This is a genomic window from Rathayibacter sp. AY1F3, assembly GCF_002931975.1.
In the GTDB taxonomy this organism is placed as follows: Bacteria; Actinomycetota; Actinomycetes; order Actinomycetales; family Microbacteriaceae; genus Rathayibacter.
In genome coordinates, this window is record NZ_PSVF01000008.1 from 1 (window position 1) to 57168 (window position 57168).

A 57168-nucleotide genomic window follows, 5' to 3' on the forward strand; every position below is an offset into this window, starting at 1 on the left:
CGACCGGGGTCACGTTCGTGTTGGGCTCGGACCCGAACTCGTTCGGCGCGTCCGAGAACATCTTGGTCTTCGTGTTGAGCTCGACGTGCACCTCGAAGCCGAGCACCGGCTCGAAGGTCTCGAAGACCTCGTCGTAGTCCATCAGCTCGGGAGCGGACGTGTGCGCGGAGGCCATCAGACGGCACCTTCCTCGGTCGCGGAGAGCACGGAGTGGGTCAGGTCGGGGGCCTGCGCGAGGAGCGGGCGGCCCCACTTCTCCTCGAGCAGCGCCTCGAGCGCGGCGCCCACGGTGTAGAGGCGCACGTCCTCCCGGGCGGGAGCGAGGAACTGGATGCCGACGGGCAGCCCGTCCTCGTCGGCGAGGCCGGCGGGGACGGAGATGCCGGGGATGCCGGCCAGGTTCGCCGGGATAGTCGCGACGTCGCCGCGGTACATCGCCAGCGGGTCGTCGAGCTTCTCGCCGAGGCGGTAGGCGGTCGTCGGTGCCGTCGGCGAGGCGATCACGTCGACGTCCGCGAAGGCCGCGTCGAAGTCCCGCTGCACCAGGGTCCGGACCTTCTGCGCGCTGCCGTAGTAGGCGTCGTAGTAGCCGGCCGAGAGGGCGTAGGTGCCGAGGATGATCCGGCGCTTGACCTCGGGGCCGAAGCCCTGCTCGCGGGTCGCGGACATGACCTGCTCGACCGTGCCGCCGCCCTCCGGCGTGACCCGGAGGCCGAACCGGACCGAGTCGAACTTGGCGAGGTTGCTGGAGGCCTCCGCGGGGAGGATCAGGTAGTAGGCGGCGACCGCGTGCTCGACGCTCGGGAGGCTCACCTCGACGACCTCGGCTCCGGCGCCCTGAAGGATCTCGAGGGCCTCGTGGAAGCGCGCCAGCACGCCGGGCTGGAAGCCCTCGCCGCCGTCGAGCTCCTTGACCACGCCGATCCGGAGGCCCGTCACGTCGGCGCGGCGCACCGCGTCGGCGAAGGAGGGCCAGGAGTCGCGCAGCGAGGTCGAGTCGCGCGGGTCGTGGCCCGCGATGACGTCGTGCAGCAGCGCGGAGTCGAGGACCGTCCGGGAGACCGGGCCGATCTGGTCGAGGCTCGAGGCGAGCGCGATCGCTCCGTAGCGGGACACGCCGCCGTAGGTCGGCTTCACGCCGACGGTGCCGGTCACGTGCGCGGGCTGGCGGATCGATCCCCCGGTGTCGGAGCCGAGGGCCAGGGGCGCCTCGTAGCTCGCGACGGCCGCGGCGGATCCGCCGCCGGAGCCGCCGGGGATGCGGTCGAGGTCCCACGGGTTGTGGGTGGGGCCGTAGGCGCTGCGCTCGGTGGTCGAGCCCATCGCGAACTCGTCCATGTTGGTCTTGCCGATCGGGACCAGCCCGGCCTCGCGGACCTTGCGCATGACGGTCGCGTCGTAGGGCGGGCGCCAGCCCTCGAGGATGCGGGAGCCGCTCGTGGTCGGCATGTCGTTCGTGACGATGACGTCCTTGACCGCGAGAGGCACTCCGGCGAGGGGGTGCAGCGACTCGCCGTCGGCCCGCCGGCGGTCGATCGCCTCGGCGGACGCGACCGCGCCCTCGCGCGCGACGTGGAGGAAGGCGCGGACCGCTCCGTCGACCGCGTCGATGCGCTCGAGGTGGGCGCGGGTGGCCTCGACCGAGGAGACCGAGCCGTCGGCCAGCTTCTCGGAGAGGGCGGACGCGCTGAGGCGGACGAGCTCGTCGCCGTGCGCGCTCACTGCTCCTCCCCCAGGATCGCGGAGACCTGGAAGCGGCTGCCGTCGTGCTCGGGCGCGCCGGAGAGCGCCTGCTCGAGCGTGAGGGTCTCGCCGACCACGTCGGGCCGGAAGACGTTCTCGAGCGGGATCGGGTGGCTGGTCGCCGGCACCTCGGGCGTGGCGACGGCCTGGACCGCGCGCACGGAGTCGACGATCTGGCCGAGCTCCCTGGTGAGGCTCCCGATCTCGTCGGAAGTGAGGTCGATCCTGGCCAGCTGGGCCAGATGGGCGACCGTGTCGGCCGTGATCTCGGACATGCGTCTCCGTCTGGTGGTTCGGGGGGATTTCCGGCCGCCAGTCTACTCGGCGCGCCCGCACCGCCTCCGCCCGTGCCGCCCGCCCGTCAGGAGCCGCCGAAGAGGCTGGAGCCGTGCTTCAGGAGTGCGTTGTACGCGCCCTCGTAGGTGGTCGGCAGGTCCTCGCCGGGCTCGCCGTACCGGGCCAGCAGCAGGCCCATCAGGCCGACGGCGGGCGGGCTCAGCGGCTTGTCGCGGTTCACGTGCGCCGGATGCGCGGGCGCCGCCTCGGGGTTCGGGGGCAGGTACTGCGGCACCGTGGTCGGCCAGTCGCCGATCTGCCGCGGCTCGTCCAGGGTCAGCACCCCGAAGAGGTCGGGGGCGGAGGCATCGCGAGCGGTCAGCGGCTCGAGGCCGTGCAGGGCGCTGAGAGTCCGGATCACGGCGCCGTGGTGCAGCTCGTCGTGCACGATCGTGCCGGCCCTCGTGTACGCCGAGACCGCGATCGCCGGCACGCGGCAGCCGAGCCGGTCGAAGGCGAAGCCCATCTCGCCCTCGCGGCCGTCGCCCGGCGGAGTCGCCGACGGCGGGGGGACGTGGTCGTAGAGGCCGCCGTGCTCGTCGAAGGTCGCCAGCAGGAGCGTGTTCACCGCGTTCGAGCCGGTCGTGCTCGCGCTCTCCCGGATCGCCGAGTACACCTGGTGCAGCAGCAGCTCGCCGGCGCGGACGTCGGACAGCGCGCTGTCGTAGACGGGCGTGCCGTCGACCTCGTCCTCGTGCAGGACGCCGGTCGGCGGGTGCATGTCGTTGTGGTCGAAGACGAGCCGCGGCTCGAGGAAGGCGTAGTCGGGCAGCTCGCCGTTCTCCACGTCGGCGTAGAAGCGGTCCATCGTCGAGAAGTGGGTCTTCCAGTACTTCTCGAGCACCGGCGCGTGCAGGAAGCCGGTGTAGGAGACCACCTGCAGCGCGTCGAAGTAGACGCGCCAGGTCCTCCCCGCCTCCTCGAGGCGGTTGAACACCGTCGGCGCGTCGGCCAGGTCGTCCGCGAGCCACTTCTCGTAGCCGCCGCCCTGCTTGTTGGTGACGAAGCCGTGCGAGGTCGACGCGTGCAGGAAGGACCTGTTGCAGAAGGTCTGGGAGGGGACGGCGCAGAACCACTGGTCGAAGACGGCGAACTCGCGGGCGAGGGTGGAGAAGACGGGCAGCATCTCCGGCGAGAAGCCGCCCATGATCGTCCGCGCCTCCTCCGCCGTGGGCTCCTGCCCCTTCTTCATCACCCTCAGGTGCTGGACGTAGTCCTCGAGGAAGCCGCTCATCGTCGGGGCGGAGGCGTCGGCGGGCGCGTTGAAGGGCGCGGTCATGGCGCCGACGGTGCGGCCGGCGTTCTCGGGCGGATCCACCGTGCCGAAGAGCTGGGTGTTGACGTGCGGGTACTCCTCGCCCGGGTCCGGGTCGGGCTGGCGCATCACGGAGTCGGTGGCGCCCTCGTAGACGTGCGTGCCGACGGTCAGTCCCCCGGCGCTGGTGTTCGTCCGCTCGTCGGGGAGGAGGCCCTCGAAGCTCTCGCCCGCGGGCAGGTCGTCCGGTCCGTAGAGACGGCCGAGGACGTTGTCGAAGGAGCGGTTCTCGAACATGATCACGACGACGTGGTCGAATCCCGGCTCCGTGCGGGCGGGCAGTCGCGGCTCCTCCTCGCGGCGGGGGCCGGAGGCGACGGCCGCGCCGATCGCGCCGCCGGCGAGGGCTCCGGCTCCGACTCCGGCGGCGGCGGTGCCGGCCAGGAAGCGGCGGCGCGAGCGGGAGCGGGGAGCTCCGTCGTCGTGCTCCGAGGGAGTCCGCTCGCTGGTCATCTCCGCCGCCTCTCCTGCGCCGCCTGCGCCTGCTCGGAGTGTAGCGACGCGCCCGGGACGGCGGCTCGAACGCGGGCGAGCAGTCCGGCCTCCGGCTCGGGGTCGACGTGCGCGCGGCGGGCCGCGTCGCGGAGGCGCCGCCCGACCGGCGCGGGCTGCGCGAAAGCCGGCGCCGTGCGGGGCCAGCGCGCGAGGGGGCGGTCGGGACCGCTGAGGAGTGCGGCCAGCTCTCGGACCTGCGGATCGACGAGGGCCCGGCGCACGCCCGCCCGGGCGCGGACGAGCTGCGCGGGAGTCTCCGGACCGAGCGGCACGCCGATCCGTGCACCCGAGGGGACGGCCGAGGCGAGCACGAGCGCCGGCACCGTGCCGGGCCGCTCCGCGCTCCCCCGCGCGGTGACGAGGAGCAGCATCCGCCGCCCCACCCGCTCCCCGTCGCGGACGGCGTCGAACACGACGTGCAGCAGCTGCTCCGCGAGGCGCGCATCAGCGGATCGATCGGTGCCGGCGGCTGCGGCGTCGGCGAAGTCGGCCGGATCGACGAGGGACCGCGGCTCGACCAGGACGAGCGGAGGCAGGGTGCCGGCTGCGGCCTCGGCGGCCAGCGCGTCGATGGGAAGGAGGCGCCCGCCGCGGGAGCCGGCGGCGCCCGGGTCGCGGTGGCGCCACTCCGGATCGGCGAGGAGCGTGGTCGAGACGCCCTGCCGCTCGTCGACCGCGAGAGCCCAGCCGGTGCCGGTCTCCCGGGCCGCGCGCAGGGCCGCCGGCAGCGGATCGCGGCCGTCGGCGCGCCAGTGGTCGGCCCGGGCGAAGGCCCTGGCGAGGAGCGCGTGCACCGGCAGCATCTCGGGGGCGAAGCGCGCGCCCGGAGGATCGTCCGGGCCGGGCGCGGTCATCACGGCGTCCGTATCACCGGTGAACACCGGGCCGTCCGGATCGTCGAGCGCGCCGAGGACCTGGTCGCGGCTGCGGCCGGCGAAGGAGAGCACGACCACGTGGTCGATCCGCCCGAGCACCTCGGCGGTCCGGCGCTCGGCGGCGGTGGGCCGAGCCGCGGCGTCGAGCGCGAGCGACGCTGCGTCGGCGAGGGAGCGGCGCAGGAACGCACGCCGCTCCCCGCCGCCCGCGTCAGGCATCGGGCCCGGTCGGCTCCTCCGTGCTCGGGGCGGCCGCGTCCGGGACGGCGTCGGTCTCCGGGACGGCGTCGGTGTCCGGCACGGCGTCGTCCTCCGGCGAGGCGCCGGACCGCGATGCGCCGGCGGCGTCCCCGTCCGGACCGGCGGCGGCCTCCTCCGGAGCATCGGCGGACGCCTCCTCCGGCAGCGCGATCGCGTCCGGTCCCTCCGTCACCAGCAGGTGGAACTCGGCCGCGGTGATGATCCGGAGCCCCAGGGCCTCGGCCTTGCCGAGCTTGCTGCCGGCGCCGGGACCGGCGGCGACGTAGTCGGTCTTCTTGGAGACGCTCGAGCCGGCCTTGCCGCCGGCCGCGAGGATGGCCTCCTGCGCCCCCTCGCGGGAGTACCCCTCCAGGCTGCCGGTCGCCACGACCGTGAGACCCGCGAGCACCCCGCCGGCGGCGTCCGCGGCACCGGGACCGGGGTGGCCGGGCGTGGCGAAGCGCACTCCGGCCGCAGCCCAGCGGTCGACGATCTCGACGTGCCAGTCGACCTCGAACCAGGCGATCAGGGCGTCGGCGATGATCCCGCCCACCCCGTCGACCGCGGCGAGCTCGTCGCGGCTCGCCCCGCGGATCGCGTCGAGCGAGCCGAAGTAGCGCGCCAGCGCGCGCGCCGCGACCGGGCCGACGTGCCGGATGCTGAGCGAGACCAGCAGGCGCCACAGCTCCTTGGTCTTCGCCCGCTCGATGTTCTCGATCAGCCGCAGGGCGTTGGTGGAGGGCACGGAGGCGGTGTCCCCCGCGAAGGCTCCCGCCTCCGGGTCGAAGGCGCCGTCCTTGGCGAGCTGCCGCTTGCGCTTGAAGGGCGTGACGACCTTCGGATCGCCCTTCGCGTCGAGCTTCTGCAGACCCGTCTCGGAGTCGCGGACGACGACCTCGATCGGGAAGAGATCGGCGACCGTGAGCTCGAACAGGCCGGCCTCGGTCCGCAGCGGCGGCTCGGCGGGCACCAGGGGCTGGGTCAGGGCGGCGGCGCTGACCTCGCCGAGCGCCTCGATGTCGAGCGCGCCGCGGCTGCCGATGTGCTCGACGCGTCCGCGGACCTGCGCGGGGCAGGACTCCGCGTTGGGGCAGCGCAGGTCGACGTCGCCCTCCTTAGCCGGAGCGAGCGTGGTGCCGCACTCGGGGCACTGCGTCGGCATCACGAACTCGCGCTCGGAGCCGTCGCGGAGCTCCACCACCGGGCCGAGCACCTCGGGGATGACGTCCCCGGCCTTCCGCAGCACGACCGTGTCGCCGATGAGCACGCCCTTGGCCTTGACCACGTCGGCGTTGTGCAGCGTGGCCTGGCGCACCTCGGACCCCGCGACCTTCACCTTGGTCATCTGGGCGAACGGCGTCGCGCGGCCGGTGCGCCCGACGCTCACGACGATGTCGAGGAGCGTCGTGTGGACCTCCTCGGGCGGGTACTTGTAGGCGATCGCCCAGCGCGGCGCCCGGCTGGTGGCGCCGAGCTCGTCGTGCAGCTCGAGCTCGTCCACCTTCACGACCACGCCGTCGATCTCGTGCTCGACCGAGTGCCGCTCGCGGCCGTAGCGCTCGACGAAGGCGAGCACCTCCTCCACCGAGGCCGAGACGCGGTTGTGGCCGCTGACCGGCAGTCCCCAGGAGGAGAGGAGCCCGTAGACCTCGGACTGGGTCGCGACCGGCGGGTCCGGCCAGGCGCCGATGCCGTGCACGTAGAGCGCGAGGGAGCCGACGCGCGCCTCGCCGGCGCGCAGGTCGAGACCCGACTTCTTGTCGAGCTGCTGGCGGAGGCCGCCGCTCGCCGCGTTCCGCGGGTTGGCGAAGGTCGGGAAGCGCCGCAGCGCGCTCGTGCGCGCCTTCTCCTCCTCGAAGACGCCGCGGGTGGCGGCCGGGCGGGTCGACCAGCGGGTCCGCGCCTCCTCGACCGCCTCGTCGCGCAGCGTCTCCTGGAGGGCGTTCAGCTCGGCGAAGGCGGCCACGGGGATGAAGACCTCGCCGCGGACCTCGACGAGTGCCGGGTGGCCCTCACCGGAGAGGCGCTCGGGGATGCCCGCGACGCGGAGGGCGTTGACGGTGACGTCCTCGCCGGTGCGGCCGTCACCGCGGGTCGCCGCCGTGACGAGGCGGCCGTTCTCGTAGTGGAGGGAGATCGCGAGCCCGTCGATCTTGAGCTCCGTGAGCCAGGCGACGGGGCGGTCGGCCGAGGCCACCGTCTTCTCGCACCACTCGCGCAGCTCCTCGGCCGAGAACACGTTGTCGAGGGAGAGCATCCGCTCGGCGTGGTCGATCGGGGCGAGGCCCGCTCCGACGATCCCGCCGACCGTCCGCGTCGGCGAGTCCTCGGCGGCGAGCTCGGGGTGCTCGGCCTCGAGCGCGGCGAGCTCGCGCACCAGGGCGTCGTACTCGGCGTCGGACAGCGGCGAGGAGTCGGCCGCGTAGTAGTCGTCGCTCGCCGACCGGATCCGCGCCCGCAGCTCCTCGACGCGGGCGGCGGGCTCGATGGCGCTCATCGGAGCACCGCGGCGTCGGCAGCGACCGTGCGGTCGATCGTGCACTGGCCCAGCACGCGGGTGCCGAGGTAGACGACGGCCGTCTGGCCGGGGGCGACGCCGTCGAGCGGCGAGTCCGGAGTGATCACGAGCTCCACCCTGCCATCGACGTGCGACACCACCGCGGAGGCGGGGACCGGGTCGGCGTGCGCGCGGATCTGGACGTCGCAGCGGAAGGGCGCGTCGGCGTCCTCGGGAGCGGCGCCCGCCCAGGTGAACCGCTCGCCGGCGATCTCGCCGATGCGCAGAGCCTCGCGCGGACCGACCACGACCTCGTTGCTCACCGGCCGCACCTCCAGGACGAAGCGGGGCCGTCCGTCGGGCGCGGGGACGCCGAGGTGCAGGCCCCGGCGCTGGCCCACCGTGTACCCGTGGGCGCCCTCGTGGGAGCCGACCACCGCGCCGTCCCGATCGACGACCGCTCCGGTCTCGGGGGCGACGCGCTCGGCGAGCCAGCCGCGGGTGTCGCCGTCGGGGATGAAGCAGATGTCGTAGCTGTCGGGCTTGCTCGCGACGCTGAGGCCCCGCTCCGCCGCCTCCGCGCGCACGATCGCCTTGGACGGCGTGGAGCCGAGCGGGAACATCGAGTGCCGCAGCTGCTGCTCCGTCAGCACGCCGAGGACGTAGGACTGGTCCTTCGCCTCGTCGCTCGCGCGATGGAGCTCCGGGGAGCCGTCGGCGGCGGTGCGGAGGGAGGCGTAGTGGCCGGTGCAGACGGCGTCGAAGCCGAGGTCGAGAGCCTTCTCGAGCAGGGCGGCGAACTTGATCCGCTCGTTGCAGCGCATGCAGGGGTTCGGGGTGCGGCCCGCCGAGTACTCGGCGACGAAGTCGTCGACGACGTCCAGCTTGAACCGCTCGGAGAAGTCCCACACGTAGTACGGGATGCCGAGGACGTTCGCGGCGCGCTGCGCGTCCATCGAGTCCTCGATCGTGCAGCACCCCCGGCTGCCGGTGCGCAGCGTGCCGGGCATCCTGCTCAGGGCGAGGTGCACGCCCACCACGTCGTGCCCCGCCTCCACCGCGCGGGCCGCGGCCACCGCCGAGTCCACTCCACCGCTCATCGCCGCCAGAACCTTCACCGTGCGAGTCTACGTTTCCCGCGGGCGCGGCCGGCAGGGGTTCAGGCGGGCAGCACCGCGCGGTTCGAGAGTCCGGCTCGGGCGGCGCGGGCGTAGGCGCCGGGCAGCGCGGCCAGGAGGGCGTCGACGTCCGCGTCGGTCGAGGTGTGGCCGAGCGTCATCCGGAGCACCCCGCGGGCCTCGTCCTCGCTCCGGCCGAGCGCGAGGACCACGTGCGAGGGCTCCGGGATCCCCGCCGTGCAGGCGGACCCGGTCGAGACGGAGACGCCCGCGGTGTCGAGGAGGAAGAGGAGGGAGTCGCCCTGCGCACCGGGGAAGGCGAGGTGCGCGTTGTTGGCGACCCGGCGTCCGGAGTCGAGGGCGGGCCCGGTCAGGGTCGCCCCCGGCACGGCGGCGAGGACGCCCGCGACGAGCCGGTCCCGCAGGGCTGTCAGGCGCCGCGCCTCCGCCGACAGCTCGGCGTCCGCCTCGACCGCGGCGGCGGCGAAGGCCGCGGCACCCGGCACGTCCTGAGTGCCGGAGCGGACGCCCCGCTGCTGTCCGCCTCCGTGCAGCACCGGGACCACGCGGGCGTCGCGGGCGAGCACGAGCGCACCGGTCGCGATCGGCCCGCCGACCTTGTGACCCGAGACGCTGACGGCGGCCAGTCCCGCGCCGCGCCCGGAGCCGGAGGCGCGGCGGATCTCGGCGATCCGCAGCGGCACGTGCCCGAGGGCGGCGACCGCGTCGACGTGGAGGGGGACGCCGGCGCGGGCGCACACCGCCGCCAGCTCGGCGATCGGGTTGATCGTCCCGATCTCGTTGTTGACCCAGAGCACCGTGACCAGGGCGACCGATCCGGGGTCCTCCTCCAGCGCCGCGGCGAGCGCCTCCGGCCGCAGGGTGCCCTCGTCGTCGAGCGGCAGCCACTCGAGGACGGCGCCCTCGTGCTCGGCGAGCCAGGCGGCCGAGTCGAGCGTCGCGTGGTGCTCCCCCTCGGCGACCAGGACCCGGACGCGGGCCGGGTCCTCGCTCCGGCGCTGCCAGTAGAGGCCCTTGATCCCGAGGTTGACCGCCTCGGTGCCGCCGGCGGTGAGGATCACCTCGATCGGCTCGCAGCCGAGCACCCCGGCGAGCGCCGACCGGGCGTCCTCCAGCCGGCGGCGCGCCTCCTGGCCGGAGCCGTGGACGGAGGAGGGGTTGCCGGCGTGGGCGGACGCCTCCGCGAACGCGGCGAGCGCCGAGGCGCGCAGCGGGGTGGTCGCGGCGTGGTCGAGGTAGATCACAGCAGCCCTTCGTCCCGTGTCGGGGGCACGGAGGGAGCCGGTGCCCGTCACTACTGTAAGTCGCATGACCTCTCACGATCCCCTGGCCCGGCTCGGCGTGACCGTGGACGATCAGGGCGGTGAGCTGCGGGTCTGGTCCGAGAGCGCGAGCGCCGTCGATCTGCTGCTGTACGACGAGAAGGACCCGACCTGGGTGACCCGCACGGTCCCGCTGGCGCGCGACGACGCCGCGGTCTGGTCCGCGCGCTCCGATCTGCTGGCCCCCGGCCGCCGCTACGCCCTGCGCGTCGACGGGCCGACGGGCCCCCGGCACCGCTTCGACCCCCGCCGGGCCCTGCTGGAGCCGTACTCCCGCGGCCTGCACCGGGTGGCGGAGAACGAGTGGCGCTCGGTCGTCGTGGACGACGCGTTCGACTGGGGCTCCTCCTCCCGGCCCGGCACCCCGATGGACCGCACCGTGATCTACGAGGCGCATGTGAAGGGGCTGACCCGGCTGAACCCGGTGCTGCCCGTGGAGCTGCGCGGCACCTACGCCGGCCTGGCGCACGAGTCGACGGTCTCGGCACTGCTCGAGCTGGGCGTGACGGCGGTCGAGCTGCTGCCCGTGCACGCGTTCGTGTCGGAGCAGCGCCTGCTGCGGCAGGGGCTGACCAACTACTGGGGCTACAACACGCTGAACTTCTTCGCCCCGCACGCCGCGTACGCCTCCTCCACCGCGCAGCGCGGCGGACCGACCGCGGTGCTCCGCGAGTTCAAGGGGATGGTGAAGCTCCTGCACGAGGCCGGCCTCGAGGTGATCCTGGACGTGGTCTACAACCACACCGCCGAGGAGGGGCCGGGCGGGCCGATGTCGAGCCTGCGCGGGATCGACGACGCAGGCTGGTACCGCCAGACGCCCGAGGGCCACTACGTGGACGTCACCGGCTGCGGGAACACGATCGACTTCGGCCGGCCCGCGGCGCAGCGCCTCGCGCTGGACTCGATGCGCTACTGGTCGGGCGAGGTCGGGATCGACGGCTTCCGGCTCGACCTGGCCGCGACCCTCGGCCGCGACGAGATCGCGCACTTCCGGAGCGACCACCCGCTGCTGCGGGCCGCGGTCGAGGATCCGGCGCTGGCCGGCGTGAAGATGATCGCCGAGCCCTGGGACGTGGGAATGGGCGGCTGGCAGACGGGGAACTTCCCGGCCGGGTGGTCGGAGTGGAACGACCGCTACCGCGACCGCGCCCGCAACTTCTGGCTCTCGGACATCGACTACGCCCGCCGCGCCGGCACGGCACCCGTCGGCATCGGCGGCTTCGCGACCCGGCTCTCGGGCTCCTCCAACACCTTCTCGGCGGAGCGGGGCCCCCTCGCGTCGGTCAACTTCGTCACCGCGCACGACGGCTTCACGCTGGCGGACCTGGTCTCGTACAACGTCAAGCACAACATCGGCAACGGCGAGTCGAACCGCGACGGAGCCGACACCAACCGCTCCTTCAACCACGGCTTCGAGGGCCCCACCACCGACGAGCGGATCACGCTGGCGCGGCGCAAGGCGATGCGTAACCTCCTCGGCACCCTGCTGCTGTCGGCCGGCGTGCCGATGATCACGGCGGGCGACGAGACCGGTCGCAGCCAGCGCGGCAACAACAACGCCTACTGCCAGGACTCGGACCTGACCTGGGTGCGCTGGGAGGGTCTGGCCGACTGGCAGCTCGCCCTTCGCGCGCACACGCGCACCCTGCTGCGCCTGCGGCGCGAGCACCCGGCGCTGCGTCCCTCCCGCTACGGCAGCGGCGACGCGAGCGAGCCGGGCGCCACGACCATGACGTGGTTCGACGCCCACGGGCGCGGGATGAGCGAGCACGACTGGACCTCCGCCGCCAACCGGACGCTGCAGTACCTCGCGGCCTCGACGCCGGTCGAGGGCGAGCCGGACCGCGTCCTGCTGGTGGTGCACGGCGTCGAGCAGGACACCACGGTCGTGCTCGCCGAGGGCGAGGGGGTCACCGGCTACACGCGCCTGTGGAACAGCGAGGAGCCGGAGCCGCTGGAGCACGGCGAGTCGTTCGAGCCGGGGCAGGTCATCCGCGTGGCCGGCACCTCGATGCAGCTCTTCGCCGCGCACGGGCCGGCGGCCGAGCAGGCCGCCTGATGGCGCGGAGCGGGCCGGGGACCCCGGCGACCGTCGCGCTGACGGCGGCGGGCGTCCCCTTCACTCCCCGCCAGTACCGGCACGACCCGGCCACGACGCGCTACGGTCTCGAGGCGGCCGAGGCGCTCGGCGTCGAGCCGGAGCGCGTGTTCAAGACCCTGATGGTCGACGTGGACGGGGAGCTCGTGGTGGGCGTCGTGCCCGTCACCGGCTCGCTCGGGCTGAAGGAGCTCGCGGCCGCGGTCGGAGGCAGGCGGGCGGCGATGGCCGACCCCGCGCTGGCCCAGCGCCGGACCGGCTACGTCCTCGGCGGCATCTCGCCGCTCGGGCAGAGGACGCTGCACCGCACCGTCATCGACGAGACCGTCGAGCTCCACGACACGGTGCTCGTCTCGGGCGGGCGCCGGGGCTTCGACATCGAGCTCGCCCCCGCCGACCTCGTCGCCGCGACGGCCGCCCTCCTCGCCGACATCGCGCGCTGACCCCTGCTCCCCCGCCGTCCTCCTCCGGGCGCCGTTTCGCTCCATGCGCCGTCCTCCTCCCGCGAGATCCCACTCCGGTCCGCGAGACGCCGAGGAAGGCGCACCGGAGCGGCATCTCGCGGAGAGGGACCGGGCGGGGTCAGCCGGCGGCGGAGGCCAGGCCCAGCTCGGCGGAGCGGGCCAGGAGGGGATGCCGCGGCACGACGCGGACGGTGTAGCCGAAGGAGCCGCTGCGGTCGAGGGTGACCACTCCGGCGTAGGGCACGCGCCCGACCGCGTCGGCCGGCACTACGGCACCCGACTCCTCGACCACCTCGAGCTCGTGGTGGCGGACCTCGGTGAGCGAGCCGTCAGCGGCCGTCGTCCCGTACACGACCTCGACCGAGACGTCCGCCGGCGAGAGCTCGCCCAGGCGCACGCCCGCGCGCACGGCGAGCCGGTCCCCGCGCTGGGGCACCGCGTCGATCCCGCCGGACTCGACGGACGCGACCGCGACCCCGGGCCAGCCGGCGCGGACCCGCCGCTTCCAGGTCGCCAGCTCCTTGGCCGGCTCGAAGTGGTCGGCGGCGACGGCGCGCCCGGCCTCGGCGGCCGGCGAGTAGAGCGCCTCGATGTACTGGCGCACCATCCGCTCGGCGGAGAGCTCGGGCGAGAGGGTCGCGAGGGTGTGCCGGATCGAGCGCACCCACCGCCGGGGCACGCCGTCGTGATCGCGCTCGTAGTAGCGCGGAACGACCTCGGTCTCGAGCATCTCGTAGAGCGCCTCGGCCTCGAGCGTGTCGCGGGCCTCCGGGTCGAGCGCGCGGTCGGAGGAGGGGATCGCCCAGCCGTTCTCGCCGTCGAAGTACTCGTTCCACCAGCCGTCGAGGATCGAGAGGTTGAGCGAGCCGTTGAGCGCCGCCTTCATCCCCGAGGTGCCGCACGCCTCGAGCGGGCGCAGCGGGTTGTTGAGCCAGACGTCGGTGCCCGGGTAGAGCAGCTGCGCCATCGCGATGTCGTAGTCCGGCAGGAAGACGATCCTGCGGCGCACGTCCGGCTCCTGCGCGAAGCGGACGAGCCGCTGGATCAGGCGCTTCCCCTCCTCGTCGGCCGGGTGGGACTTGCCCGCGATGACGATCTGGATCGGGTGCTGCGGGTGGGTGAGCAGCGCCCGCAGACGCTCGGGGTCGTGGAGCATCAGGGTCAGCCGCTTGTAGGTCGGCACCCGCCGTGCGAAGCCGATGGTGAGCACGTCCGGGTCCAGCAGCTCGTCGAGCCAGGCCGGCGGGAGGCCGCCCGGGTTCTGCTCGCGCCAGGAGCGGGCGGCCCGGCGGCGGGCGTCCTGCACCAGCTGCTCTCGCATCGCGCGGCGCGCGGCCCACAGCTCGGTGTCGCCGAGCGCGCCCGAGGCCCAGTCGGCCCGCGTCGTGTCGTCGGTGCCGAGCCGCTCCTCCGCGAGCCGCCGGAGGATCGGATCGGTCCAGGTGGCCGCGTGGACGCCGTTCGTCACCGAGCCGATCGGCACCTCCGCCGTCTCGAAGCCGGGCCAGAGGCTCGAGAACATCGAGCGGCTGACCTCGCCGTGCAGCGTCGAGACGCCGTTGGAGCGCTGCGCGAGCCGCAGGCCCATGTACGCCATGTTGAACGCCGTCCCGGAGTCCCCCGGCTCGGCGCCCAGCGCGAGCACGTCCTCGACCTGCACGCCCGGGAGCAGCTCCGTGGAGAAGTACTCCTCGATCATCCCGCGGTCGAAGCGGTCGATGCCCGCCGGCACCGGAGTGTGCGTGGTGAAGACCGTGCTCGCCCGCACCACCTGGAGAGCCTGGTCGAAGTCCAGGCCCGCGCCGATCAGGCCGGAGATGCGCTCGAGCCCCTGGAAGCCGGCGTGCCCCTCGTTGGTGTGGAACACCTCCGGGAGGACGCCGCCCGAGACCTCGGCCCAGAGCTCGAGCGCGCGGACTCCGCCGATGCCCAGCAGCAGCTCCTGCAGCAGGCGGTGCTCGCCCCCGCCGCCGTAGAGGCGGTCGGTGACGGAACGGAGCGAGTCCTCGTTCTCGGGGATGTCGGTGTCGAGCAGGAGGAGGGTCACCCGGCCGACCTCCGCGCGCCAGACCCGGGCGTAGAGCGCGCGTCCCTCGGGGAGCGCCAGCACGATGCGGGCGGGCGAGCCGTCGGCGAGACGGACGACGCGCAGCGGCAGCCCGTCGGGATCGAGCGAGGGGTAGGACTCGAGCTGCCAGCCGTCGGCGGAGAGCTTCTGCGAGAAGTAGCCCGACCGGTAGAAGAGGCCCACGCCGGTGAGCGGCACGCCCAGGTCCGAGGAGGCCTTCAGGTGGTCGCCGGCGAGGATGCCGAGTCCGCCGGAGTACTGGGGCAGCGCCGCCGCGATCCCGAACTCCGGCGAGAAGTAGGCGATCGAGCGCGGGGCGGACTCCGGCAGCGACTGGTACCACCGCGGCTCGGTGCGGTAGCGCTCCAGCTCGTCGCGGAGGCGCCACGCCTCGTCGACGAAGCCCTGGTCCCCCGCCAGCTCCGCGAGGCGCTCGGGGCTCACCGCTCCGAGCAGGGCGGTGGGGTCCGCTCCCCCGCTCCGCCACAGCTCCGGATCGACCCGCTCGAACAAGCGCCGGGCGGGCTCGTGCCAGGCCCAGCGCAGATTGCCCGCCAGATCGCCCAGAGCCGAGAGCTCGGGCGGGAGGACGGAGCGGACGATGAAGCGGCGGATCGCCTTCACGGCACCCCTCGACTCTCTGCGGACCCCGGAGCGCCCGGTCGCGGAGCACCGGGGCGGTCGCGCTCGGTCACCCTAGCGGACCCCGGCCACCGCGGATCGGCGGGACGCGGACCCGCCTCGACGCGTCGGCGCGCGCTCCCCGGGCTCGTTTGCACAGGCCCGAGCGCGGGCGCAACCGTCGTGTGCGAGCCGCCGCCGGTCGCTACTGTCGTGACGTGGCTCAGATACCTTTCGGCAAGGCTCAGAACGGCAAGGACGCACGGCGAGCGGGTCGCGGACGCGCACCCCAGGAGGCGTCGGCGCCTCCCGAGACGGCCGCTCCGGCGCCCGCCGCCGCCCCCGAGGCGACTCCTGCTCCCCCCGCGGCCGACAGTGCACCGGCCGCCCCGGTGACCGCGGACGCACCCCACGCGTCGCCGGCGACCGCGACGACCGGGAGCGGCTACCGCGTCCGGGCCGAGCGCCTGCCGATCATCGACCCGCAGCCGCGGCTCGAGGACGACCGCTGGCCCGCGAAGGCGTTCGTCGGCGAGGTCGTCCCCTTCGCTGCCACGGCCTTCCGCGAGGGGCACGACCTCATCGGCGTCGACCTCCTGCTGCGCTCGCCGTCCGGGGCCGAGTCGGAGCACCGCATGTCGCTCCTCGCGACCGGCACCGACCGCTACGGGCGCCTCGTGGCCCTCGACGAGGAGGGCGATTGGAGCTACCGCATCCGCGCCTACGCCGACGACTGGGCGACCTGGCTCCACACGGCCGAGGTCAAGATCCCGGCCGGCCTGGACATCGACGTCACCTTCGCCATCGGCGAGGGCCTGCTGCGCAGCGGCGCCGACGACTCCGCGCGGCCCGAGGGCGAGCGCAGCCTGCTCTCCGACACCGCCGCCCGCGTCGGCGACACCACGCTGAGCGCCGAGGAGCGCCTCGCCGCGGCGACCGGTCCCGCCGTCCACGGCGCGCTCGACGCCCGCCCGGTGATGAGCCTCACCAGCGTCTCGGAGCCGCGCACCGTCCACGTCGAGCGCACCCGCGCCGGCGTCGGCGCCTGGTACGAGTTCTTCCCCCGCTCCGAGGGCGCCGTGCGCCACGAGGACGGGACCGTGACCAGCGGATCCTTCCGCACCGCGATCGACCGCCTCCCCGCTGTGGCCGCAATGGGCTTCGACGTGCTCTACCTGCCGCCGATCCACCCCATCGGCCGCTCCTTCCGCAAGGGCCCGAACAACACGCTCGACGCCGGCGAGAACGATCCCGGCTCGCCGTGGGCGATCGGCTCGGCCGAGGGCGGGCACGACGCGATCCACCCGGACCTGGGTACCGAGGACGACTTCCGCGCCTTCCACGCCGCGGTCGAGGCCGCGGGGCTCGAGCTCGCCCTCGACTTCGCCCTGCAGGCCTCGCCGGACCACCCCTGGGTCACCAGCCACCCCGAGTGGTTCACGACGCTCCCCGACGGCTCGATCGCCTACGCCGAGAACCCGCCGAAGAAGTACCAGGACATCTACCCGATCAACTTCGACAACGACCCCGAGGGCATCCGTCAGGAGTCGCTGCGGGTCCTGCGGCACTGGATCGACCTGGGCGTGCGGATCTTCCGCGTCGACAACCCCCACACGAAGCCGCTCGACTTCTGGGAGTGGATCATCCACGAGGTCAACGCCGAGCACCCCGAGGTCGTCTTCCTCGCGGAGGCGTTCACCCGCCCCGCGATCATGCGCGCACTCGGCAAGGTCGGCTTCCAGCAGTCGTACTCGTACTTCACCTGGCGCAACACCAAGGAGGAGCTCGGCGAGTTCTTCACGAGCATCTCCCACGAGACGGCCGACTACATGCGGCCGAACCTCTTCGTGAACACTCCGGACATCCTCACCGAGTACCTCCAGTACGGCGGCCGCTCGGCGTACAAGGTGCGGGCGGCCCTGGCCGCGACCGCGTCGCCGCTGTGGGGGGTCTACGCCGGCTACGAACTGGTCGAGAACGTCGCTCGCCCCGGCGCCGAGGAGAACATCGACAACGAGAAGTACGAGTACAAGACGCGCGACTGGGCCGGCGCCGAGGAGTCGGGCCGCTCGCTGGCGCCGTACATCACGCGCCTCAACGAGATCCGGCGCTCGCACCCCGCGCTCGGGCAGCTGCGGAACCTGCACGTGCACGGCAGCGACGACGACGCGATCCTCGTCTACTCCAAGCACCTGCAGGCCGCGTTCACGGGCACCGGGACCGACGACACGATCATCGTCGTCGTCAACACCGACCCGCACTCGGCCCGCGAGACCACGGTCCACCTCGACCTGCCCGCGATCGGGCTCGACTGGAGCGCGACCTTCGAGGTCGAGGACCTGATCACCGGCGCCGTCTGGACCTGGGGCAGCGACGACTACGTGCGGCTCGACTCGTTCGTCGAGCCCGTGCACATCCTGAGCGTGAAGGCGGACGAGCGATGAGCGGAACCACCCCCGAGGGCACGAGCCCGGCCGAGGAGGCGGGCCTCGGCGCGCACGCCGAGACGGTCCCCACGACGGGCACCAGCTCGGCGACCACCTCCGGCCACGGCGCGCACGTCGCCGACGCGGCGCCCGACGCTCGACAGCACCCCGGAGCGGACGGCGAGAACGCGCGCAGCTACGCGGTCGAGACCGTACCGGAGGCGCCTCAGCCGGTCGCGGCCGACGACGCCGTGACCGTCGAGCCCGACGCCGACGACGCGGAGTCCGCTCCGGTCGGCAGCGGGGCCGAGGGCGACCTGCCCGACGACACGGACGCCGCCGATTCGGTCGCAGCCGACAGCGCCGCGCCCTTTGAGACGACCGCCGGCCCCGCCGAGACGACCGCGGACCCCGCATCCGCTTCGGGCCCCGTCGACGGCACCGCTGCGATCGCGCTGCCCGACATCCCGGAGTGGGTGCTGCAGCAGCTCGCCACCGGCAGCAACGCGCTCCCCCACGACGTCCTGGGCCAGCACCTCGTCGCGGCCCCCGGCGTCTCCGACCCGGTGACGGTCGTCCGCGTGCGCCGCCCGCTCGCCGAGAAGGTCGCCGTGGTGCTCGCCACCGGCGCCCGCGTCGAGCTCAGCCACCTCAGCGACGGGATCTGGCAGGGCTTCCACGTCCTCGGTCCGCAGGCGTACACCGTCGAGGCCCGCTACGGCGGCGGTGGCGAATGGACCGCGGAGGACCCCTACCGCTTCTCGAAGACGGTCGGCGACTTCGACCTCTACCTCATCGGCGAGGGCCGCCACGAGCGCCTCTGGGAGGCGCTCGGTGCCCGCCACCGCGAGCACGAGGGGGTCTGGGGCACGAGCTTCGCCGTCTGGGCCCCGCACGCCCAGGCCGCTCGGGTCGTCGGCGACTTCAACGACTGGAACGGCGAGGGCCACTCCCTCCGCAACCTCGGGACGACCGGGGTCTGGGAGATCTTCGTCCCGGGCGTCGAGCCCGGAGCCTCCTACAAGTTCGACCTGCTCTCGCGCGACGGCCACTGGGTCCGCAAGGCCGACCCGATGGCCCGCGCCACGGAGGTGCCGCCTGCGACCGCCTCGAAGGTCCCCGTCTCGCACCACCAGTGGGGCGACTCCGGCTGGATGGAGAAGCGAGCCTCGGTCGATCCGCACACGCAGCCGCTCAGCGTCTACGAGATGCACCTCGGCTCCTGGCGTCCGGGACTGGGCTACCGCGACCTCGCGGACCCGCTGATCGAGTACGTCACCGAGCTCGGCTTCACGCACGTGGAGTTCATGCCGCTCGCCGAGCACCCGTTCGGCGGCTCCTGGGGCTACCAGGTCACCGGCTACTACGCCGCCTCGAGCCGCTTCGGCACGGCCGACGACCTCAAGTACCTGATCGACCGTCTGCACCAGGCCGGCATCGGCGTCATCGTCGACTGGGTGCCCGGGCACTTCCCCAAGGACGACTTCGCCCTCGCCCGCTTCGACGGCGAGCCGCTCTACGAGCACCCGGACTGGCGCCGCGGCGAGCAGATGGACTGGGGCACCTACGTCTTCGACTTCGGGCACACCCAGGTGCGCAACTTCCTCGTCGCGAACGCCCTGTTCTGGCTCGAGGAGTTCCACGTCGACGCCCTGCGGGTGGACGCCGTCGCCTCGATGCTCTACCTCGACTACTCCCGCAAGGAGGGCGAGTGGCTGCCGAACCAGTACGGCGGACGCGAGCACCTCGAGGCGATCAGCTTCCTCCAGGAGGTCAACGCAACGGCCTACAAGCTGCACCCCGGCATCATGATGATCGCCGAGGAGTCGACGAGCTGGCCCGGCGTCACCCAGCCCACCAGCTCCGGCGGCCTCGGCTTCGGGCTCAAGTGGAACATGGGCTGGATGCACGACTCGCTCGACTACATGGCGAACGATCCGCTGTGGCGCCAGTACCACCTGGGCGAGATCACCTTCTCGTTCGTCTACGCCTTCAGCGAGAAGTTCGTCCTGCCGATCAGCCACGACGAGGTCGTGCACGGCAAGGGCTCGCTGGTCCAGAAGATGCCGGGCGACCACTGGCAGCAGCTCGCGAACGTGCGCGCCTACCTCGCCTTCATGTGGGCCCACCCCGGCAAGCAGCTGCTCTTCATGGGCCAGGAGTTCGGCCAGTACTCCGAGTGGAGCGAGGAGCGGGGTCTGGACTGGTGGATCCTCGATCAGCCGAGCCACCGCGGTCTCTGGAGCCTCGTCGGTCAGCTGAACCGCGTGTACCGCGACTCGCCGTCGCTCTGGGAGCTCGACCACGAGCAGTCGGGCTTCGAGTGGATCGACGGCGGCGCGGCGGCGGCCAACGTCGTCTCGTTCCTGCGCAAGGACAGCGAGGGTCGCCCGATCGCCGTCATCGCCAACTTCTCGGGCTCGCCCGTGCACGGCTACCGCGTGAGCCTGCCCACGGCCGGCCGCTGGGAGGAGCTCGTCAACACGGACGCCGAGATCTACGGCGGCAGCGGAGTCGGGAACTTCGGAGCGGTCGAGGCTCGCGAGGAGCCGTGGGCCGGCCGCCCGGCTTCCGCCGAGCTGGTCCTGCCCCCGCTGGCCGTGCTCTACCTTCGACCCGCCGACTGATCGGTCCCCGCACGGAAGAGGCCGCCCGCCGCGACGATCGTCGCGAGCGGGCGGCCTCTCGGCGTTCCGGCCGGCGTCAGTAGAGCAGGCCGGTGAGCCGGGCCCGAGCCTTGTTGACGCGCGGGTCGGTCTGACCGACGATCTCGAAGAGCTCCAGGAGACGAGCCCGGACGGCGGCCTTCCCCTCGGCGTCGAGGCGCGGGAACATCGAGAGCAGCCGGTCGAAGGCGTCCTCGACGTGGCCGCCCGAGACGTCCAGGTCGGCGACGGCGAGCTGCGCGTCGAGGTTCGACGGCTCGGCTGCGGCGGTCGAGCGGATGTCGTCGAGCGTGCGGCCCTGGAGGCGGGCCAGCAGCCGCACCTGAGCGAGACCGGCGACCGCGAGGTCGTCGCGCGGGTTCTGCGCGATGGCGGTCTCGTACTCGGTGATCGCCGCGGCGTAGTCGCCCCGGTCGATCGCGTCGTAGGCCTCCTGGTGGTGCGGCGGCAGCGGCTCCGGCTCGGGCTCCGCGCCCTCGGCGGGAGCGGCTCCCTCCACCGGCACCGTGCCCGTCACACCGTTCTGAGCGGCGAGCTGGAGGACCTGCTCGAGCAGGTCGCGCAGCTGCTCCTCGGCGACGAGGCCGCTGAACAGGGGCACCGGGCGGCCGCCGATGATCGCGGCGACCGTCGGCACGGACTGCACCTGGAACGCCTGCGCCAGCTGCGGGCTCGACTCCACGTCGACCCCGACGAGCACGAACGCGCCGGCGTACGAGACGACGACCTTCTCGAGCAGCGCGGTCATGCTCTGGCTCTGGTCCGACCAGGAGCCGCGCAGGTCGACGATCACCGGCACGCGCGACGAGAGCTGGACCACCTGGTCGAACTCGGCGTCGCCGGCGGTCAGCAGCAGCGGATTCGCGCCGGGCGCGCCTCCGGGAGCGGCGGGCGCGGCCGGGGCGCCGGCGGAGGCGGCGGGCGGGGTGCGGCGGTTCACCAGCGACGAGAGGTCGACGGCGCCGCGGAGGTTTCCGGGCAGGGGCGGGACGGTGCTCACGGCAGCTGCACCACCGAGACGAGTCCCTGGCTCCATCCGAGCATCACGATCTTCTCCTCCGATCCGACGGGCGGTACGTAGAACAGCAGTTGGTATCCGTAGGTGGTCTCGATGCCGGTCGTCGACTTGTCCGTGCCCAGCAGGGTCTGCGAGGCGCCGGAGGTCGAGACGGTCGAGCCTTCGGCAGTGGGGCGGACGGTCGACGTCTCGGCGATGCTCGCCGCGACGAGGGCCCCCGAGTCGTTCGTCGCGAGCGCGATCGTCGGCGACGTGCCGGCGGCGTTCGAGAACTCGATCGAGGCGGTGTCCGGGAGCGCCTCGCGGTCGGCGTTCTTCTTGTCGACGCCGACCTGCCCCCGGAGGGTGTCGCCGTCGGCCGCGAAGAGCTCGGCGTACTGGCTCGAGTCGCCGTTGGCGAGCACGTCCGCGTACGCGGAGCCGACCGACTGCGGGGCGAGCTTCATCAGGCGCGAGTCGGGCGCCACGATCGACGTGCCGACGGTGACGGGCGCGACGTCGGGGATGCGTGCGTTGGCCTCGAGCGAGATGGCGTAGTCGACCTTGTAGTCGACGCGCGGGCTCGCCTGGCTCATCATCAGCGCGATCGGGGCCTGGGTGGAGTCCGTCGAGTTCTGCACGACGGCGGTCACCAGGCGCGGCCACGACTCCGTGTCCTGCGGGAGCACCAGGCTCACCGGGGAGGCCGGGATCGTCTGCGGCGGGTCGATGGTCCCGCCCTTGGCGACGACGTCGTAGTTCGTGGTGCGCTCGGTGAGCGCCTCGCCCTGGAAGCGCTCGGCGAGGATCCCGGCGTCCCGGGCGGCGTCGGCGCGCGACGCGACATCGGCGACCTCGGCGACGACGGCCTCCGCCTGCTGCGTGGTGACCACGGGGGTCGGCTCGGCCGAGACCGGCTCTGCCCCCGCGGTCGCCGTGGCGGACGCGGTCGGCGCCTCGCTCGCGCCCGCGGCGAGATCAGGCCAGTAGTCGGAGCTGCAGCCGGAGAGGAGGACGGTCGTCCCGAGGACGACGGGCAGCACCAGGGCCGCCCGGCGGCGCGAGGGCGCCGGCGACGCCGTGGAGGCCTGGATCCCGGCACGCGGCCGGGGACGGCGGGCACCGCGGGGGATCCGGCCCTGCGGTCCCTTCCGGCGCGGGCCGTGCTGGCGGCGCAGGTGGACGAAGGCCCAGATGTAGAGGACGAGGCCGAGGAGGAGGAACACGGCTCCTCCGAGCAGCAGCGGGCCGGCGAGGGGCGTCGCGGTGTCCACGGGCCAGCTGACGCGCACGGAGTCGGCTGCCGGCGCGGTGCCGTCGCTCGCGATGAGGATGGAGACGTCCTCCGGCACGTCGAGCGCCAGGGTCACGCTGCCGCTCCCCTCGAACTCCTCGAGCCAGAGGTCGGAGCCGCGCGGATCGACGACCGCCGCGTCGGCGGTCTCGACATCGGAGGAGAGCTGGACGCGCTCGCCCGTCTCCTCCGCGGAGGTGAGGGAGTCGTCGGCGCGCTCGTAGCCGATGGCGTCGTAGCTCGAGCCGCCCACCCAGCCCAGCACGTCGGAGGTCCGGGCGTAGGCGACGACGAGGTCGCCGCTGCCCTCGACCGTGATCGTCTGGCGTCCCGGGTTGGCGCCCAGGGTGCTGCCGTCGATCACCGCGTAGGGAGCGGAGGAGTCGAGCGCGGTCTCGGCGGTGAGGGACTCCGGAGGAGCCCAGACCGTCCGCTGACCGATGCCGAGCACGATCATCGCGGCAGCGATGACGGTGGCGATGATGGCGAAGACGAACCGCACGAAAGAACTCCTCCTGCGTTGCCGGATCGGGGTGACGGCCGGGGCCGGCTCGGGGTACGCAGCCGGACCGGGGCGCGACGGCAACAGACAAAGACAGTCCACGATAGCCGATGCCCTCGCTCCGATGCCCGGGAGAAGCCGAGAGTGCGGCCCGAGCGGCGCGCGGTGCGGGTGTCGCCCCGGCCGCGGCCTCCCTGCTGAATACACTTTCCCAGTGCCGCGAGCCCCACCGCGGTCCTGCTCTGAAGGAGACGACGTGGCGAACGACGAGGCCGAATTCACCCAGGTGTTCCGTGGCTACGACCGGGACGAGGTCGACAAGGCCGTCCAGGGCCTGCGCCGCGAGCTCATCCACTCGAACACCCAGGCGGCCGAGAGCGGCCGCGAGGTGAAGCGCCTCTCCTCCCGGATCGAGGGCCTCGAGAAGGAGCTGCAGCAGGTCGGCACTCCCACCTACGCCGGCCTGGGCGCCAAGCTCGAGCACACCCTGCGCGTGGCCGAGGAGCAGTCCGAGCGGATCATCGCCCAGGCCGAGAACGACGCCTCCGCCCTCCGCCGATCCACCCGCGACGACGGCGACCGCATCCTCCAGGAGGCGCGCGACGAGGCCGAGCGCCTGGTGACCGAGGCGCGCCGCCGTGCGGACCGGACCCGCGACGAGTCCGAGGCGCAGGCCGCGGCGACGCTCGGCAAGGCCGCCGACGACCGCGACGTGATGACGCAGGACGCCGTCCGCGAGGCCGCCGCGATCCGCGGCACCGTGGCGACAGAGGCCGCCGAGACCCGCGCCACCGCGAAGCGCGAGGCCGCCGCGATCCGCTCCGAGGCCGAGCGCGAGGCCGCGGAGATGCGCGCCGTCGCCGCCCGCGAGATCGAGGTCGCCCGCGCCGAGGCCGCCCGCCTCGCCCAGGCCAACGAGCTCCTGCGGGCCGAGGTCGCCTCCGAGGTGGACCGGCTCCGGGCGGCCGTCGAGGCCGAGGTCGCCCAGGCGCGCGCGGCGGTCGAGGCCGAGGTGCTCTCGACCCGCGCCGCGCTCGACGCCGAGGTCGCCGCAGTCCGCGCCGAGGGCGCGCGCGAGATCGCCGACCAGCGCACCCGGCTCACCCAGGAGCGCGCCGAGGCCGTCGCCGTGCTCGACGCCGAGCTGGCGGGCCTGCGCGCCGCGTCCGCCGACGAGGCCGCTGCGCTCTCGCGCGAGGTCGAGCAGGCCCGGATCGACCTGGTGGTCGAGCTCGCCGCGCGCCGCGAGGAGGCCGACCGCGACGACCTGCTCCGCCACCAGGAGGCCGTCGCGCAGACCCAGCGCTACCTTGACGAGTCGAACCTGCAGCTCGCCGACGCCATCCGACGCGCGAACGACAAGCGCCTCGAGGCGGACGCCCTCCGCAGCGACGCCCTCGACGACACGACGCGACTGCGCCGGAAGGCCCAGGACGACTCCGACGCCCTCCTCGACGACGCGCGCGACCAGGCGCAGAAGCTCGTCGCGGACGCGGAGCGCCGCAGCCGCGAGCTGATGGACACCGCCGAGCGGCGCCTCGACGAGATCCGCACCGAGCGCGACGCGATCGCCGGCTACGTGTCCGGACTGCGCGGGCTCATCGGCCACATCGACGGACTCGCGGACGACAGCGACGGCGACGACTCCGACGGCAGCGGCTCCGACGGCGGCTCGTCCGGCCGCTAAGCGGCCGCCGCACGGGCGGGCTCAGCCGAGCTCGCCCGCCCACTCCGTCGGCAGCGGGGACGAGGCGGGCGCGACCACGCGCACGATCTCGTCGAGGACGCGCCGGGTCTGCGCCTCGCCGACCCAGAGGTGCTTCCCGCCCTCCACAGCGACGAGGTCCAGCTGCGGCACGCTCGCGAAGCGCTCGGCGGCCGCCTCCGGCCGCAGGTAGTCGTCGAACTCCGGGACGAGCGCCACGAGCGGGCGGCCGTCCTGGCCCCAGGCGGCGACCTCCTCCGCGCTCGTGCGGTGCAGCGGCGGCGAGAGCAGGATCGCTCCCTCGACGGGGTGCTCCCTCCCCCACTTCAGCGCGAGCTCGGTGCCGAAGGACCAGCCGACCAGCCAGGGGTGCGGCAGTCCGCGGTCCGCGACGAGCGCCAGGGCTGCGGCGACGTCGGCGCGCTCCTCGGTGCCGTGTCCGAACGCGCCCTCGCTCGTGCCGCGCGGCGACGTGGTGCCGCGGGTGTTGAAGCGGAGGACCGCCAGGTCGGCGAGCGCGGGCAGGCGGGCGGCGGCCTTCCGCAGGATGTGCGAGTCCATGAAGCCGCCGTGGGTGGGCAGCGGATGCAGGGTGACCAGGGTCGCGACCGGCTCGCGCTCCAGGGGCAGCGCGAGCTCCCCGACAAGGGTCAGCCCGTCGGCCGTGTGCAGCTCGATGTCCTCGCGGCGGGCGGGGAGGACGACGCCTCCGCGGATCTCGTGGGTCATCGTGCTCCTCGGATTCTCCAGCAGTGCGTGTGCCAGTGGCGGCGGCCGGCCAGGTCGGCCGCGTCGCCGAGCGCGCCGTCGGCCCGCCAGGTGACCAGGTGCGGCTGGCCGATGTCGATGGTGAGCCCGCAGCCCGGGCAGAGGTAGTTCTTCACGGCCCGCGCTGCGGAGACGGGCTGGACGTTCCACTCCCGGCCGGCGTGCGACTCTGTGCGCCGGAAGCCTGCGAGCATCTGCGAGAGGTCGCGCTGCTCGTCGTCGTCGTCACGGCGGCCGCCCCGGGGTCTGTTGCTGCGCGGCATCCCCCCAGTCTAGGAGGCCGCCGCCGGGCCCCTCCCGTCAGTGGGAGCTGTCGTCCATCTCGAGCCGGGTCTCCTCGGCGTCGAGCATCAGCTGCGCCCGCCGCAGCGTCCGCGAGGAGTAGACCCCGCGCCCCCGGGCGTCCAGCAGCGCCTCCCGCTCGGCGAGCAGGACCGCTCGGCGCAGCCGCAGGTACTGCGCGTGCGGGCCGAGGGGCGCGTCCTCCGCGCGGCCGACCTGCTCCCACGCCACCTGCGAGCGGGTCAGAGTGTCGCGGCGCACGCGCTCGAGGACGCGCTCGCCCGCCTCGCCGTCGGGCAGCTCCGCCACCGCCTCGGGGAGGGCCTGGATGCCCGTGGCCGCGACCTCGTCGAGCAGCGTCGCGAGCTCGCGGCGGTCGGCCTCTCCGTCGGTGCCCTGGATGCCGGTGAGCCGGATCAGCGCCGGGAGCGTCGCACCCTGCAGGAGCAGCGTCACGACGGCGACGGTGAAGGCGATCAGGATCAGCTGGGAGCGGTAGGGAGTCTCGTCCGGCAGCGACTGGGCCGCGGCGAGCGTGACCACGCCGCGCATCCCGGACCAGGACAGGACGACTCCTCCGCGCCAGCCGAACGCCTCGCTCGTGGTCGCGGCCAGATCGGTCTCGCGCCGGAGGTAGAGCCGCTCCGCTCTCACCTGCCGCCGCCGGAAGCGCTCGTCGCTGGTGGCGCTGTTGCGCAGTCGCATCAGGCCCACCGCCAGCCGCCGGTTGATCCGCTCCGCCCGCCGACCGGAGCTGCGCAGCCACAGGAGCAGCGGCCACACGAAGAGGGCCCGCAGCACGATCAGGATGACCACGGTGGCCAGACCCAGCAGCACCGCGGTGCCCACTCCGAACTCGCCCGGGTCCACGACCCCGGAGACGATCGCCTTGATCTCGGCGCCCATGAGCAGGAAGACGCCGTTCTCGAGCAGGAACTGCGCCGTCCGCCAGTTCACCCGCTCGCTGATCCGCGACTGCGGCGAGAGGAAGCGCGCGCTGTTGTGCCCCGTGTAGATCCCGGTGACCACGACGGCGAGCACCCCGGACGCGCCCAGCTCCTCGGCCGGGATGTAGGCCAGGAACGGCACGGCGAAGGACACGGCGGTGTCGAGCACCGGGTCCCGCAGCTTCGAGCGCACGAAGACGGTGAGCACGCCCATCACCAGTCCGAGGACGATCGCCATCAGGACGGAGTAGACGAAGAGGACCCCCACCTCGCCCACGTCGATCGCGTCGGTCGTGACGGAGGCGCCGACCACGGCCGCCGCAGCCGTCGCGGCGCGCAGCAGCACCAGCGCCGACGCGTCGTTCACGAGGCTCTCGCCCTCGAGCACCGTCACCAAGCGGGGCGGGAGTCCGAGCTTCTTGCCGATCGAGGTCGCTGCCACCGCGTCGGTCGGGCTCACGACGGCGCCCAGAGCGATCGCTGCGGGCAGGCTCAGATCGGGGAACACGAGGTAGAGGAAGCCGCCCACCACGAGGGCGGTCACGACGACCAGCAGCACCGAGAGCCCGAAGATCGAGCGCAGGTTCCGCCGGAAGTCGGTGAGGGGCACCTGGATCGCGGCCGAGTACAGCAGCGGCGGCAGCACGCCCGCGAGGATCAGCTCAGGCTCGACCTCGATGTCCGGGACCCCGGGGAGGTAGGACGCGCCGATACCGATGACGACCAGGAGCAGCGGTGCGGCGATCCCGAGGCGGCTCGAGAACCGCGCGACGGTGACGACCGTGATGATCCCGACGACCCCGAGCAGCGCGTAATCCACGGCACCAGGGTAGCGAGAGCCTCAGCCCGCCGGACGCGGTGCCGAGCGGAGGGGAACGATCAGTACCAGCCGACCGATTCGGAGTGGGCCCAGGCACCGCAGGGCGAGCCGTAGCGGCCGGAGATGTAGCCGAGGCCCCAGGTGATCTGGGTGCTCGCGTTGGTCGCCCAGTCGGAGCCGGCCGACGCCATCTTGCTGCCGGGGAGTGCCTGCGGGATGCCGTAGGCACCACTGGACTTGTTCTCGGCGTAGACGTTCCAGCCGGACTCGCGGTTCCAGAGGAGGACGAGGCAGTCGTACTCGCTGTCGGCCCAGCCGCGCTGCACGATCATGTCGTACGCGATGGCCTTCGCGGATCCGGGATCCGGAGCGGCGGCGCGCTGGACGGGAGCAGCGGTCTCGGCCTCGGCGGAGCCCGACTCCTCCTCGTCGGCGGTCGCGGAAGCGGTCTGAGTCTCGGTCGGAGTGGGCGTCGGGGTCGGAGTGGGCGTCGGCTTCGCCTCGGCGCCGAACGAGTCGCGCTGGACGGTCCGCTCGACGGCGTCCGCGACGACGAGTCGCTGCGCGGAGTCGCCGTTGAAGCGCGCCGGGGCCTGGTAGTAGGGGGACGCGACCGCGCCGCTGGACGGATCGACGACGTTCACCATGGCGAACGCGATCGACGCCGTGAAGGCCAGCACCGTCACCGGGATCCGAGCCCAGGAGCGCCGCACCGGGGTCTGGTGCGGGACCGCCGGGCGACCGCTGGTGCGATTCGCGGGCGTGTGGGCGACGGAGGTCTGAGGATGCTGAGCCACGATTACGAAAGCATAACGGACGATGACCTGATCGGCCAGCAGATCCGGCTCCGGTCAGCGGACCGCCAGCATCACGTCGACGACCGTGTCGAGCAGCAGGTCGACCTGCGCCTCGGCGTACCCGCCGCGCTGCGGGGCGAAGGAGACGGTCCGCACGTCGTCCACGGTCAGCACCGATCCGTCGCGGAAGTAGCCGGAGATCCGGTCGGCGAAGGCGTCGACCTGGCGGATGTTGTACCCCGTCGTGAGAGCGCCGGCCCGGGTGAACCGCTCGCGGGGAGCGCGGGCCAGCCGGTTCACGATCTCCTGGGCGGTCGACCGCGCGTCCGCGAGCCACGCCTCCTCGCCCCGGGCCGCGATCGCGTACTGGCGCTCCCGCAGGGCGAAGGCGTCCTCGAGGCGCTCGAGCGCCGCATCGACGTGGGGCGCGGAGTAGCCGCCCTTGCGCAGGGTGAACGCGGTGTGGCGCAGGTCGGCGGCGCGGAGGTCCGCCGGTCCCCCTGAGAGCTGCGAGTAGGCCTCGCGCGCCGACGCGAGGAAGGAGTCGACCTCGGCCGTGTCGTAGCCGGGACGGGACTCGCGGGCTCGGGGGAAGGGAGCGGTCATCCCGACATCATGCCAAGCCGCGCGCCGGGAGCGGAATCGGCACGCCCCGGTGAGGCGCCCGCTCAGTGGGCGAAGACGAAGTACAGCACGTAGGCCGCGGCGGCCGACGGCAGGATCGAGTCCAGCCGGTCGAGGACTCCTCCGTGGCCGGGCAGCCACGAGCTCATGTCCTTGATGCCGATGTCGCGCTTGATCAGCGACTCGGCGAGGTCGCCGAGCGTCGCGGTGAGCAGCACCACCGCCCCGAACACCGCGCCGACCCACCAGGGCTGGCCGAGCATCAGCAGGGCGAGCAGGACGCCGACGCCGATTCCCGCGACGGCAGCACCGGCGAACCCCTCCCAGGTCTTCTTCGGGCTGATCCGCGGTGCCATCGGGTGCTTGCCCCAGGTGAGTCCGCTCACGTAGGCGCCGGTGTCGACGACGATCACGAGCACCAGGAACGCGAACGCCCAGAGCTGGCCGCCGGGCTCGGCGACGAGACGGATCGCGAAGGCGCCGAGGAAGGTCGTGTAGCCCTGGACGAACGCGCCGAGGCCGATGTCGAGGGCGAGGTCCCTCCGGCTGGAGGCGGTGCGCCGGAAGAGCTGCTCCCCCAGCCGCCAGAGGCCGACGAGGACGGATCCGCCGAGGACCGTGGCCCACGCGGCGCCGAGGCCGCCGTAGTAGGCGGCCGGCACGGCGACGACCGCCACGATCCCGGTCGGGATGCGCGGGATGTCGCGACCGGCGTGGCGCAGGGCGTTCGAGAGCTCCAGCGCCGCGAGCAGCACCACCACCCCCGCGAGCACCATGAAGAGCTCCTTGACCAGGAGGAGGCTGACGACCATCGCGCCGCCACCGAGGAGTCCGATCGCGGTCGCCGACACGAGGTTCCGGCCGGAGCGCGCGGTCAGGCGGTCGTTCGTCGCCTCGAGCTGGGCGCGGGTCGCCTCGAGCTGGCGCTCGACGTCGGCCCGGCCCTGCTGGGCGCGCGCACGCAGCGCGTCGCGGGTGACCATCCGGGATCCCCGGGCACCCGGGACGTGCGGAGACGGTCTCTTCTCGCCGCCCTCGGGTCCTTCGGGGATCTCGGGCACCGCTACACCTCGAGCAGTTCGGATTCCTTGCGCTTGAGCGCCTCGTCGATCGCGTCGACGTGCTGCTTCGTGAGCGCCTCGAGCTCCTTCTCGCCGCGGGCGAGCTCGTCGTCGCCGATGTCGCCCTTCAGCGCATCGAGGTCGTCCTTGCCCTTGCGGCGGATGTTGCGCACCGCGATCTTGGCGTCCTCGGCCTTGGTGCGGACGATCTTGACGAACTCCTTGCGGCGCTCGGCGGTGAGCTCCGGCAGGGTCACGCGGATGATCGTGCCGTCGTTGGTCGGGTTCGCGCCGAGGTTCGGCATGTCCCGGATGGCCTGCTCGATGTCGCGCAGCGAGCCCTTGTCGTAGGGCGTCAGGACGAGCGTGCGGGCCTCCTGGTTCTGCATCGAGGCGAGCTGCGACAGCGGCGTCGGGGTGCCGTAGTAGCTCACCAGCACCTTCTGGAACATGCCGGGGTTCGCGCGTCCGGTGCGGACCGTGGAGAAGTCCTCCTTGGCGACCTCGACGGCCTTGCCCATCTTGGTCTTCGCGTCGGCCAGTACATCCGAGATCACAGGGAGCTCCTTAAGAGAGGGAAGTGGTCAGTCTAGTTCGAGACGAGCGTGCCGAGCTCGGCGCCGCGGATGGCCTTCGCGACGTTGCCCGAGGGCTCCATGCCGAAGACCTGCATCGGCATGCCGTTGTCCATGCAGAGGCTGAACGCGGTGGAGTCGACCACCTTGAGGCCCCGCTGGAGCGCCTCCTGGTAGGTCAGTGCGTCGAGCTTCTTCGCGTCGGGGTTCGTCCGCGGGTCGGCGTCGTACACGCCGTCCACGCCGTTCTTGGCGACGAGGACCACGTCGGCGTGCGTTTCGAGCGCGCGCTGCGCGGCGACCGTGTCGGTCGAGAAGTACGGGAGTCCGGCGCCGGCGCCGAAGATGACGACGCGGCCCTTCTCCATGTGCCGGATCGCACGGCGGGGGATGTAGGGCTCCGCGACCTGCGTCATCGCGATCGCGGACTGCACGCGCGTCTCGGCGCCCGCCTGCTCGAGGAAGTCCTGGAGGGCGAGGGCGTTCATCACCGTGCCCAGCATGCCCATGTAGTCGGCCCGGCCGCGGTCCATGCCGCGCTGCGAGAGCTCGGCTCCGCGGAAGAAGTTGCCGCCGCCGACGACCACCGAGATCTCCACCTCGGTCGCGGCATCGGCGATCTCGCGCGCCAGGGCGCTGATCACGTCCGGGTTCACGCCGAGCGTGCCGGCTCCGAACGCCTCCCCCGACAGCTTCAGAAGCACCCTGCGGCGCTTGCCCGTCGTCATCGCATCCGTCTCCGTCATGGACGTTTCCTCCCGTAGACCCGTACAAACCTATCCCGCGCGGAGCGGGCCCCGCGACCACGCCCGGGACCGCCCCGGGCAGAGCGAAGGGAGCCCGGGTCGACTGAACGACCCGGACTCCCTCCTGCAATGCTGTTAGGCGCCGACCTTGAAGCGGGCGAAGCCCGACACGGTCAGGCCCGCGTCGCTCAGGACCTTGCTGACGGACAGCTTGTTGTCCTTCGCGTAGTCCTGGTCGAGCAGGGCGACCTGCTTGAAGTACGCGTTCACGCGTCCCTCGATGATCTTCGGCAGGGCGGCCTCGGGCTTGCCCTCGCCGCGCGAGATCTCCTCGACGATGCGGCGCTCGTTGTCGACCTCGGACTGCGGCACGTCCTCGCGCGAGAGGTAGGACGGGTTCGCGAACGAGATGTGCTGGGCGACGGAGCGCGCGGTCTCGGCGTCCTCACCCGCGTAGCCGACGACCACGCCGACCTGCGGGGGCAGGTCCTTGTTCGTCTTGTGGAGGTAGATCGCGAAGTGCTCGCCCGAGACGGAGGCCACGCGGCGCAGCTCCACCTTCTCGCCGAGGATCGCGGCCTCGTCGTTGATCAGGTCGGCGACGGTCTTGCCGTCGGCGGGGGCCGCGAGGGCCTCCTCGACCGTGGTGGAGCCGGCGGCGACGACCGCGGCGAGCACGGCGTCGGCGAGGGCGATGAACTTCGTGCCCTTGGCGACGAAGTCGGTCTCGCAGGCGAGCTCGATCATCGTGGCGACCCCGTCCTTCTCGGCGGCGGCGACGAGGCCCTCGCTCGTCGAGCGGTCGGCGCGCTTCGCGTTGCCCTTGGCGCCCTTGAGGCGGAGGATCTCGACCGCCTTGTCCAGGTCGCCGTCGGCCTCGACGAGCGCGTTCTTCGTGTCGACCATGCCGGTACCGAGCTGCTCGCGCAGCGTCTTGACGTCAGCGAGGCTGAAATTTGCCATGTTCTCGGAACTCCTCTTGGTTCGGAAACCCTGTGGCGCCGTCACTCGCGGCGGGCTCACGGGAGGAGCCCAGCACGCCGAGGTGACGGCGGTTCTTACTCGTGGTGAACGTGCACCGACCGAGCGGGGGCCGGACGACCGCGGGTGCGGCGTCCGACCCCCGTCACGGAACGGGGTGTCAGGCGGTGGCGGTCTCGTCGGTCGAGGTCGCGGCGGCGTCGGCCTCGGGGGCCTCCTCCGCGGCGGGGGTCTCGGCCTCGACGACGGCCTCGTCGGCGGTCTCGGCCTCGGCGTCGGCGACCTTCTCGGTCTCCGCGCCGGCCTGCTCGTTCGGCTCCTGCACGTCGGCGGCGGGCGCACCGGTGGAGAGCAGCTCCTGCTCCCACTCGGCCAGCGGCTCGACGGCGGAGACGTTGCCCTCGGCCTCGGGCTTCTGGTGGCGCTGGATGAGGCCCTCGGCCGCGGCGTCGGCGACGATGCGGGTGAGCAGGCTCACCGAGCGGATCGCGTCGTCGTTGCCCGGGATCGGGTACTGGACCTCGTCCGGGTCGCAGTTCGTGTCGAGGATGCCGATGACCGGGATGCCCAGCTTCTTGGCCTCGTCGATCGCGAGGTGCTCCTTTTTGGTGTCGACGACCCAGAGGGCCGACGGCGTCTTCGAGAGGTTGCGGATGCCGCCGAGCGACTTGTGCAGCTTGTCGAGCTCGCGCTTCTTGATGAGGAGCTCCTTCTTGGTGAAGCCGCTCTTCGACGTGTCGTCGAAGTCGAGCTCCTCCAGCTCCTTCATGCGGGCGAGGCGCTTCGAGACCGTCTGGAAGTTGGTCAGGAGGCCGCCGAGCCAGCGCTGGTTCACGTAGGGCTGGCCGACGCGGGTCGCCTGCTCCGAGATCGCGTTCTGCGCCTGCTTCTTGGTGCCGACGAAGAGGATGGTGCCGCCGTGGGCGACCGTCTCCTTGACGAAGTCGTAGGTCTTGTCGATGTAGGCCAGCGACTGCTGGAGGTCGATGATGTAGCTGCCCGAGCGCTCGGTCAGGATGAAGCGCTTCATCTTCGGGTTCCAGCGACGGGTCTGGTGCCCGAAGTGGACGCCGCTGTCGAGCAGCTGGCGCATGGTGACGACTGCCATGAGTCGTTCTCCTTGTCTCGGGGCCCGGGCGCACGACGGCGCCGAACTCCCGTTCGGTTGTCTGCGACGGCCGGTCGGCACGTCGCCCTGGCGCCCGGCGCACTCCCACCCCGGCCGCGTGAGCGGAGAGGGACCGTGGGGAGCGGAGGCCGAATGGGCGCGCGTAGTCACCCCGACGAGCGAGGTGCTCCGTGGAGTCTAGCACCAGGACGGCCGCCTCCCCCGCTGCTGCGGGAGGGCGGCCGTCGGGGCTCGGAAGACCGGTGCTACTTGCGCGCCGACTTCATCACGGTGCGGATGTGCAGGGTGTCCATCTCCTCCAGAGAGCGGCCCTTGGTCTCGGGCACGAACATGAAGACGAAGACGAACGAGATCGCCGCGAAGGCGGCGTAGAGGCCGTAGGCCAGGGTGAGCGACACGTCCTGCGAGAGGATCGGGAAGGTCACCGTGATGGCGAAGTTCGCGATCCACTGGGCCGAGGCCGCCAGGCCGAGGGCGGCCGCCCGGATCCGGTTCGGGAAGATCTCGCCGAGGAGGACCCACACCAGCGGGCCCCAGGTCGCACCGAAGAAGACGACGAACGCGTTCGCCGAGACGAGGGCGATCGGCCCCCACGCGCCGGGCAGCGAGACGTCCTCTCCGCTGATCGTCGACTGGCTGAAGGCGATGGCCATCAGCGCGAGCGAGACGGCCATGCCGGCCGAGCCGACCAGCAGCAGCGGCTTCCGGCCGACCTTGTCGACCAGGAAGATCGCCACGAAGGTGACGACGACGTTCACGACCGAGGTGAAGACCGAGATCGCGAAGGAGTTGGACTCGTCGAATCCGACCGCGCTCCAGAGCGAGGTGGAGTAGTAGAAGATCACGTTGATGCCCACGAACTGCTGGAACACCGACAGCAGGATGCCGACCCAGACCACGGGGAGCAGGCCGAGGGCGGGACCGCGGAGGCTGGAGCGCTTCGCGTTCTCGGAGTCCTCGTCGATCTTCTTCTGGATGTCCGCGAGCGCCTGGTCGACCTCGTCGCGCGGCGTGACCGTCGCGAGCACCGCGCGGGCGTCCTCGGAGCGGCCGCGGGTCGCGAGGTAGCGGGGCGATTCCGGCAGGGTCAGGGCCAGGAGGCCGTAGATGACGGCCGGCACGGCGCACGCGATGAACATCCAGCGCCAGGCGGCGACGCCGAACCAGAAGGGCTCGGAGGCGCCGTCCGCGCCGTTCGCGATGAGGGTGTCCGAGAGCAGGGCGGCGAAGATGCCGAGCGTGATCGCCAGCTGCTGCAGCGACGCGAGGGCTCCGCGGATGGCCTTGGGCGCGATCTCCGAGATGTAGGTCGGAGCGATCACGGAGGCGATGCCGATGCCGAGGCCGCCGACCACGCGCCAGAGCACGAGGTCCCAGACCGCGAACGCCGCGCCGGCGCCGATGGAGGAGATGAAGAAGAGCCCGGCGCCGAGCAGCATGACCTTGATGCGGCCCCAGCGGTCGGCGAGGCGGCCCGCGAGGTACGCGCCGAGTGCGCAGCCGAGCAGCGCGGAGGCGACGGCGAAGCCGATCAGCGCGGCCGAGAGCTGGAACTCGCCCTGCACCGCCTCCACGGCACCGTTCACCACCGACGAGTCGAAGCCGAAGAGGAAGCCACCGACCGCCGCCGCGATCGCGAGGCCGATCACCTTCCTCTTCAGCTTCGCCGCCGAGGGGTTCGGGATGTCCGCTCTCCCGCTGGTCGTGTCAGATCGTCCGCTGGTCATGGTCGTCTCCGATTCTCGCCGCCGGTGGGGGCGGGGTGCCGCTCCCGAGCCGGATCACCGGCACGTTACTCCTCGCCGCGGCACCGCCGGGACGGGTTGCGCTCTCCCCCGGCCGATGTCCTCCCTCCACAGCCGGGCCCGTCGCGCTCTCCTCCCCTGATCCGCTCGGCCGACCACCGGTCCCGAACCGGCTCCAGGAGGGTGGCCGCATGCTCCGATCCCGACTCCTGCGCCCGGGCGTGTTCGCCCTCGCCGCTCTGCTCGTCGGGGCGCCTCTCGGCGCCTCGCCCTCCGGCACCTCGTCCCCCGGCCGGTCCGACCCGCGGTGGACCTCACCCGTCCCGGGGTTCTCCGTCGTGGAGCCGTGGGGCGCGCCGGCCCACCGCTACGCCCCCGGGCACCGCGGGATCGACCTCGCGGCAGCGGCCGGGCAGCCCGTGGTCGCCGTCGCGGCGGGCACCGTGTCGTTCTCGGGCAGGGTGGTCGACCGGTCCGTGGTGAGCATCGTGCACGCGGACGGTCTGGTCTCGACGGTCGAGCCGGTCGACGGATCGGTGACGGCGGGGCAGGTCCTCACCGCGGGCCAGCCCGTCGGAGCAGTGGGTGCGAGCGGCCACTGCGACGGGAGGTGCGTGCACCTCGGCGTCCGCGAGGGTGGCGACTACGTCTCGCCGATGCGGTTCTTCGGCGGGATCCCCCGGGCGGTGCTTCTGCCGATGGACGACGTGGCGCAGGGTGTTGAGCGAGTGGCGCGGAAGGGTGCGTCCGGTGACTCGCGCGTCCGGTCAGGCGCGGGGGTGGGCGAGGCGGTAGGCGTCGCGGATCCGCTCGGTCGAGACGTGGGTGTAGATCTGCGTGGTGCCCAGGCTCGCGTGGCCGAGCAGCTCCTGAACGGCGCGGAGGTCGGCTCCGCCGTCGAGCAGATGGGTCGCCGCGGTGTGGCGGAGCGTGTGCGGACCGGACGGTCCGGAGCCCTGGCCGCCGTCGAGGAGCCTCGCCACGACGCCGTAGACCGTGCGCGGGGTGAGCCTCGCCCCCCGTCGGCCGAGCAGGAGCGCGCGGCCGCCGTCACCGGTGGCGAGAGCGGGACGGGCGCGATCGAGGTAGGCGACGAGCGCCTCCTTCGCGGGCACGCCGAACGGCACGACCCGCTGCTTCGCGCCCTTGCCGGTGACGAGCACGGTGAGCCTGCCGAGATCGACGTCGCCCAGGTCGACGGCGACCAGCTCGGAGACGCGGATGCCGGAGGCGTAGAGCAGCTCGACGATCGCCAGGTCCCGCAGCGCCACCGGGTCCTCTGTCGCGCCGCGCGCCGCGACCGTGTCGAGCACCTGTTCCGCCTGCGGGAGCGTCAGGACCCGCGGCAGTGTCCGTCCCGACTTGGGCGTCTTGAGGCGTGCGGCGACGTCGAGGGGAAGCCGCTCGGTCCGCTTCGCCCAGGAGGAGAAGGAGCGGACGGCCGCGGTGCGCCTGGCGAGGGTCGCGCGGGCGATGCCCGACTCCGACTCTCGCCAGAGCCAGTCGCGCAGCAGCTCGAGGTCGAGCTCGGCGGTGAGGAGCCGCCCCTCCTCCTCCGTGTGGGCGATCAGGCGCGCCAGGTCGGAGCGGTAGCCCTTCGCGGTGGCGGGCGAGAGGGACCGCTCGTCGAGCACATAGCGGAGGAAGTGCTCGACCGAGTCGGCGAGCGTCTCGCCGGTCATGATCCGTCCGGCATCCGCGACCAGAGGTCGATGCGCCCCTGCTCGTCGAGCCCCTCGAGCCGCTCGATCAGGTCGGTGCCGAAGCGCGTCGCGATCGGGGCCGGTGCCGTCGGCACGAACGAGGCGGCCACCGTCTCCGGGTGGACATGGACGAGCGAGAGGCTCTGCGCTCCGTCGACGCCGGCGAGCTCCCGCTCGGGTGCTCCGAGGTCCATCGTGTAGCTGGTGGCGCCGGCGACGAGCACGGGCACGCCCGCGAAGGTCGCAGCCGTGGGGTAGTGCAGGTGGCCGCCGAGGATCGCGCGGACGTCGGTACCGCGCACCATCTCCTCGAGGCGGTCGATCCCCCGCAGCTCGAGCACGGTCATCGCGCCGAGCGGCGTGGGCAGCGGAGGGTGGTGCAGGGCGAGGATCGTCCCCAGCGGGGCCGGTGCGGCGAGCTCGTCCTTCAGCCAGGCCAGCTGGGCGTCGGTGAGGTCGCCGTGGTGGAAGCCGGGCACCGCGCTGTCGAGCGCGATGAGCCGGAGCCCGCGGAGGTCGACGACCTGGTCCACGGGTCCCGCGCCCGCCGGGTCCTGCTCGAGGAGCACCCGTCGGAAGGCTCCCCGCTCGTCGTGGTTGCCCATCACCCAGACGATCGGGCAGCCGAACCGCTCGCCGATCGGGTCGAGCTGCTCGCGCACGCGCCGGTAGGCGTCCTCCTCGCCGCGGTCCGCGACGTCCCCGGTGACGACGATCGCGTCCAGGCGTCCGCCGCGCTCGACCAGACGGCCGACCGCCTGCGCGAGGCGGGCGACCGTGTCGACCTTCCCGTAGAGCGGAGCGCCGTCGGCCAGCAGGTGCGTGTCGCTCAGATGCGCGATGACCCTGTCGGCGGCGCGGAAGTGCCCGAGCCGCGGGCGCTCCCCGCTGTGTCCTGCTGCAGTGGCGTCCATGCCGCTCCCCTCGCCGATGCCCCTTCAGCGTAGGGCGGACCGCCGACAGCGCCGCGGCGGCGGGGCCGCTCACCCGGGTGCCCGCTCCCAGTCCCCGTCCTCGGAACGGTGGACGCGTCCGTCGGCGAGGAGCGCACCCAGCGCCGATAGTGCCGAGTCGAGCGATTCCCCGGAGAGCCGGGCGACGGTTGCGGCGTCACAGCCTCCTTCGGATTCGACGACGGCCAGGACTCGCGCCTCAGTCGCGGTCAGCGATCGGCACGATCCGTCAGCGTCGCCGACGGCGAGCAGTTCGAGCACGTCCGCCGGCGAGGTGACGCAGGTCGCCGCGTACTCGCGGAGGAGCCGGTGGCAGCCGGCGGAGGAGGCACTGGTGACCGGGCCCGGGACCGCGCCGAGGGGACGGCCCAGGGCAGCCGCGTGGCCGGCGGTGTTGAGGGAGCCGGAGCGGGCGCCGGCCTCGACGACGACGGTGCCCGCGGTGGAGGCGGCGATGAGGCGGTTGCGCTGCAGGAAGCGCCAGCGGGTTGGGGTTGTGCCCGGTGGGACCTCGGTGGCGACGGCGCAGCCGGGTGTGGCGATGATGCGGTGGAGAAGGTCGGCGTGGGCCGTCGGGTAGAGGCGGTCCGCTCCCCCGGCGAGGAAGGCGACCGTCCGGCCTCCGGAGCCGAGGGCGGCGCGGTGGGCGACCGCGTCGATCCCGAAGGCACCGCCCGAGACGACGGAGACGCCTCGCGCCGCGACACCCGCGGCGAGCTCGGCGGCGACGTGCTCGCCGTAGCCGGTGGCAGCGCGGGCGCCGACGAGGGCGAGGCGGTGCGTCGGATCGAAGGCGGCAGGATCACCGCGCAGCCAGAGCAGGAGTGGCGCGTGCGGCCCGAGGTCGTCGAGCGATTCGGGCCACACGGGAGCCCCGGGCAGGAGCAGCCGGGCGCCGAGTCGCTCGGCGATCTCGAGCCGGCGGAACAGCAGCCTGCGGTCCAGGCGCGGTCGCCAGCGCGCCAGCCCCGACTGCAGGGCGGCGACCTCGGAGTCGAGGGGCGCGAGTGCCGCGCCTCCTTCGTCGGAGGGAGCGCGATGCGGGGACGCGAGGATCTCCTCCGCGGACGACGAGGACACGACGTGGGCGAAGGCCTCGGCCGCGCCGACCCTCTCGATGAGGAGGGCGGCGACGGAGTCGCCGGGCTCGGTCAGCGAATTCCAGCCGCATCGGGCTGCAGCGTCGACGAGCGCGCTCCGAGCACAGCCGGACTCGCCCGAAGGCTCGCCGTCGGCAGCCGAGTCCTGATCGGCTGAACCGCTCGGCAGCAGTCGACGAACGGCGTCGAGCTCCGCGGCGTCGAAGAGCGCGTCGGGCCGGATCACGCGGCACCCCCGCGGAGGACGAGCGCGCGCGCGAGGTGGGCGGCACTCGGCCGGTCGGCTGCGTCGAGGTCCGCGAGCGTCCAGGCCAGGCGCAGGACCCGGTCGTAGCCGCGCATGGTCACCAGACCTCGCTCCAGAGCCCGGTCGAGCGTGCGGGACTCGGCACTGGTCGGGCGCACCGGGTCCGAGCGCAGCCAGGCGCCGGAGACCTCCGAGTTGAGCGTCCACGGAGTGGAGGCGAGGCGAGCCGCTGCCAGGGACCGCGCCGCAACGACACGGGCGCGGGCCTGCGCCGTCGACATGCCGGACGTGTCTCGACGTGCGGCCAGCTGAGCCGCGCTGATGCGGCGGACCGTCAGGCGGATGTCGACGCGGTCGAGCAGCGGTCCGCTGAGCCGCGCGAGGTAGCGGCGGCGGACCGAGGGAGCACAGGTGCAGGTCTCTCCGGGGATGCCGAAGCGGCCGCACGGGCACGGGTTCGCCGCGAGGACGAGCTGCACCCGCGCGGGGAACTCGGCGACGGCGTTCGCGCGGTGGATGCGGATCACGCCGGATTCGAGCGGCTGGCGCAACGCATCGAGGGCGACGGACGAGAACTCGGGGGCCTCGTCAAAAGATCTTGACGACTCCACGCAGGAGGCCCATACTCATGTTTAGTAATACCGATATGAAATACCCGATCAGCCCCACTATCGACAGCCCCCAGCGCCCTGCGGCGATCTACGTTCGCATCTCGAAAGACCGTGTCGGTGCTGGTTTAGGCGTCGAGCGCCAGGAGACGGACTGCCGGAAGCTCGCAGAGCGCGAAGGCTACGACGTCGTGACCGTCTTCAGTGACAACGACGTCAGCGCCTACAGCGGCAAGCGGAGGCCTGGCTACGAAGGGCTACTGGCAGCGATGCGTTCTGGCGCCATCGAAGCCGTCTTCGCCTGGCACACGGACCGAGTGCACCGCCGCCCCACTGAGCTAGAGCCGTATATAGAGGCATCGGACCAGTTCAACATCCCGACGTTCACGGTGCAGGCCGGCCCGCTCCGCCTCGACTCCCCCAGCGGCCGCATGGGTGCTCGCATCCACGGTGCGGTCGCCAGCTACGAAGTCGAGATCGGCATCGAGCGCCAGAAGGCTGCCAAGCTCCAGGCTGCACAGAACGGCGAGTGGAGCGGTGGACAGCGTCCGTTTGGATGGCTCAAGGGATCGATGATCATCGACGAGTCAGAGGCTGTCATCGTCCGCGAGATGATCGACCGCTTCATTGCCGGTGACTCTTGGCGGACCATCGCCCTCGACCTCAACGCTCGCAAGATCCTCACGCAGCACGGCAAGGGCTGGAACGCCTTGAAGGTGCGAAATGTTGCGATCCGGCCTCGCAACGTCGGCATCCGCGACCACAACGGCACCGCTCAATACGCAGCGAAGTGGCAGCCGCTCATCGACCAGGAGACCTGGCAGCGACTCCAGACCGCCATCCTCGTGAGCCAGAGCCACCACAAGCAACGAGGACCGTTCCGCAAGTTCCTCCTCCTCGGTTTCGCCTACTGCGGTCGGTGCGGCAACCGCATGAACAGCTTCAGCAAGCAGCAGCGAGACGGTTCCTTCACCCCGAGCTACCGGTGTCGGGCTATGGACGATGAGAAGGGAAGGATCGGCTGCGGCAAGGTCTCACGCATCGGCGGAGCGGTTGAAGACCTCGTGAAGGAAGCCGTCCTCTTTCGCCTGGATTCGGATCACCTCGGACGCCTGGTGGCGGCATCGTCCAGCGAGTCGCCAAAACTGCGGAAGCTCCTCGAAGAGCGCCAGCAGCAGGAGGCCCGTCTCAAGGAGATCCTGAACCTGTACGGATCTGGCACCCTGACCTACGACGAGTACCGCTCGGCCAAGACCGCGGCCTCAGCCCGCCTGGCAACGCTCGGCAGGAACATCGACGCGATGACGGCCGCTTCTGTCTTCGTCACCGTACCCAGCGGGACCAGTCTCCGCGACACCTGGGACAGCGCCGACCTCCAGTGGCGACGGCAACTCCTGGACCTCGTCGTGGACCGGGTCTGGATAGACCCGGTCCCGGTCGGACTGAAGCAGACGCGATTCAAGCAGTGGGTCTTCAATCCGAAGTACGTTCGGATTCAGTGGAAAGCCTAGCCGCGGACCTTTCTGCCTCGTCGAACCGAGCCATCATTGCTGCTTGATCTCTTGCCGCTTCCTTGAGATAAGCCGCTTCCAGCGACTCCGCACTCGTCTTCTTGACTAGGCGATCCTTTTTGTACAGATCTTTCATCATGTCCATCAACGCGAACTCCGACTCATCCTCTAAGAAAACAGAATGATGGAGGAAGATCTTCGCAAACCTTAGATTATGGTCTACTACCCACTTCGCCCCGGTATCCTCTTCGTCGAAACGGAGGATGCCCCGGTCAATCATCAATTCGAAAACCCACAGCATATTACGGACCGACCGGCGTAGGTAGGCAATCTCTAGTTCGTGGTCAAGAACAAGTGGTTCGATGGCCTTAATCTTGCGGCCCTCGTCCTCGCTCGTACCCGCGAAAATCGCGTATTGGTGCTTCAGATTGCCTTGCTTCTTCCACTTGGCAGCGTCGGCGAAAAGACGACGAGCTAGAACCCGCATGGCGCGCCGCTCCCAGCGCCGAATAGTGTCGTCGCTGAGCGGATTTACGGACTCGACAGTCTCTTTCATGGCAGTACGTCTGCGCGACAGAGCCGCGCCATTGTGATCAATAGCCAACGCAAATCGCAGCGCTCGAACGTACTTGTCGTCATCCATTCGGTCTAGTTCTCGAGTGACCCGAGACATCAAGTAGCGCGGATCATCATTCTCATACGCCCGTTCGATATTGCGACCAAGGGCAGACATGCGAACTTCCGACATGCCCTCTTCCTGAATGAGTTCAAGCAGGTCGTCCTCGATGTCGTCGGCCGTGAACTCCAGGTTGTCATCGTCCATGTGTCCATCTTAGACGCCGAATCTCAGTTTGCAACCCTGGTGCAACCTGAGTCTTGCCAGCTCGATCCGATGCTGGTACGGTCTGAGCCAGGGCTTGCTACGAGGAGGCTGATGGGCCAACTGAGAACGGCAGGCAGAGGGAGGCCAACTTGAACGACTTCATGCACCGGTTCCACGCGCTCAGAGCCGCTGGGGACAGGCAGGAGGACCCGCCCGGTTTAGCCATGCTTGAGAAGATCGCCGGCCACCGCGTGCTGGACAGCGAAGCAAGCGTCCAGGGTCACTACCGCCGCACCCGAGAGATTCACCGGGACGCCGCTGGCAACGTTGTTCGCGACATCGAAGTGATCGATGAGCTCGTTGCCCCACACATCCGCATCACCACGCAGAACTACGAGTGAAAGAGAGATCATCTTGACCCCAGACATCGCAGCAGGCGGCTTGATCCTGCTCTTCATCCTCATCGTCGTCGCCAGCATCACCGGTTTCGGTGCCTTCTTGATCGTGAAGGCACACGGAGCAGCAACTCGCTTCGACCGCAACCGAGCCATCGAGCGGGAGCTGATCGATGGAGTCCGTGACGCTGCTGCTCAGCAGAAGGCGGCCGAGAAGCTGCTCCCGAAGTTGAAGCGAGACGGTCGGCTCTAAGTGCGTCGAGCCTGGAGCGCACTGTTCTTCCTCGTGGTGGCGGCGATCCTGCTTCAGGTCGCCGCCGCCGCGGTGGAGCCGTTCCTTCCGCTTCTCGGCGGGGCAATCGCGGTCTTGATCATCGTTGTCGCGATCTTCGGCACGATCAAGCTGATCAGGATATTCACGCGAAACTATTGACGATTCTTAGGAGTGGTCGCACAGTGATGGGCAGCAACTATGCTGCCCATCACTGTTTCCACTCTCGTTCTTCTCGCTTCTACTTCAATGGTGGTGTCTACCGTAATGTCTAAACGTCAGCGCAATCTCGATGCGGCTCGTGTCGCCTTCACAATCACATACCCGTCCGGAGTGAACGAGGACTCCATCGCGGCCTGGCTCGAGACCCTGGCGGGGTCGCTTCGGAGCAGGTGGCTCGACCCCACCCCGTCGATCGTCTTCGAGACTCGAGCGACAGACAAGGGGATCGTCTTCAACTTGACGGTTCCCTCGAACGCAGCGGACCACGTCGAGTCTCAGCTTCGAGCAAAAATCCCGGGGATCAACCTCACCCGGATTGAGAGGGCGGCACAGTCCTTCGACGCCGCGGTCGAGATCGGCATGCGCTCGCCCTCGCGTCAGCTCAACGTGTCAAACCCCAAGAACCTCTCGACCTCAATCCTCGCGAGCATCCAGGCGCTCCTCCTCGGAGAGCAAGTAGTAGTGCAGTGGGTCATCTCAGCCGCACCACGCGCTCCGATGCCTGCCAAAGACGGAGCGCGCCGGTCGAACGAAGCCTCGATCAAACAGGTGATCGCTGGGGCTCAGGAGGCCGGCAACGACGAGCTCGAAGACCGACGCAAGAAGCTCGGTGGTGTCAACTACCTCGCGATCGGACGCATCGGGGCGAGCGCTCCGTCAGTCCCCCGCGCACAACAGCTGGTCGCGAACACCTTCGCCTCCATGTCGTCCACGTCCACGCACGCGAACCATCTGACGAAGCGGAACGGGAACGCTTCAGTCATCGGCGATCAGATCAACCGAGCTGCGACGCCTCCGATCTTCCCAGCGCAGGTGACAGTCGGTGAGCTCGTCGGGCTCGCCGCCTGGCCCATCATGGACCCGTTCATCTCGGGTCTCCCGCTGGGCGGAGTGCGCCTCATCGCCGCAGGAGAGCACGTCTCCCGCGAAGGCCTCGTCATCGGAACCAGCAACTTCCCCGGTCACGGACGCCCCATCGCCATCGACTGGCCGTACACCGTGCACCACACCTACGTCGGTGGGCAGAGCGGGACTGGCAAGACCAGCCTCCTCGCGGAGATGGCCAGGCAGTTCATGGAGCACGGGAACGGTGTGTTCTGTGTAGATATGAACAACAGCGGCTCCGCGGAGACTCTGGCGAACCGGATCCTCGACTTCATACCCGCCAACCGCATCGACGACACGATCATCATCCGGCCCGCCTTCAACACCGGTGCCGCGGTGGGCTTCAACCTGCTCGATCAAGGGAACCCCGAAACGGTGGCGCGTGACATCGAAGCACTGATGACCGCGCTGTACAACGACGTGCAGGGAGTAAACCTTCGCAAGCTTCTCTTCCACGGCATCCAGACCCTCGTTGAGGCGGGTGGCTACACGTTGAACGACCTACCCTTCCTAGTCGCTCCTGATTCACCAGAAGAGGAGGCCTGGGCGTCGTCCCTCATGGACAACGTCCGCGATGCTGACCTAAAGCGCTTCTGGGCGCTCTGGAAAAGCAAAGACAAGAGGCTGCGTACGAACGAAGCCGCTCCACTCCTCAACAGGTTCTGGCAACTCACCGCCCGTCCCGAGGCCCGCGACCTCTTCGGACAGACCCGTAGCTCGTTCACAATGGACGAGGCCGTCAACGGCAACAAGATCGTCGTCATTGACCTCGCGGGGATCTCGGACGACACGGCTCTTCCCATGGCAACACTGCTCATCAACGCGCTGTGGACCAGCGTGAATCGGAACCGCGCTGAAAAGCCGAACTACCTGTTCCTCGATGAGCTACAACTCACGGCGAAGCTGCCGGTGAACATCGACGACATGTTCAGAAGGGCCCGCCAGATGAACCTCGGGGTCAACGCGGCCACTCAGTACATGGAGACGATGGACCACCGCATCAAGGCCGCAATTCCAAACACGGTTCGAAACCGCATTATCTTCCGAAGCGGCAACTTCGAAGCGCGAATGTGGCGAGACGAAATGGATCGCAATCTCGTAGGCGAGTTTGATCTTCAGAATAACGAGCCGTATGAAGCCTTCGCCCAAATCTCGACCAAATCAGGAAGGCCGACCCCTGTGTCGATCCGAGCTATTACGCCAAGCCCTCCCACCGGCACCCGTCAGCACGTTCTCGAGCGAAGCCGGCGACTGTACCTGCGGTCGAGCGACGAGATCATGCGCGAGGGCATCGCCAGACGAACTGCCGCGCCGCCGAAGCGCAACAACAAGCCAGTCCCTGACATGGGGATCCGCGAGTGGAAGGACGACGAGGATGGACGACACTGAGCGCCTGATCGAGGACATCACCCGTAAGACGTACGAGCTGGAGTCGCTTGGTGACCGGCTGACGTCGGAGGCACGAGAGATGCGACGTGCGGCTGACCAGGTGCGGACCACCATCGTCCGCATCACCGGTGACGACGAACCGCTCGACTACAGCAGCGGCCTTCGGGACGTCCTTGACGCGATGACGAACGGGGTCGAGCGGGAAATCCAGTACCAGGTCGACCTGCTTCGCGACCTGGCCAGCTCCATCCAGTAATGACGAACGCCCCGCGCAACCACTGCGCGGGGCGTTTGTCGTGTCACGAGCTAGTGTGCGGCTTCGTACGCCTCGATCACCGTCGAGGGGATGCGACCGCGGTCTGAGATCGTGTGGCCGTTGGACTTCGCCCACTCGCGGATGGCCTGAAGCTCCTTCGGGTTGCTCTTCTTGGCAGACGAGTTGGACGGCGCGGAAGACGCGCCTGCGCGCCCGCCAGTCTTGCGGCCGGCGTCGATGAACGTCGCCAGCGCCGCGTGAAGCTGCTCGATGTTGCTGTCGTTCAGGTCGATCTCGTACGACACTCCTTCGAGAGCAAAGCGGACGGTTCCGCCCTTGCCATCTTCGATCGGGTTGCCGTCGAGGTCATCGACGAGTGTGAGCTTCTGAGCCATATCAGCCTCCGGGTAGTGAATGGTCGACCATGACTATACACAAATTCGCATTGAGAGCCGCCCTAGCGCGCTTGAATCGCCGAACGTCTCTAAGACCCACGTCTGCGCTTGCACAGGCTTCACCGCGCCCTGAGTGACCTTGCAGCGCACTTCTTCCCAACGTCTGACGGTTTGCTTAGACTGCGTTCATGGATTGGCGCGAGTCGAGGGACGCCCTACTGGCCGCCGTGCCACATCCTCCGGGGGATCTTCTAGACCAGCACGGGCCGGGTCTGTACGCATGGTGGGACCTGTCTGGAGCGCTGGCACCGTTCTGGCCGGCTGAGCTGCTCCCGGTCAAGACCGAACGTCCGATCTACATTGGTTTGGCCAGAACGACGCTGGCGCTGCACGCTTCGGAGATGCACCTGCGGTCAACGCGACGGTCAGCCCTGCGAAGGGCGCTCGTCGCGCTGCTCGTGGACGAGCTGGAGTTGAGGGACCAGATAGCCCCAGGACCGGGCCAGAAGTTTGGGCTGACGGAAGAGGGCGACTCGCTCCTCACCTTCTGGATGGCGAACAACTTGCACGTGACGTGGCACGAGACGTCGGATCCGAGGGCCGAGGAGCGGTCGATCGTAGGCGAACTTGCACCACCTCTAAACGACGCGTCCGTCCTCAATCTATTACTGCTAGTTGAAAGCTCAGCCAAAGATTCGAAGTAGCTCGCGGATGCCGACAACGAATTGGTCCGTAGTGGGCTCTCTCCAATCACCACGTCCTTGGACTGCAATCCAGTGTCCCTCTGGCTTCCAGTCTCTACGGAGCAGCCGTTTTTTACCGTGGATCTCATGTCCGGCGGTGCTACTGTCGATAGAAGATCGGTAGGCGGCAGAAATCCGGTAGGTACTCATTAGCACCCACCTTGCTATGCTTGCGAACTCATCGTTTCCACGCGTAGTGAAATACCAGCCCTCGCCGAGCTCTTCGCCCGTGAACGAAGGAGAGATCTTTCTACCCCTTCCATCCAGCAGGCGCTCCGTCGCGTAAACCTTTTGCGGTTTGATATCGGCGTCGATGATTGCGCGGATCGCGTCCGATGTCGCTGTTGATATCCCCTGGCGATCCGCAGCCAATGCGTGCTGGTCTGCTTCGAGACGCTTGCTCTCGAACTGATGCATGTGCTCCCGGTGTGCTCGCCAGTTGTCGAAGGTCATGGACCGCACTGTGCCATGAACCTGACCGAGACGCTAGGCGATAGCGGGAGCGGCGTCCTAGACGACCATGACCGTCGCGATGGTGCTCGTGATGGAGCGCGTCGTACTTGCGAGGTCCCACTGCACCGTCACGTCCGGCGACATGTCAGCCGTGGTGTCGAGCGTCGTCATGGCGCCGGCGTTGTCGATGTCCTGGAAGAACTTACTCGCGCCGATGGAGTACGAGGCCTCACCGCCAACGATCACCTTGCCAGCGGTGCCAACCTCTCGGACGACGATGAGGCAGTCGAAGGTGCAGGCCTTATTCGTCGCGCTCGCGAGCAGCGCGGACGTCACCACCGAGGCGACGACCACTCCCCCGAGCTTGACGCGGATGGTCAGCGATGACCCGACGAGGGGCGTTGAGTAGATCCCCTCGCCGTGGATGCGGATGCGCTTGCCCACGGTGAGCGCGTTGGCCTTGATCAGGTTCGAGCCGGCACCGGTGCCGAGCAGGCTGGTCTCCGCTGCGGTGTTGGTGATCGTCCGGTTGGCCGTCTGCGAGAAGATCAGGCTGTCGGCGTTCGGGTTGTACGTCATCAGACGACCCTCCACGCAGACGGGAACGCCTTCAGCGTCACGGCCGAGCCGGACGGCAGCGTGTAGGTGTTGGCCGTTGTCACGTTGCCGATCAGCTCGGCGCCGTTGCCCTTGATGGTCGCGGCGGCGGCGTTGATGTTGACGAACTCGTACATGCGGCCTTGGCAAGTCGCGAGGGCGGGCAGCGTCTGGGTTGCGGTGGTGTTCAGCTCGACTGAGCAGTAGGTGGCGTCGAGGGTGGTGGCGGCGGAGCGCTGGGTGACCTGCGTCGAGATCGTGCGCAGGTTGTTGTAGACGAAGATGCCCGGCGTATCCTCCGTGATCGTGACACCCGAGAAGTCGTTGTTGTCCACGTTTATAGATCCGGTGAAGCTGTTGAAGGCTGTGTTCCCGTTCTGAATTCGGATTGCAACAGTTCTCCCCGACAGGCCTGGGCCGAACTTGTTGCCGCGGATCGACGCCCGCGAAAAGGCGATGACGCCGTTTGGAGCGGCGGCGGCTAACGAAGCGATTTGTATGGCGTAGCGCGCCCCCACGTTCGAACTGTTCCATTGATAGAAGGTGTTGTCGTCGATCGACAGGTTGTTCATAGTCATCGTGTTGCCGCGGCAGATGAGCTGGATGTTTGATTGGTATGCGCTCCAAAAATGGTTTCCCTTGACGCTGACTCTTGCAAACTCCTCGACATAGCCACTATCTCCGTCTGAGTCACTGATTTTCAGGAACCCGTCCTTGAATACATTGTTACTCACGACGATGTCGCTGATAATGTGAGCGGTGTAAGGGTGAGCGCCTGCCACGATTGCCACATACGCGGAGCTTGTTGTCCCGGTCTTGGTGTCGATCGTATTACCGTCGAACACAATCGAATCAGATGTGAACGCGAGCGCTGGGTCCGCAAGATTCTCGTTACCACCAGCCGAGGCGAGTTGGATGTCGCAGAAAAAGTCGTTGTCAGTGATGTGCACCTTCTTGCCTACGAAGTAGCCAGACTTGCTGAAGGGCCCGATGACCTTATTGTCCCGGAAGTAGAAGTGGGTATTGGCAGAAGGGTTTGCAACGTCGCCAACCCCGTATAGTTCGATCGGATTACCGTTGTTCGAGTTCATCCCGAGAGAACAGCCCTCGATGTGAATATTGTTGTAGCCTGCGAGCACGAGGATACTTCCACCATTGGCGTTAGCGCCAAGAGGGTTAGCGATATCAGCACAAGAGATAAAGACGTTCTTGCAACCGCCGCCGAAGGCGCTGTTGTTGCGCAGCTCGATTCCGTAGTTTGTGAAATTGCGGATCGTTACGTTGTCGATCGTGTGATTCGCGCCCTGCACCGTAATCCCGTTGTAACGAGCCCCCGATGTTCTACGCCCGTTCAGCTCGACCGTCAGGTTTATTACTTCGCAGCTATAGCCCGCGATTGTGATGCCATTATTGAACAGCGAGACACCCGTCATCGACTCGCCCCGAAGAGTTACAAAGTTCTGTAGGACCACGGGGTTGTTGTTGAAATAAGAGCCGTTCGGCAGGTAGATGGTCCCCCCGCTGTTGGCGGCTGCGGTCGCGGCGTTCGCGAGAGCGGTCGTGTCGTTAGTCCCGTAGATCAACTGCGCGCCAGTCACGGACGTCGATGCGGCAGCCGAAAGTGTCACCTGCGTCGCGGACTGGACGGACAGGATGGTCGTCAGCAGCGGGTACGCAGTAGAGCCAGCTCCGTAGACGGAGACGCCCTTGCCTACGTCCGCTGCGCTGAAGCTTGCTGACGAGGACGCCATCACCGCAGATCCGCTGGTCATGGAGACGTCCGTGAGCAGTCGGGCGTCCCCTACCGCGCCGAACCGTTTGACGTTGATTAGGATGAGTTCTTGCTTGAGGTCGAGCGCGCTCTGAACCGCCGAAGAGATGGGTTTTGACAGATCAGACGTGTTGTCGACGCTCCCCAGACCGACGTGGGCCTTCGTGATGCCCGTAGGCGTGCCGGTGAACGCTGGTGAGGCAAGAGGAGCCTTCGCGTCCAACGCTGTCTGTAACCCGACCACCGTCGCCACCGCCTGGGTGCCGGTGTGCGTCGTGCGATCACGGAGGCTCGCGTCGGCGGCGTTGGCCGTAGCTCCCGAAACGATCCCGGCGAGTTTCGTCTTCTCGGCCCCGGTGTAATCGTTACTACTCAGCGCGAGCCCATCCACCTTGTCGACCTTCGTCGCAAGCGCGCTGCTCGTCGCTGTCGGTATCGGCTTGTCGAGATCGCTCGTGTTGTCCACGTTGCCGAGCTCCACGTCACCCTTGGTCAGGCTGACGAACTCGGTGTCGTAGTTGGCGGAGGACCGCTTCCTCAGGAACTGGCCGGTGCTTCCGCCCTTCGCCACACCGGGACCAGCTGGCCCCGTGGCGACGGCTGAGCTGGAGAGGGTGGTCGTGCGTACCTGCGGATCTCCCTTCGGCGGGGTGACCTGGACGACGTTGCCCTTGAGACGAACGCTGGTGACCTTGCCGGTCGAGCTGACGACGCGGACGTACCAGTTGTACTGACCGAGCGGGATCAGAGATGAATTCGGCACGGACGGCTGCGAGCTGAGCACGAACTCGAGGGTGCGGGCGTCGGCCGCGAGGCTGGTCAGCTCTGCTGTCATGAGGGCGGCAGGGTCAGCGACGGTGTCGGCTGGCGCTGCCATCTTCGGCACAACGTAGAAGTACGCACGGGCGCTCGTGAGATCACCGAACAGCGACGTGACCGGCACGCGGATGGTTTGGTCGTCCCCCCTGGTGATCTCTCCGAGCCTGTTCATTACAGTTCCTTGTTCTTTGGTGCGATGTAGACGCCGATGAACCCGATTCCTGCCGCTACCAGGATCGTAATCGCTGCGTTCAGCTCGTCCCCGAGGACGATGCCGTACTTTGCGAGTAGCGCCACGAGTACCGCGACGATTGCTCCTGCTAATGCTTTACTTGTTGTCATATAATCTCCTTTACTTGATGTCTAACGCGGCCTTGATGGCCGCCAGTTTTTTGTCCGCACCCGCGCCGCTTTGAGCGCTCTGTGCCTCGTCGAGCTTGTCGCGAAGTGCACCGGCCAGGTTCTTGTAGAGCAGCCACTTTGGCTTGCCCGTGTAGTAGCCGAGAGCCGCCTTGTCGTCCGCCCACGGCGCGAGTCGAGCGAACGCATCCTTCACCTCGTCAGCACTAGGGACGGTGGTACCAAGGATGTCGCCCTGCAGTTGCCGCACGTCGTTGCCGACGTAATACGGCACCTGGTCTTTGTTTGGAACTGCGTCTGCGTAGCGCGAGAACACGTCCCTCACCTGTGCTTCACTGGGTTTGATCATTTCTTCTCCTTTCGCTCTTAGGAAGCCGAGTAGCCCGGGTGCGAACATCGTGTTGATGCTGACCCTCAAGCTGCCGCCGAAGTTTTGATTGAGCAGCCGCCCGTTGTGCCGGATGCCGATGTGGCCCTCCGGCCCTGTCCATGAACCCGGATCGTCTCCCCAGACCGGGATGTCACCGTCGCGCTCCTGGCCGGCCGGAACCCGGTCAAAGTGCGCGAGCACCGCCGGGTTGGACCAGTAGTCGACAGCGTTACCCCACACCGCGGTTTTGATGCCAAGTACCGCCTCCATGTAGAGGCGGACATACGAGACGCACTGGCCCTTGTAGGTGCCGGTGCCGGGGTTGCCGTAGGACCCGCCGATCGGATACGCGGCCAGGAACTGTTCAAGCGTCATGAGCGTGGCTCCTTCGGCTTGAGGTCTAGCGCGTGGAACATCAAAAGCAGGGCAAAGATGCTCGAGGTCAGGCCAGACCACTCGGGTGAGAGCGGCGCGACAAAGTTCCACACCACCAGGATCGAGACGAGGGTGGTGGCTGCGGTGAGCCACCGGTAGCCCTTCGTCCAGGCGTTCACGGCGGCGAAGAGGTACGGGATGAGCCGTAGGAGTGCGACGACTGCGAACGTAATCATTGGGAGACCCCCGCCCATACGGTGAGAGCAGTTGCGACTGCAGCCGCGACGAGCGCCACCGCACCGACAAGCTCCTTCGATTGAAACCATCTTGTTGGAGTCATCACCTGCACGGTTGTCGCGTTCGGTGCGTTAATTTGTTGAGGCTGGCCGGGGTTGTCGCGCTGGTGCTGGGCGACGGCAATAAGCCCAGTCTTCCACTCCTCGATAGTATTCACCCTGCCGTTAGTCTTGATTGCTTGCTTTTCGACGGCCTGTAGCGTGCTGTTCATTTGCACCAGGATCAGCATGATGTCGTTGTTGGTGGGGTCTTTTGGAATGACGAAGTCTGCCATTAGGCCACCTCGTACGTAGCGGCGATCATCAGTTGGTCCCCGGCGGCCCACGTCATCGGCACTGAAGACGTGATGCTGGCGAAATTCGCGTACGCGGCACCCGCCCCGAAGACGCCGAGCTGGAGCTTGCTGGTGCTGGCGGTGTCGTTGATGCGCACTACGCCGTAGTAGGAAGCCGTGCCCGCGTCCTCGATGCTGAGGTTCCCGATCTGCTGGCGAACGTTGTAGGTCGGGCTGTATTCGAGTGGGGCCGTGAACGAAAGTCCGCTCGACGGAGTGAACGAGCTGGTGGTACCGAAGATGAGCTTGCCCCTGATGTGCACCGTCTTCCCGATGACGACGAATCTGAAGTCGACGGTCGCGTTGCCGATCGTGAGGTCGGTCCACGTTGGGGTCCAGGAGCGCCAAGCATCGGTGAGAGTCGTGTTCCGCTGGTCGCTCACAGCAGTGACGGCACCTGCGCTGGTGGTGACCTTCGAGACCAGGACGTTGTTGGCCGGCGTCGCTGGTCGTGCCGCACCGAGCGCCTGAGGGTTGTACTGCACGTTTCCGGTGTTGTCCACGTAGATGTAGGTGTCGCGCGAGGCGGCGAAGCCGTACGACGCGACGGCAGGCACCGGCAGGCGTTTCCCCGCCACGTACGCCACACCGCTGGTCATGGTCCCGTTCAGGCCGGACGTCTGCGACCAGATCAGGCCGGACGAGACGATGTTGCCGACAGTCTCGCTCTGCCGGGTCTCCGGGTTCGAGTTCGTGTCTGCTGCGGCCGCAGTCAGGGTGCCTGCGCTGATCTTCGAGCCGCTGAGGGCAGAGATATTCGCGTCGTCGAGGTTGCCGTTGACGGCAGCCGCGATCGCGTTTGGTCCCTGGTTGATCAGGGTGTCAGTGAGCTCGTCATTCGGATTAGCTTGTGGGACGGTTACTACACCCATTTTGTCTATCTCAGTGCGACCCGTCCTAGTTACTACTAGAATACCAAGTTGTGCTGATGCGGTAAAGACTAAAGCGCTGGAGTAGCTGCACTGCCGCCATAAAGCATTGTATTTTGCTGAGCCGCTGCAATGCGTGCACGCAGTCCTGCGAGCTTTGCCCGCGCCTGCTCGGGGCTATCAGTTATCTGAGGGAGTGTCTTGATGATGCCCTTGAGTTCAGTCTCAGACGGGGCGTCCGTCTTGCCCAACGCTTGCAGGATGACCGGCACGTAGCTCTGAAGCTCGTCGTTGTAGAGCTTTGCAGAGCCGTTCAGACCAAAGTCCCCGAGCGTGTTCGCTACGCGTCCACCGAATACGCCGGAGCCGCCTCCTGCGTCTGAAAGTCGGGTCTCAAGCTGCTGGAGCGCGGTCTCTGCGTTGCCCGCAGCGATGAGGTTCTTCTGCTGGACGCTGTTCAGTTCCGCGCCTGCTCCTTGCGATTCGAACTCGGTCGAGAGCGCATACATGTCCTTCAGGACGTCCGCGCTGGCAGAGTCGCCAGCGGCCAGAGCCTGCATCAGTGCTTGTCCAAGCTCCTGCGACGAGTAGCCGGTGGGGTTGGTCTGAGCAGCATCTGGCGTCGTGCCGGCTGCCAACCCTCCGCCGAGCTGGCTAGAGGCCAGGGCTGTCTCAAGCGACGGGTCTGCTGCAGCGTCTTCGGATCCGGTGATTAACCGACCCGCGAGCTGACGGCCAGCGAGCGGTAGAGCGCCCTGACCTGGCGTCGGCGCAGCTCGAAGCGCACCGCCAGAAAGCTGGCTCGCTGAGCGGAGGGTGTTCCCGGCAACGTTGGCTACCGGGTTCTTGACCACGTTCGTCACAGCCTCGCCGATCATGCTCTTGACACCTCCAGCGTTGAACGCGTTCCCGACACGTCCGCCGGCAGTCAGCGAGTTGCTCTCGCCCTCGTCGATGATCTTGCCCACCCGGACGAACGGAGCCATCGAGCCCCGTAGGTCGCCAACAGTCTTGGCACCCATGACGTTCTGGTCCACGTACTTCGCCCACTGCGGGTTGTTGGGCTGAAGGTCGAGTAGCTGGGATCTCAGTGCTGGTGTCAGGGTGTTCGATAATTGCTTGTTTGCACCCGCACCCGTGTAGAGCGCATCCTCCAGCTCGTCTCGGACCAGTTTGAGGACAGCTGCTTGGTCGGCCCGCTCTGGGGTCGACAGACGGTAATTGTCACCCTTGCCGGTGAGGTCGGCCGCTCGCTTCTCGAGCGCGCGCATGGTTGACAGCACCTCCGTGGGGTTGAACTCAGTTGCCACCGAGCCCTTAGCGCCGCCTCGTAGCTTGTTCATCTGCGCGGTGAACACCGCCTGGACCGACTTGCGGTCCTTCTCAACGAGGCCGTAGTTCTCTACGGCGTCGGTGAAGACCTGCTGGACGCGGTCGATGTTGACTCCACCTGCGCGTCCGACGGAGTCAGACACTGCCTTGGTGATGAGGCCGTCTGAGCCCGTGACCGCTGCCGCGAGCCGTTCGGCGTCGACCGGCTTCGTGATGCCCGCGTCAGCGAGTGTGGCGATGGTGCCCGCTGGGTCAGTGGAGCGAGCGAACGGCTTGCTGATGGTTCCGTACTGCGAGAGCAGGGCCTTGTTGCCAGCGTTCTTGAGCCGACCACCCACTGAGGTGACCGATGGAGCGGCTGAGGTCCCTGCTGCAACAGTGCCGCCGACCGCTGTGCCGGTGAGGTTCCCACCAAAGAGACGCTCGGCGGTCAGACCAGCCTGGTCATCGAAGCGACCGCTCGCCACGCCCTTGCGAACGGCACCTTTGCCGATGGTCTGGATCCCTGCCTCTTGGACGAGCTGACCCGCCGACTTGGAGCCGAGACCAGTGCCTACCTTGACGCCAGCACGAGCCAGCTTGAGGCCTGCACCAATCGGGAGCGATGTCGCACCGCCAATGAGCCCTTCCTTCAGGACGTTCTTGCCGAGGTCGTCACCGGTAATCGCGTTCTCCGCGAGTTCACCACCGGCTGATCCGATGCCACCACCGAGGAGTGCCCCGACGAGTCCACCGACGGCTGTACCGACGACTGGGACGACCGAGCCGAGGGCTGCACCTCCCGCTGCGCCCGCGAGCGCGCCGCCGATCCCGCCTCCGGTACTGATCTGGTCAAGGAGGAAGCCCTTCTTCTTCTTGGCTGCCGGAGCTGGCGTTGCCTTGAAGTCGAACGCTGGTCTGCTGAAGCCGTTGTCCATTACACCGCTCCTAATAGTTGAGGGAACTGCGTACGAAGGACGTTGAGGGTGGTCGGATCGTTCGGACGTGCTTTCAGTTGGTTGTAGGCGTACTGAGCCGACTTGTCACCCTGTGAGCCCATCTCGTACAAGATGTTGCCGATGCTCTGCTTCGTCTGAGCCGCGTACTGCGCCGCGGTGATCGGGGCGCCGTTCGAGCCCGTGAATGCGAAACCGCCCGCCTTGTTGCGCGAGACGGATGGCTGTGACCCGCCTTGACCTGCCTGGGCTTGACCGCCGAGGTAGCGGGAGATGTCTGCGACCGGAGAGGTGGCCGCTGCGCGAGCCGCGGCTGCCTGCCGCTCCTGCGCAGCCAGGTTCTCGTTGAACTGGCGGGTTTGCTCCGCGAACTGGCGCTCCTGTAGGTCACGCGCCGTCTCGCCCTCGTAGATCGACTGCGCTTGACTCCGCTTGTCACGAGCCAGCTGCTGTAGCGACTCCTGGAGGGTCAGCTCCTTTTGCGCTCCGGACGACTTCAGGTTGGCGATGGCCGGCGCGTAGTCCGTCGCGGCGTACTGGGCCTGCTCCCCCACTGGGATGCCCGAGAAACCGAGCCCACGGCGGCGTGAGGCGTCCAGGATGTTGGTGTTGGCCTGGGCCAGCTTCGCGTCGGCCTGCGCGACACCCGCTTCAGTCTCACCCGGGATGGCGTTGAGACGAGTATTGATGATGCTTTCACTACCCGAGTAGCTTGGGTTCAATTCCGAGAGGATCTGGTCGAGGCTTCTGGCCATGAATAAGTTCTCGCGCGGCTCGTCCTAGTTGCTTTTAGAATAACACGCAGCAAGTGGAGTTTAAATAGGTCAGATTCCTGACTCTTGAAAGATCAGATACTTGTAGCTCCAGACGAGGTCGTCGAGACCGTCGTTCAAGCTTGAGACGTTCGAGAGGTCTATGTAGAGGTTCGTCGAGTCCGCGCGCGCCGACGAGAAGATCATCTCTCCTGTTGGTCCGAGGTGGACATACGACGGTAAATTCGAGAGGCCTGGGTATGTGTAGTACAGCCCGCTTGGGTTCTGCACGTAGACCATGAACGCAGGGATCGTCGGCTGCCCGTGCGGGATGACCCGCGTCACGACGCCCATGGTCGGCCAGCTCGCTGGTGGGCTCATGGTCACAGTGCCGGTCTTCACGATTTTCATTACGTTCTGCGAGGAGTCGAAGATCAGATCGTCCCCCGTGTCTGTCTCGGCGTTCTTCCCGTCCCTCGCCACCTTGAGGACGGGCTTGCCGCTCTCGGTGATTGCCATGTAGATCGAAGGCGTGCCCTGCTCGTCGTTCAGCACCAAGCCGAACTCCCCGTTTGGAAGACGGCCTACGTTCATCTTGTCGTCGTCGTTCTTACGGTAGGTGAGCCCAAGCGTCTCTTCACTGGTCTTGCCGATCAGCAGCTTGTCAGGGCTGTTCTGTCCGCCAAAGGTCTTGAGGTTCGTCTCAGCGTCGAGCTTCGCGAAGTTGCGATTGACCTGCGCAACGATCGCGGCCTGCGACGATGACGAGTTGATCTGGTTGAAGTTGTTGGCCATCAGTTCAGCCTCTGCGTTTCGATCGTCAGCACTTCACTGTCCAGCTCGACGGGTTCGCGCGCGGCGACGTGGCGGTAGCGGCGCTGGATCCGTTTGAAGGTCCCGGGGATGGTGAGCCTCGGCTCGACCATGCGCTGGCCGGCCAGACGGACACCGGTGTTGAGTCTGAGCCCGGTGTTCAGTCGAGCCCCGCTGCCGGAGACGTCGACGGACGAGTACGAGGGTGCGCCCGCGAAGTCCTTGTCGTAGCCCACCTCGACGGCGTAGGAGCCGGTGACCGAGGGGAACTGCGGGTAGTGCTTCGGTGCCCGCTTGCTGGAGGCGGGAGTG

The 57168-nt window shown here is 69.5% G+C and carries 52 protein-coding genes and 1 pseudogene (1 of these 53 only partly in view); 13 read left to right on the top strand and 40 right to left on the bottom strand.

From position 1 onward, the window contains the following. The 8 genes from C5C39_RS17190 to C5C39_RS06640 form a co-directional block, all read right to left on the bottom strand. A partial coding sequence (locus tag C5C39_RS17190) for a hypothetical protein (RefSeq protein ID WP_258075792.1) occupies positions 1 to 142 on the bottom strand: 142 nt, incomplete at its 3' end. A 32-nt stretch (positions 143 to 174) separates the two neighbouring features. Beyond that, positions 175 to 1722 carry an Asp-tRNA(Asn)/Glu-tRNA(Gln) amidotransferase subunit GatA gene (gatA, locus tag C5C39_RS06610; RefSeq protein ID WP_104352946.1) on the bottom strand — a complete coding sequence of 516 codons (1548 nt, stop codon included), beginning with the start codon at positions 1720 to 1722 and terminating at the stop codon, positions 175 to 177. Next, a complete protein-coding gene (gatC, locus tag C5C39_RS06615) occupies positions 1719 to 2018 on the bottom strand; it encodes an Asp-tRNA(Asn)/Glu-tRNA(Gln) amidotransferase subunit GatC (protein WP_104226848.1) in 300 nt (99 codons plus the stop codon). Before gatC ends, gatA begins: the two co-directional genes overlap by 4 nt. Positions 2019 to 2104: 86 nt before the next feature. Beyond that, positions 2105 to 3847 (bottom strand): alkaline phosphatase family protein, encoded by a 1743-nt coding sequence (locus tag C5C39_RS06620; RefSeq protein WP_104288336.1) that lies wholly within the window; start codon positions 3845 to 3847, stop codon positions 2105 to 2107. Continuing rightward, the gene (locus C5C39_RS06625) at positions 3844 to 4983 is read right to left on the bottom strand and encodes a hypothetical protein (protein WP_104352947.1); all 1140 of its coding nucleotides are present in this window, start codon (positions 4981 to 4983) and stop codon (positions 3844 to 3846) included. Before C5C39_RS06625 ends, C5C39_RS06620 begins: the two co-directional genes overlap by 4 nt. Further along, positions 4976 to 7501 (bottom strand): NAD-dependent DNA ligase LigA, encoded by a 2526-nt coding sequence (gene ligA, locus C5C39_RS06630; protein ID WP_104352948.1) that lies wholly within the window; start codon positions 7499 to 7501, stop codon positions 4976 to 4978. The genes C5C39_RS06625 and ligA overlap by 8 nt, the downstream gene beginning before the upstream one ends. Further along, on the bottom strand, positions 7498 to 8619 hold the full coding sequence (gene mnmA / locus C5C39_RS06635) for a tRNA 2-thiouridine(34) synthase MnmA (protein ID WP_181028759.1): 1122 nt from the start codon (positions 8617 to 8619) through the stop codon (positions 7498 to 7500). The genes ligA and mnmA overlap by 4 nt, the downstream gene beginning before the upstream one ends. Before the next feature lie 41 nt (positions 8620 to 8660). After that, positions 8661 to 9950 (bottom strand): cysteine desulfurase family protein, encoded by a 1290-nt coding sequence (locus C5C39_RS06640; protein WP_104352949.1) that lies wholly within the window; start codon positions 9948 to 9950, stop codon positions 8661 to 8663. Here C5C39_RS06640 and glgX point away from each other — a divergent pair. Together glgX and ybaK are read left to right on the top strand one after the other, a co-directional pair. Then, on the top strand, positions 9949 to 12021 hold the full coding sequence (glgX, locus tag C5C39_RS06645; protein ID WP_104352950.1) for a glycogen debranching protein GlgX: 2073 nt from the start codon (positions 9949 to 9951) through the stop codon (positions 12019 to 12021). The two genes, C5C39_RS06640 and glgX, sit on opposite strands and share 2 nt — an antisense overlap. Further along, positions 12021 to 12503, top strand: coding sequence for a Cys-tRNA(Pro) deacylase (gene ybaK / locus C5C39_RS06650; RefSeq protein ID WP_104347838.1), 483 nt, complete (start codon positions 12021 to 12023; stop codon positions 12501 to 12503). Before glgX ends, ybaK begins: the two co-directional genes overlap by 1 nt. 139 nt (positions 12504 to 12642) lie before the next feature. Here ybaK and glgP read toward each other — a convergent pair whose 3' ends face one another. Then, complete coding sequence (gene glgP, locus C5C39_RS06655) at positions 12643 to 15216, bottom strand: alpha-glucan family phosphorylase (RefSeq protein WP_104352951.1); 2574 nt, start codon at positions 15214 to 15216, stop codon at positions 12643 to 12645. Positions 15217 to 15686: 470 nt separating this feature from the next. On the opposite strand from glgP, the gene C5C39_RS06660 reads away from it, so the two are divergent. Then, the gene (locus tag C5C39_RS06660; protein WP_258075793.1) at positions 15687 to 17657 is read left to right on the top strand and encodes an alpha-1,4-glucan--maltose-1-phosphate maltosyltransferase; all 1971 of its coding nucleotides are present in this window, start codon (positions 15687 to 15689) and stop codon (positions 17655 to 17657) included. Further along, entirely contained in the window at positions 17654 to 20266 is a 2613-nt protein-coding gene (gene glgB, locus C5C39_RS06665; protein WP_104352952.1) for a 1,4-alpha-glucan branching protein GlgB, read from the top strand. Before C5C39_RS06660 ends, glgB begins: the two co-directional genes overlap by 4 nt. A gap of 76 nt (positions 20267 to 20342) precedes the next feature. Here glgB and C5C39_RS06670 read toward each other — a convergent pair whose 3' ends face one another. Together C5C39_RS06670 and C5C39_RS06675 are read right to left on the bottom strand one after the other, a co-directional pair. Next, positions 20343 to 21305: a tetratricopeptide repeat protein gene (locus C5C39_RS06670; protein WP_104232504.1), complete on the bottom strand. Its 963-nt coding sequence runs from the start codon at positions 21303 to 21305 to the stop codon at positions 20343 to 20345. Beyond that, positions 21302 to 23098, bottom strand: a complete 1797-nt coding sequence (locus C5C39_RS06675) for a hypothetical protein (protein WP_104283571.1) — start codon at positions 23096 to 23098, stop codon at positions 21302 to 21304. The genes C5C39_RS06670 and C5C39_RS06675 overlap by 4 nt, the downstream gene beginning before the upstream one ends. Before the next feature lie 256 nt (positions 23099 to 23354). Here C5C39_RS06675 and C5C39_RS06680 point away from each other — a divergent pair, with 256 nt between their 5' ends. Then, complete coding sequence (locus C5C39_RS06680; protein WP_104254950.1) at positions 23355 to 24785, top strand: DivIVA domain-containing protein; 1431 nt, start codon at positions 23355 to 23357, stop codon at positions 24783 to 24785. A 21-nt stretch (positions 24786 to 24806) separates the two neighbouring features. On the opposite strand, the gene C5C39_RS06685 is transcribed toward C5C39_RS06680, so the two are convergent. The 11 genes from C5C39_RS06685 to C5C39_RS06735 all read right to left on the bottom strand — a co-directional run bounded on the left by C5C39_RS06685 (position 24807) and on the right by C5C39_RS06735 (position 35260). Then, positions 24807 to 25532, bottom strand: coding sequence for an alpha/beta hydrolase (locus C5C39_RS06685; RefSeq protein WP_104352953.1), 726 nt, complete (start codon positions 25530 to 25532; stop codon positions 24807 to 24809). Next, on the bottom strand, positions 25529 to 25834 hold the full coding sequence (locus C5C39_RS06690) for a hypothetical protein (protein WP_181027199.1): 306 nt from the start codon (positions 25832 to 25834) through the stop codon (positions 25529 to 25531). The genes C5C39_RS06685 and C5C39_RS06690 overlap by 4 nt, the downstream gene beginning before the upstream one ends. A gap of 37 nt (positions 25835 to 25871) precedes the next feature. Then, a complete protein-coding gene (locus tag C5C39_RS06695; RefSeq protein WP_104226863.1) occupies positions 25872 to 27620 on the bottom strand; it encodes a sodium:proton antiporter in 1749 nt (582 codons plus the stop codon). Between the two features lie 59 nt (positions 27621 to 27679). Next, the gene (locus tag C5C39_RS06700) at positions 27680 to 28417 is read right to left on the bottom strand and encodes a lytic transglycosylase domain-containing protein (RefSeq protein ID WP_258062294.1); all 738 of its coding nucleotides are present in this window, start codon (positions 28415 to 28417) and stop codon (positions 27680 to 27682) included. Positions 28418 to 28471: 54 nt separating this feature from the next. After that, positions 28472 to 29023 carry a DivIVA domain-containing protein gene (locus C5C39_RS06705; RefSeq protein ID WP_104226865.1) on the bottom strand — a complete coding sequence of 184 codons (552 nt, stop codon included), beginning with the start codon at positions 29021 to 29023 and terminating at the stop codon, positions 28472 to 28474. Positions 29024 to 29085: 62 nt separating this feature from the next. Next, entirely contained in the window at positions 29086 to 30024 is a 939-nt protein-coding gene (locus C5C39_RS06710; RefSeq protein WP_104223892.1) for a phosphatidate cytidylyltransferase, read from the bottom strand. A gap of 80 nt (positions 30025 to 30104) precedes the next feature. Beyond that, positions 30105 to 30659 carry a ribosome recycling factor gene (frr, locus tag C5C39_RS06715; RefSeq protein WP_104232499.1) on the bottom strand — a complete coding sequence of 185 codons (555 nt, stop codon included), beginning with the start codon at positions 30657 to 30659 and terminating at the stop codon, positions 30105 to 30107. Positions 30660 to 30691: 32 nt separating this feature from the next. Further along, positions 30692 to 31405: a UMP kinase gene (gene pyrH / locus C5C39_RS06720; protein WP_374952923.1), complete on the bottom strand. Its 714-nt coding sequence runs from the start codon at positions 31403 to 31405 to the stop codon at positions 30692 to 30694. Between the two features lie 153 nt (positions 31406 to 31558). After that, a complete protein-coding gene (gene tsf / locus C5C39_RS06725; protein ID WP_104223895.1) occupies positions 31559 to 32386 on the bottom strand; it encodes a translation elongation factor Ts in 828 nt (275 codons plus the stop codon). Between the two features lie 178 nt (positions 32387 to 32564). Beyond that, positions 32565 to 33512 carry a 30S ribosomal protein S2 gene (gene rpsB / locus C5C39_RS06730; RefSeq protein ID WP_104223896.1) on the bottom strand — a complete coding sequence of 316 codons (948 nt, stop codon included), beginning with the start codon at positions 33510 to 33512 and terminating at the stop codon, positions 32565 to 32567. Positions 33513 to 33778: 266 nt separating this feature from the next. Next, on the bottom strand, positions 33779 to 35260 hold the full coding sequence (locus tag C5C39_RS06735) for a sugar porter family MFS transporter (RefSeq protein ID WP_104352954.1): 1482 nt from the start codon (positions 35258 to 35260) through the stop codon (positions 33779 to 33781). 209 nt (positions 35261 to 35469) lie between these two features. Between C5C39_RS06735 and C5C39_RS17970 the strand changes: the two are divergent. Beyond that, positions 35470 to 35874: pseudogene (locus tag C5C39_RS17970) on the top strand (murein hydrolase activator EnvC family protein); the annotation flags it as partial. Positions 35875 to 36045: 171 nt separating this feature from the next. Here C5C39_RS17970 and C5C39_RS06745 read toward each other — a convergent pair. The 4 genes from C5C39_RS06745 to C5C39_RS06760 form a co-directional block, all read right to left on the bottom strand. After that, positions 36046 to 36960: a tyrosine recombinase XerC gene (locus C5C39_RS06745; RefSeq protein ID WP_104352955.1), complete on the bottom strand. Its 915-nt coding sequence runs from the start codon at positions 36958 to 36960 to the stop codon at positions 36046 to 36048. After that, entirely contained in the window at positions 36957 to 37895 is a 939-nt protein-coding gene (locus tag C5C39_RS06750) for a phosphodiesterase (protein ID WP_104352956.1), read from the bottom strand. Before C5C39_RS06750 ends, C5C39_RS06745 begins: the two co-directional genes overlap by 4 nt. Before the next feature lie 69 nt (positions 37896 to 37964). Then, positions 37965 to 39260 carry a DNA-processing protein DprA gene (gene dprA, locus C5C39_RS06755; RefSeq protein ID WP_258075790.1) on the bottom strand — a complete coding sequence of 432 codons (1296 nt, stop codon included), beginning with the start codon at positions 39258 to 39260 and terminating at the stop codon, positions 37965 to 37967. Next, positions 39257 to 39892: an ATP-binding protein gene (locus C5C39_RS06760; protein ID WP_104352957.1), complete on the bottom strand. Its 636-nt coding sequence runs from the start codon at positions 39890 to 39892 to the stop codon at positions 39257 to 39259. The genes dprA and C5C39_RS06760 overlap by 4 nt, the downstream gene beginning before the upstream one ends. A gap of 17 nt (positions 39893 to 39909) precedes the next feature. Between C5C39_RS06760 and C5C39_RS06765 the strand changes: the two genes are divergently transcribed. Continuing rightward, a complete protein-coding gene (locus C5C39_RS06765) occupies positions 39910 to 41400 on the top strand; it encodes a recombinase family protein (RefSeq protein ID WP_104352958.1) in 1491 nt (496 codons plus the stop codon). Here C5C39_RS06765 and C5C39_RS06770 read toward each other — a convergent pair. Next, a complete protein-coding gene (locus C5C39_RS06770) occupies positions 41363 to 42223 on the bottom strand; it encodes a hypothetical protein (protein WP_104352959.1) in 861 nt (286 codons plus the stop codon). The two genes, C5C39_RS06765 and C5C39_RS06770, sit on opposite strands and share 38 nt — an antisense overlap. A gap of 149 nt (positions 42224 to 42372) precedes the next feature. Here C5C39_RS06770 and C5C39_RS06775 point away from each other — a divergent pair, with 149 nt between their 5' ends. The 5 genes from C5C39_RS06775 (at position 42373) to C5C39_RS06795 (ending at position 45641) form a co-directional block, all read left to right on the top strand. Continuing rightward, the gene (locus C5C39_RS06775) at positions 42373 to 42624 is read left to right on the top strand and encodes a hypothetical protein (RefSeq protein ID WP_104352960.1); all 252 of its coding nucleotides are present in this window, start codon (positions 42373 to 42375) and stop codon (positions 42622 to 42624) included. A 13-nt stretch (positions 42625 to 42637) separates the two neighbouring features. After that, positions 42638 to 42871, top strand: a complete 234-nt coding sequence (locus tag C5C39_RS06780) for a hypothetical protein (protein WP_104352961.1) — start codon at positions 42638 to 42640, stop codon at positions 42869 to 42871. A 33-nt stretch (positions 42872 to 42904) separates the two neighbouring features. After that, entirely contained in the window at positions 42905 to 43051 is a 147-nt protein-coding gene (locus C5C39_RS17450) for a hypothetical protein (RefSeq protein ID WP_181136337.1), read from the top strand. Positions 43052 to 43222: 171 nt separating this feature from the next. Continuing rightward, positions 43223 to 45385: a type IV secretory system conjugative DNA transfer family protein gene (locus C5C39_RS06790; RefSeq protein WP_104352963.1), complete on the top strand. Its 2163-nt coding sequence runs from the start codon at positions 43223 to 43225 to the stop codon at positions 45383 to 45385. Further along, positions 45372 to 45641, top strand: coding sequence for a hypothetical protein (locus C5C39_RS06795; protein WP_104352964.1), 270 nt, complete (start codon positions 45372 to 45374; stop codon positions 45639 to 45641). Before C5C39_RS06790 ends, C5C39_RS06795 begins: the two co-directional genes overlap by 14 nt. A gap of 50 nt (positions 45642 to 45691) precedes the next feature. On the opposite strand, the gene C5C39_RS06800 is transcribed toward C5C39_RS06795, so the two are convergent. Then, a complete protein-coding gene (locus C5C39_RS06800) occupies positions 45692 to 46036 on the bottom strand; it encodes an Lsr2 family protein (protein ID WP_104352965.1) in 345 nt (114 codons plus the stop codon). A gap of 188 nt (positions 46037 to 46224) precedes the next feature. Between C5C39_RS06800 and C5C39_RS06805 the strand changes: the two genes are divergently transcribed. After that, complete coding sequence (locus C5C39_RS06805) at positions 46225 to 46740, top strand: GIY-YIG nuclease family protein (protein ID WP_104352966.1); 516 nt, start codon at positions 46225 to 46227, stop codon at positions 46738 to 46740. On the opposite strand, the gene C5C39_RS17195 is transcribed toward C5C39_RS06805, so the two are convergent. The 12 genes from C5C39_RS17195 to C5C39_RS06855 form a co-directional block, all read right to left on the bottom strand. Beyond that, the gene (locus C5C39_RS17195; protein ID WP_146083885.1) at positions 46720 to 47232 is read right to left on the bottom strand and encodes a hypothetical protein; all 513 of its coding nucleotides are present in this window, start codon (positions 47230 to 47232) and stop codon (positions 46720 to 46722) included. The genes C5C39_RS06805 and C5C39_RS17195 overlap by 21 nt on opposite strands. A 57-nt stretch (positions 47233 to 47289) precedes the next feature. After that, on the bottom strand, positions 47290 to 47811 hold the full coding sequence (locus C5C39_RS06810) for a hypothetical protein (RefSeq protein WP_104352967.1): 522 nt from the start codon (positions 47809 to 47811) through the stop codon (positions 47290 to 47292). Beyond that, positions 47811 to 50591: a hypothetical protein gene (locus C5C39_RS06815; protein ID WP_104352968.1), complete on the bottom strand. Its 2781-nt coding sequence runs from the start codon at positions 50589 to 50591 to the stop codon at positions 47811 to 47813. The genes C5C39_RS06810 and C5C39_RS06815 overlap by 1 nt, the downstream gene beginning before the upstream one ends. Continuing rightward, entirely contained in the window at positions 50591 to 50761 is a 171-nt protein-coding gene (locus C5C39_RS17455; RefSeq protein WP_181136338.1) for a hypothetical protein, read from the bottom strand. The genes C5C39_RS06815 and C5C39_RS17455 overlap by 1 nt, the downstream gene beginning before the upstream one ends. 10 nt (positions 50762 to 50771) lie before the next feature. Continuing rightward, positions 50772 to 51524 carry a CHAP domain-containing protein gene (locus tag C5C39_RS06820; protein ID WP_104352969.1) on the bottom strand — a complete coding sequence of 251 codons (753 nt, stop codon included), beginning with the start codon at positions 51522 to 51524 and terminating at the stop codon, positions 50772 to 50774. Next, positions 51521 to 51760 (bottom strand): hypothetical protein, encoded by a 240-nt coding sequence (locus tag C5C39_RS06825; protein WP_104352970.1) that lies wholly within the window; start codon positions 51758 to 51760, stop codon positions 51521 to 51523. Before C5C39_RS06825 ends, C5C39_RS06820 begins: the two co-directional genes overlap by 4 nt. After that, a complete protein-coding gene (locus C5C39_RS06830; protein WP_104352971.1) occupies positions 51757 to 52095 on the bottom strand; it encodes a hypothetical protein in 339 nt (112 codons plus the stop codon). Before C5C39_RS06830 ends, C5C39_RS06825 begins: the two co-directional genes overlap by 4 nt. Beyond that, a complete protein-coding gene (locus C5C39_RS06835; protein ID WP_104352972.1) occupies positions 52095 to 53027 on the bottom strand; it encodes a hypothetical protein in 933 nt (310 codons plus the stop codon). The genes C5C39_RS06830 and C5C39_RS06835 overlap by 1 nt, the downstream gene beginning before the upstream one ends. 68 nt (positions 53028 to 53095) lie before the next feature. Next, on the bottom strand, positions 53096 to 55273 hold the full coding sequence (locus C5C39_RS06840; protein WP_146083886.1) for a hypothetical protein: 2178 nt from the start codon (positions 55271 to 55273) through the stop codon (positions 53096 to 53098). Next, positions 55273 to 56046 carry a hypothetical protein gene (locus C5C39_RS06845; RefSeq protein WP_104337028.1) on the bottom strand — a complete coding sequence of 258 codons (774 nt, stop codon included), beginning with the start codon at positions 56044 to 56046 and terminating at the stop codon, positions 55273 to 55275. The genes C5C39_RS06840 and C5C39_RS06845 overlap by 1 nt, the downstream gene beginning before the upstream one ends. A gap of 69 nt (positions 56047 to 56115) precedes the next feature. Then, positions 56116 to 56838, bottom strand: a complete 723-nt coding sequence (locus C5C39_RS06850; protein WP_104352974.1) for a hypothetical protein — start codon at positions 56836 to 56838, stop codon at positions 56116 to 56118. Then, a protein-coding gene (locus C5C39_RS06855) for a hypothetical protein (protein WP_146083887.1) crosses the window boundary here: on the bottom strand, positions 56838 to 57168 show its final stretch. The gene runs 1181 nt beyond the window's last position; 331 of the gene's 1512 nt are visible here — the last part of the coding sequence; the start codon falls outside the window, past its right edge; its stop codon occupies positions 56838 to 56840. Before C5C39_RS06855 ends, C5C39_RS06850 begins: the two co-directional genes overlap by 1 nt.

Coding starts and splice junctions, on each gene's coding strand:
- C5C39_RS06845 (WP_104337028.1), bottom strand. CDS start 56,046: ATGGCCAGAAGCCTCGACCAGATCCTCTCGGAATTGAACCCAAGCTAC.
- C5C39_RS06770 (WP_104352959.1), bottom strand. CDS start 42,223: ATGGACGATGACAACCTGGAGTTCACGGCCGACGACATCGAGGACGAC.
- C5C39_RS06830 (WP_104352971.1), bottom strand. CDS start 52,095: ATGGCAGACTTCGTCATTCCAAAAGACCCCACCAACAACGACATCATG.
- pyrH (WP_374952923.1), bottom strand. CDS start 31,405: ATGACGACGGGCAAGCGCCGCAGGGTGCTTCTGAAGCTGTCGGGGGAG.
- C5C39_RS06620 (WP_104288336.1), bottom strand. CDS start 3,847: ATGACCAGCGAGCGGACTCCCTCGGAGCACGACGACGGAGCTCCCCGC.
- C5C39_RS06750 (WP_104352956.1), bottom strand. CDS start 37,895: ATGGACGCCACTGCAGCAGGACACAGCGGGGAGCGCCCGCGGCTCGGG.
- C5C39_RS06745 (WP_104352955.1), bottom strand. CDS start 36,960: ATGACCGGCGAGACGCTCGCCGACTCGGTCGAGCACTTCCTCCGCTAT.
- C5C39_RS06815 (WP_104352968.1), bottom strand. CDS start 50,591: ATGAACAGGCTCGGAGAGATCACCAGGGGGGACGACCAAACCATCCGC.
- C5C39_RS17195 (WP_146083885.1), bottom strand. CDS start 47,232: ATGACCTTCGACAACTGGCGAGCACACCGGGAGCACATGCATCAGTTC.
- C5C39_RS06825 (WP_104352970.1), bottom strand. CDS start 51,760: ATGATTACGTTCGCAGTCGTCGCACTCCTACGGCTCATCCCGTACCTC.
- glgX (WP_104352950.1), top strand. CDS start 9,949: ATGACCTCTCACGATCCCCTGGCCCGGCTCGGCGTGACCGTGGACGAT.
- gatC (WP_104226848.1), bottom strand. CDS start 2,018: ATGTCCGAGATCACGGCCGACACGGTCGCCCATCTGGCCCAGCTGGCC.
- rpsB (WP_104223896.1), bottom strand. CDS start 33,512: ATGGCAGTCGTCACCATGCGCCAGCTGCTCGACAGCGGCGTCCACTTC.
- C5C39_RS06800 (WP_104352965.1), bottom strand. CDS start 46,036: ATGGCTCAGAAGCTCACACTCGTCGATGACCTCGACGGCAACCCGATC.
- tsf (WP_104223895.1), bottom strand. CDS start 32,386: ATGGCAAATTTCAGCCTCGCTGACGTCAAGACGCTGCGCGAGCAGCTC.
- C5C39_RS06765 (WP_104352958.1), top strand. CDS start 39,910: ATGTTTAGTAATACCGATATGAAATACCCGATCAGCCCCACTATCGAC.
- ligA (WP_104352948.1), bottom strand. CDS start 7,501: ATGAGCGCCATCGAGCCCGCCGCCCGCGTCGAGGAGCTGCGGGCGCGG.
- ybaK (WP_104347838.1), top strand. CDS start 12,021: ATGGCGCGGAGCGGGCCGGGGACCCCGGCGACCGTCGCGCTGACGGCG.
- C5C39_RS06850 (WP_104352974.1), bottom strand. CDS start 56,838: ATGGCCAACAACTTCAACCAGATCAACTCGTCATCGTCGCAGGCCGCG.
- C5C39_RS06625 (WP_104352947.1), bottom strand. CDS start 4,983: ATGCCTGACGCGGGCGGCGGGGAGCGGCGTGCGTTCCTGCGCCGCTCC.
- C5C39_RS06640 (WP_104352949.1), bottom strand. CDS start 9,950: ATGCGACTTACAGTAGTGACGGGCACCGGCTCCCTCCGTGCCCCCGAC.
- C5C39_RS06690 (WP_181027199.1), bottom strand. CDS start 25,834: ATGCCGCGCAGCAACAGACCCCGGGGCGGCCGCCGTGACGACGACGAC.
- C5C39_RS06810 (WP_104352967.1), bottom strand. CDS start 47,811: ATGACGTACAACCCGAACGCCGACAGCCTGATCTTCTCGCAGACGGCC.
- C5C39_RS06840 (WP_146083886.1), bottom strand. CDS start 55,273: ATGGACAACGGCTTCAGCAGACCAGCGTTCGACTTCAAGGCAACGCCA.
- C5C39_RS06805 (WP_104352966.1), top strand. CDS start 46,225: ATGGATTGGCGCGAGTCGAGGGACGCCCTACTGGCCGCCGTGCCACAT.
- C5C39_RS06835 (WP_104352972.1), bottom strand. CDS start 53,027: ATGGGTGTAGTAACCGTCCCACAAGCTAATCCGAATGACGAGCTCACT.
- C5C39_RS06705 (WP_104226865.1), bottom strand. CDS start 29,023: ATGACCGCTCCCTTCCCCCGAGCCCGCGAGTCCCGTCCCGGCTACGAC.
- C5C39_RS17455 (WP_181136338.1), bottom strand. CDS start 50,761: ATGACAACAAGTAAAGCATTAGCAGGAGCAATCGTCGCGGTACTCGTG.
- C5C39_RS06820 (WP_104352969.1), bottom strand. CDS start 51,524: ATGACGCTTGAACAGTTCCTGGCCGCGTATCCGATCGGCGGGTCCTAC.
- C5C39_RS06735 (WP_104352954.1), bottom strand. CDS start 35,260: ATGACCAGCGGACGATCTGACACGACCAGCGGGAGAGCGGACATCCCG.
- C5C39_RS06685 (WP_104352953.1), bottom strand. CDS start 25,532: ATGACCCACGAGATCCGCGGAGGCGTCGTCCTCCCCGCCCGCCGCGAG.
- glgB (WP_104352952.1), top strand. CDS start 17,654: ATGAGCGGAACCACCCCCGAGGGCACGAGCCCGGCCGAGGAGGCGGGC.
- C5C39_RS06710 (WP_104223892.1), bottom strand. CDS start 30,024: ATGGTCACCCGCGACGCGCTGCGTGCGCGCGCCCAGCAGGGCCGGGCC.
- C5C39_RS06795 (WP_104352964.1), top strand. CDS start 45,372: ATGGACGACACTGAGCGCCTGATCGAGGACATCACCCGTAAGACGTAC.